Consider the following 54,837-nt stretch of genomic DNA (forward strand, 5'->3'; position numbering starts at 1 on the left):
GTCGCGGAGGAGGGAATGACCGAACCGATCATGCCGGGATGCTTGACGAACTGGCGGAAGAACATGCCCCATTGGCTGAAAAATGATCCGGCCTTGCCCGCACCGGCCTTATTCTTGTTCTTCTTCAATGGAATGGAGGCCATCAACACCCGCCTATATGGATCATGCTTCCCGCCTTGCAAATCCCGCCCTTGCTGGCAAGCGGCTTTGCAACACTATCGTCATGAACGCGGCGGACGGCGGATGGGTTCAATCCGCCGTCCCGCATCGGCCCGACCCGTTCAGTCCGTCCGGTCGCGCGACCGGACCATGCCCGGCGCGACGAAGCCGATCGGATCGACCTGCATCGCCCGCTGCTTCAACTGCGACTGGATCTGCTCATATTCCCGCTCCATTTCGGGGGTGACGGACGCGCGCGTATCGTCCAGCGCATCCTCGAAATGGGCCTGCGTCACCTTGTCTACCGACAGCGACTGGCGCAGCGCGAACAGGCCCGCGCGCCGCACCAGATCCTCCAGGTCGGCGCCGGTGAAGCGCTCCGTCCGACCCGCCAGCCGGTCGAGATCGACATCGTCCGCCAGCGGCATCTTGGCGGTATGAATGCCCAATATGCGGCGACGCCCCGCCTCGTCGGGCACCGGCACATAGATCAGCTCGTCGAACCGCCCAGGCCGCAGCAGCGCCGGATCGATCAGGGTCGGCCGGTTGGTCGCGCCGATGACCACTACCGACTGCAACTCCTCCAGCCCATCCATCTCGGCCAATATGGTGTTCACCACCCGCTCCGTCACCGCTGGTTCACCCAGCCCCCCGCCACGCGCGGGCACCAGACTGTCCAGTTCATCGATGAAGATGACCGTGGGCGCCACCTGCCGCGCACGGGCGAACAGACGGGCGATCTGCTGTTCGCTCTCGCCATACCATTTGGACAGCAGGTCGCTGGACTTGGTCGCGATGAAATTGGCCTGCGCCTCCCGCGCGACCGCCTTGGCCAGCAAGGTCTTGCCGGTGCCGGGCGGGCCGTAGAGCAGGAAGCCCTTGGCCGGGCGGATGCCGATGCGTCGAAAGGCGTCGGGGTCTTTAAGCGGCAGCTCCACGCCTTCCTTCAGCCGCATCTGCGCGTCGTCCAGCCCGCCAATGTCGGACCAGCCGATATTGGGCGCCTGCACCATCACCTCGCGCATAGCCGACGGCTGCACCCGCTTGATCGCCGACAGGAAATCCTCCCGCGTGACGGACAATTCCTCCAGCACGTCGGGCGGGATCGTCCCGTCCTCCAGATTGAGGCGCGGCATGAAGCGGCGCACCGTCTCGATCGCCGCCTCGCGGGTCAGCGCGGCGAGGTCGGCGCCGACGAAGCCATAGGTCATGCGCGCCAGTTCGGCCAGGTCGACCTTGTCGCCCAGCGGCATACCGCGCGTATGGATGCCCAATATCTCGCGCCGCCCGCGCTCGTCAGGCACGCCGACGATGATCTCGCGGTCGAACCGGCCGGGGCGGCGCAGCGCCTCGTCGATCGCTTCGGGCCGGTTGGTCGCGGCGATCACCACCAGATTGGTGCGCGGCTCCAGCCCGTCCATCAGGGTGAGCAACTGGGCGACCAGTCGCTTTTCCGTCTCGCCAGTCACCTGGCCCCGTTTCGGCGCGATCGAATCGATCTCGTCGATGAACAGGATCGAGGGCGAGGATTTGGCCGCCGCCTCGAAAATCTCGCGTAGCTGCTTTTCGGACTCGCCATAGGCCGATCCCATGATCTCCGGCCCGTTGATCAGAAAGAATTCCGCGTCCGATTCATTGGCGACCGCGCGCGCCAAGCGGGTCTTGCCGGTGCCCGGCGGGCCATGCAGCAACACCCCCTTGGGCGGATCGACGCCGAGGCGCGTGAACAGTTCGGGATAGCGCAGCGGCAGTTCCACCATCTCGCGCAACTGGTCGATCGCGTCGGCCATGCCGCCGACATCGTCATAGGTGACGTCGGCACGGCGCGATTCGCGCGGCTCCTCATATTCGGCGCGCAGCTCGACCTCGGTATCGGCGTCGATATGGACGATGCCCTTGGGCACCGTGGACACGACGACGAGACGGATTTCCTGGAGCGCATAGGCCGGCGCGGCCAGCATCTGGCGGAGCTGCGGCGGCATGTCGCCCGGCGGCACCTGCTGCTGCCCTGCGGTCGCCACTACGTCGCCCGCGGTCAGAGGCCGCTGGTAGAAGACACGCTTGAGGGCATCGGGATTGCCCTGCAAGCGCAGGTTATTTTGTGCAGGCGCGAACACGACCCTTTGCGCGGGCCGCGGCTCCGCCTTGTCGATCTGGACGAAGTCGCCGGAGCCGACCCCGGCATTGGCGCGCTGCAAACCGTCGAGGCGCAGCACGTCCAGCCCCTCATCCTCCTTATAGGGCCGCACGACGCGCGCCGACGTCGATCGCTTGCCCACAATCTCGATGACGTCGCCTTCGGCCAGTTGCAGCTCCGCCATCACCGCCAGCGGCAACCGCGCCAAACCGCGCCCGGCATCCTCCGGCCGCGCATTGGCGACCTGAATCCGGCGTCCCGTATCGTCCTCATCCGCCACAAGCCATCCCCGTCTTTCTCGTTCCGTAACGAGATAGGAAACGCAATGACCCGCGAAAAGGGGCAAGCCGCCGGATCGACCGACGAAAAAAAGGGCCGGCCCGAAGGCCAGCCCTGAAAGTTTTAGGAGAGGATGCCTGAAAGGCACCTCCTATGTGCAATGCGGGACGAAATATTGCAAGTGCGAAAAGAATATGGGAGTTGCAAAAAATGCATCTTGCCATTTTCCGCATTTTCCTGCTCAGTGCGGAGAGGATGCTTGAACCCCGGCTCGCGATGCGCCCGACAATAAGACATGACGCGGCGCAGCGCACCGGCTTAGATATTTGACGAGACATGCGCAGATTGCCGCCCCTAACGGCCCTGGAGGCCTTTGTTCAGGTTGCTCGCCTGGGCTCCGTCAAGGCGGCGGCGGAGGAGCTTGCGCTGTCGACTCCCGCGCTCAGCCGTCGCGTTCAGGCGCTGGAGCGCTTCATCGGCCGCCCCCTGTTCGACCGCAAGCACCAGGCGCTGGAGATCAACGCCGAAGGACAAAGGCTGCTGGACGATATCGCGCCCGCGCTTGATTCGCTGTCGCAGGCGCTGGAAAATATCCAGAGCGGCGGCAACCAGTTGCGCCTGCGCCTGGCGGTGATGCCGCTGTTCGCGACGCAGCGTCTGTTCCCGCATCTGGGCAAACTGCGTCAGCAGCATCCCCAGCTCCATATCGATATCGAAACGACGCCCCATGCGGTCGCGCGGCTGGGCGAAGGGCTGGACGCGGCGATCGTGCTGTCGAAGGATATCGACCCCGCACTCTACGCGCATGAACTGGATCATGAAGAAGTCTATCTGATCGGCCGGCGCGAATTGCTGGAAGGATCGCAGGCGCTCGCCTCGCCGACGGAACTGGCGCAACAGACTATCCTGCTCCACCGCGACATGGCGATGTCGTTCGACGCCTGGAAGGAAGCGGCGGGCCTGCCCGACCTGCAACCGCTGGCGATCGACAATTATGACTCGGGCCAGTTGATGCTGGAGGCCGCGGCCCAGGGGCTGGGCGTCGCGGTGATGCATGCCAGCCATTATGAACAGTCGGGCGATCCGCGACTGGTGCGGCTGTTCCCGATCCATGTCGAAAGCCCCTATCGCTACTTTTTCGTCTGCCGCCCGCGCGCTTTGCAGACCCGCGCCGTGCGCATTTTTCGCGACTGGCTGGTCAGCGCCGACATCTGATCCGATTCTTTTGCTGCCGACGCCTTAACCTTGTTCCGCGCCGTCCGTTATGAAGCGCATGAACGGGGCACAACCATCTTCCGCGAGCCCGCAGCATGGGCTGACCGACCGTCTGGCACGCTGGGCCAGGGGATTTTCTGGCAAATCCGAGGAGGATGTCGTCGAAGAGGAACATCGGCCGCGCAGTGGCACGGCGTCCAACCGGGAAATCAATCGCCGCCGGCAACTTTATGGCGATATCGGCGACTTTCTCTTCGCCCATGATCTCGATCTGACCCCGATCAATTTCAGCGTCGCGCTGGATTATCTGACCGGCGCCAATATCGGCGTCGAAAAGGCGATCAAGGCCGTGATGATGGAACGCGGCAAGATCACCAATGGCTGGATCGAATCGATCGCCGCCGAACAGCGCGCCGATGAAGTGACGCCCGAATCGCTGGCGACGATGCTGGACAAGGTGGAGGAAAATCTCATCCAGTTCACCGGCCTGATGCATGAATCGCGCAATTCGGCGAAGGATTATGGCGCCGCGCTGCAGGAACAGGCCAAGGATCTGGGCGAAGGCCGCGACAATGAGCCGGTGCTGGCCCGCCTGGTCGGCCTGACCCGGTCGATGGTCGAAAAGACACGCCAGGTCGAAAGTCAGCTCCGTGACAATCAGCGCCAGACCCAGGCGCTCAAGTCCAGTCTGGAAAATGCCCGCCGCGCCGCCGAGCATGACCACCTGACCGGCCTGCCCAACCGCCGCGCCTTCGAAGGCGTGCTGGGCGAAGAGATGCAGCAGGCGCTCGACAATGGCGAAGCGCTGTCGGTCGCCTTTTGCGACATAGACCATTTCAAGCTTATCAACGACACTCATGGCCATGACACGGGCGACCGGGTGTTGAAGTTCGTCGCCGGCCTGCTGGCCAAGGCGTCCAACGACCGTTGCCATGTCGCGCGGCACGGGGGCGAGGAGTTCGTGATGCTGTTCCGCGGCAAGACCGCCGCCGAAGCCTGCGAGGCGGTGGACAGCGTGCGCGAAGACCTGGCCAACCGCAGCCTCGTCAACCGCACCAATGGCGAGCGGATGGACCGGGTGAGCTTTTCCGCCGGCGTCGCCAATGTCCTGATCTACGACGATCCCCGCGCTGCGCTCAAGGCCGCAGACCGCGCCCTCTATCTGGCCAAGGAACATGGCCGCAACCGGGTCTATCTCGCGGCCGAAACGGACTAGAGGCGCTTAGAAATCCGGCTTCTCATAATGGGCCGGCGGGGTGATGACCTCCATCCGCTCGGACAGGAGCGGGCGGAAGGACGGGCGCGACTTGAAGCCCGCATACCAGCGCCTGACCGGCTCGTGCCCCGCCCAGTCGATTCCGCCCAGATAGTCCGCCACCGACAGATGCGCCGCCGCCGCAATATCGGCCAGGCTGAGCGTCCCGCCCGCCATCCAGCTACGATGGTCGAGCAGATAGTCCATATAGTCCATATGGACATTGGCGCGCTTCATCGCCTCGCGCAGGATGCGCGCGTCGGGCGGCGCGCGTTCGATCAGCCGCTTCTTCATCCGTTCGTGCAGCAAAGGCCCGACCACGTCGCCATAGAAATTCTGGTCGAAAAAGGCGGTCAGCCGTCGCACCTCCGCCCGTCCCGCGGCGGTGCCGGAGATAAGGGGGAATTTCTCCACCGTCTCCTCGAAATATTCGCAGATCGCCTGGCTGTCGATCAGCGTCACGCCCTTGTCCGCATCCGCCATCACCGGCGTCGTGCCGGCCGGGTTCAGGTCGAGAAACTCGTCGCGCATCGCCCAGGGCGATTCCCGCACCAGGTCATAGCCAATCCCCTTCTCGCCCAGGAGAAGCCGGACCTTGCGGGAAAAGGGGCAGAGCGGGAATTGATAAAGCAACCACATAAGCGACCCCTGTTAGGCGCGGGCGCGCCGCGGGGAAAGCGACAAAATGCTGCGACCATAGCTTCGTGCAACAGCGCTATTGTCCGAAGGGATGGCGCGATACGGCATGGTCCGGCCTTTCGATCCCGGCGGCGGCGCGATAGAAGGAACGCCAATAATGGTTTCGTGATGGAAAGGATGCCCGATGTCTGACGATTTCTTCCCGGTGCCGGAGGCATGGGCCAAGGACGCGCTGATGGACCGGGCGGCGCGCGACGCCGACTATGCGCGTTCGATCGAGGACAGCCACGCCTATTGGCTGGAACGGGCGCAGCGGCTGGACTGGATCGCGGCGCCGACCCTGACCAACGAAAGCAGTTTCGCCGAAGCCGATTTCGGCGTCACATGGTTCGCCGACGGCGTGCTGAACGTCAGCGCCAATTGCATCGACCGCCATCTGGCGCAGCGGGCGGACCAGACCGCCATCCTGTGGGAACCCGATTCGCCCGACGCGCAGCCGCGCCGCTACAGCTATGCCCAGCTGCACGAAGAGGTGTGCCGCCTCGCCAATGTGCTCAAGGCCGCCGGCGCGAAGAAGGGCGACCGCATCACCATCTATATGCCGATGATCCCGGAGGCCGCCTTCGCCCTGCTCGCCTGCGCCCGCATCGGCGCGGTCCACAGCGTCGTGTTCGGCGGTTTCTCGCCCGACGCGCTGGCCGGTCGCATCCAGGATTGCGATTCGAATATCGTCATCACCGCCGACGAAGGCCGCCGCGGCGGCAAGGCGGTGCCGCTCAAGGTCAATGTCGACGCCGCGCTCGTCCATTGCCCCAGCGTGAAGAAGGTCATCGTCGTCAAGGCGACCGGCGGGGCGGTGACGATGCAGGACGGCCGCGACCTGTGGCTGCATGAGGAAGCCGCCAAGACATCGCCCGACTGCCCGCCCGAACCGATGAACGCCGAAGACCCGCTGTTCATCCTCTACACCTCCGGCTCCACCGGCAAGCCCAAGGGCGTGCTGCACACGACCGGGGGCTATCTGCTCTGGGCGGCCCTCACGCACGAACTCTGCTTCGATTATCGCCCCGGCGACATCTACTGGTGCGCCGCCGATATCGGCTGGGTCACGGGCCACAGCTATATCGTCTATGGCCCGCTGGCGAACGGCGCGACCACGCTGATGTACGAAGGCGTCCCCAACTGGCCGACCCCCAGCCGCATCTGGGAAGTGGTGGACCGGCATCAGGTGCAGACCATCTTCACCGCCCCCACGGCGCTGCGCGCGCTGATGAAGGAAGGCGACGGCTTCGTCCATTCCACCAGCCGTGCCTCGCTGCGCCTGCTCGGCACGGTGGGCGAACCGATCAACCCGGAAGCCTGGCGCTGGTATCATGAAGTCGTGGGCGAAGGCCGCTGCCCGATCATCGACACCTGGTGGCAGACCGAGACGGGCGGCGCCATGATCGCCCCGACGCCGGGCGCCACCGATCTCAAGCCCGGCTCCGCCACCTTCCCCATGCCCGGCGTGGTGCCGCAGATCGTGGATGCGGAGGGCCATGTGCTGGACGGCGCGGCCGAGGGCAATCTCGTCATCGCGCAAAGCTGGCCGGGCCAGATGCGCACCGTCTGGGGCGATCATGACCGCTTCTTCCAGACCTATTTCACCACCTTCCCCGGCAAATATACCACCGGCGATGGCGCCCGGCGCGACGGCGACGGCTATTACTGGATCACCGGGCGCGTGGACGACGTCATCAACGTGTCGGGCCACCGCATGGGCACGGCGGAGGTCGAAAGCGCGCTGGTGCTGCATGAAAGCGTCGCGGAAGCCGCGGTCGTCGGCTTTCCCCACGACATCAAGGGCCAGGGCATCTACGCCTATGTGACGCTCAACAGCGGCGAGGATGCGACCGACGAGCTGCGCAGGACGCTGGTGAAATGGGTGCGCACCGAAATCGGCCCGATCGCCACGCCCGACGTCATCCAGTTCGCACCGGGCCTGCCCAAGACGCGGTCGGGCAAGATCATGCGCCGCATCCTGCGCAAGATCGCCGAGGGCAAGGTGTCCGCGCAGGCATTGGGCGATACCAGCACGCTGGCCGACCCGTCGGTGGTGGAAAATCTGGTCGCCAATCGTCAGGGATAGGGCGTCGGGTCGCCCGCGATTCGTTCCGCAATGATGCCAGGGCCGTCGGGTAGGATGGTCCTGGCGTCCGGCAGACATCCGTAAGAAGGAGCCGCCTATGGCCCGCTACACATCCGTCGCCCGCACCCTGCACTGGGCGATCGCCATCCTGATCCTCCTCAACCTCTTTTTCGGCTTCGCTCATGACGCCCTGCCCAAGGAGTGGGCGGTGATGCCGGTCCACAAGTCGATCGGCCTGACCGTGCTGGCGCTGACGCTGCTGCGGATCGTCTGGCGGCTGATCCACCCCGCCCCGCCACTGCCCGCTGCGATGCCGGCGTGGCAAAAGGGCGCGGCCCATGCGACGCATGTCCTTTTCTACGCGCTGATGCTGATCCTGCCGCTGTCGGGCTGGATCATGTCATCGGCGGGTACGCGGCCGCTCAACTGGTTCTTCCTGTTCGACGTGCCGAAATTCGGCGTGGGCAAGGAAGACGCCATCGTCGGTCTGTCACGCGGGGCGCATGAACTGCTGCCCTGGCTGTGGGTCGCGCTGATCCTGCTGCATGTCGGCGCCGCCTTGCGCCATCATTTCATGCTCAAGGACGATGTGCTGCGACGGATGCTGTGAGCGGCGGGGCGACCATGGTCGCCCCGGCCGGCCCTCATCCTCTCTCGCGTTCGGGCTTGTGGGTGCACTCCCGCACGTCGAGCGCCTGCAATGTCGCCGCCATATGCTTGGCCAGCGGCTCCGCGCGCGGCTCTTCCGCGACCGGCTCGGCCTTGGACAGGCTGTTCATCCGGCTGCCGAGCAATTTGCACTCCGCCCGCCACCCCTTCATCGTTACGATGCGCTTGCGACTCTCGGTCTTGTAAACACTACAGAATTGCGGAAGCATTTGCGCCCAATAGGGAAACTGGAACCCCTGCGAGATGATCGTCGAGGTCGTGCCCTGACAGGCCTGCGCCACTGCGCCCAGATCGCCGGTATCGGCTGCGGCGGATACCCGTTCGGCATGGTCGGCCCAATTCTTCCAGCCGGTCGCCTTGTCCGCCGCCCACGCCGTACCGGTCAACGTCGCCACAGCCAGCAATCCCGAAACCAATAGAAAATGTTTCTTCATAACACCCCCTCTCGACCCAAGAGGAAAGCTAACAGAAGCGACAAGAAATACTAATGAATTGCGCGTCGGATGCGGGGCATATACTTCAGATCAATTCACCGGTCAGCAACCGCGGCAGCGCACCCGACTGCCCGCGCGCTTCCGCCATGAAGCGTCCCTTGAGCGCGCCGCTGCGCTGCACCGCCGCCAGACCGGCACGCCGCACCAGCGACGGCAATTTGCCCGGCACGTCGAACAGCCGCACCAGCCCGTCCATCGCCACGCTGGTCATCATCGAATCGAGGCCACGCCAGCGCTGGTAGCGCGCCAGCAATTGCGCATCGCCCGGATCGAGGCCCAGGCGCATGCCCTCCACCAGCACCTCGACCAGCGCGGCGACGTCGCGGAAGCCAAGGTTCACGCCCTGCCCCGCGATCGGATGGATCGCATGGGCGCTGTCGCCCACCAGCGCCAGCCGGGTGTCGGTGATCCGGGCCGCATGATGGAAGCCGAGCGGATAGGAGGAGCGCGGCCCCGCCAGTGCAATCTCACCCAGAAAACCGCCGATCCGCTTCTGCGCTTCGGCCAGCCAGGCGCGTTCGGACAATTTCATCATCGCCGGCGCCTGCTCGGTCGGCACCGTCCATACCACGGCGGAGCGGGTGCCCGGCAGCATCGGCAACAGTGCGAAGGGGCCGCCGACATAGAAAATCTCATAGGCCGTATTGGCGTGCGGCACCTCATGGTCGATCGCCGTGACCATGGCGGTGTGCTTATATTGCCAGCGGGTGGTGTTGATCCCCGCCGCCTCGCGCGTGGGGCTGTTGCGCCCCTCCGCCGCGACCAGCAGCGCCCCCTGGATGGTGGCGCCGCTCGCCAGCGTCAACGTCACGCCATCGGCGTTGCGATCGACATGGATCGCGCGGTCGGGCTGGAAACGGGTGAGGTTGACGGCTTCGTCCGCCGTCTGCGCCAGCGCCACGCGCAGGTCGCGATTGGGGACCATCGTGCCCATCACGCCGTCGTCGGCGTCCGGCGCGAAATCCAGCGCGCCCGGCGCCAGCCCGTCGCTGACCCAGATACGGTCGATCGGGCAGCCCTTGCCTTCCAGATGCCTGCCCACGCCGATGGCGGTCATCATCGCATAGCTGGTCGAACTGATCGCCGACACGCGGCCGTCGAACCCGGCGGCGGTCACGCCGACCGGATCGGCGGGGTCGATCACGGCGGTCTTCACGCCATGGCCGGAAAGAGCGATGCCCAGAGTGAGGCCGACAAGCCCACCCCCCAAAATCACGACGTCGAAGCGTTCCATGGGGCTGTGTCTAGGCGTTTGGGAGGGGATTGGGAAGTAGAGCAATCCTTAATTCCGTTCGGGCCGAGCCTGTCGAAGGGGCTTTCCTTCCGTCAAAAAGGAAAGCCCCTTCGACAAGCTCAGGGCGAACGGAACTGGGTTTGCCGCTTAAGTTAAACCGTCCGGACCCAACCGGCCGGGTCGGCGACCACGCCGCGCTGAATGCCGGTCAGTTCGGCGCGCAGCGTCTCCGTCACCAGCCCGCCATCGCCATTGCCGATGGTGAAGTCCCCGTCCGTGCTCTTGACCGTGCCGATCGCGGTGACGACCGCCGCCGTGCCGCAGGCGAAGGCTTCGCGCAGCGTGCCGCTGGCGGCGTCGGCGCGCCACTGGGCGAAGCTATAGGGCTCCTCGCGCACGGCATGACCCTTGGCGCGGGCCAGGTCGATGATCGAATTGCGGGTGATGCCGGGCAGGATCGTGCCCCCCAGCGGCGGGGTGACGATCGACCCGTCGTCCATCACGAAGAAGACGTTCATGCCGCCCAGCTCCTCGACCCACTTATTCTCCGCAGCATCGAGGAAGACGACCTGGTCGCAGCCATGGCCGATCGCTTCCTTCTGCGCGACGAGGCTCGCGGCATAATTGCCGCCGCATTTGGCCGCGCCGGTGCCGCCGCGCGCCGCGCGGGTATAATGTTCCGACACCCACAGGGTCACGGCCTTCTTGCCGCCCTTGAAATAGGCGCCGGCGGGCGAAGCGATGACGCAGAAAATATATTCGTTGGAAGGGCGGACGCCCAGGAACGTCTCACTCGCGAACAGGAAGGGGCGCAGATAGAGGCTGCCTTCGCCGGTCGGAATCCAGTCGGCGTCGATCTTCACCAATTGCTCGACCGCTTCCAGGAACAAGTCTTCCGGGATCGCCGGCATCGCCAGCCGTTCGGCCGATGCGGCGAAGCGGCGGGCATTCTCTTCCGGGCGGAACATGGCGATGCTGCCATCTTCCAGCCGATAGGCCTTCATCCCCTCGAAGATTTCCTGCGCATAATGCAGCACGGCGCAGGCGGGATCGAGCTGGAAGGGTTCGCGCGGGCCAACGGCATGGCTGTGCCAGCCCTGCCCCTCCGTATAGCGAATCGTCACCATATGGTCGGTGAAGAGCCGGCCGAAGCCCGGATCTTCCAGCAGCACCGCGCGCGCGTCAGCCGCCACAGCCTTGGTGCTGGGGGTAACGGTGAAACGCGACTTCTGCTCGACGGCCATGGTGAGTCTCCTTTTCTGGCTCGGATCGGCCGCCTATGTCACAGAGCAGCCTGCGAAACAATGGGTCATGCTTACTGACTAATTCTACAATTGGAAAAAGGCCGATTGTCCCCCGCTGGCCCCTTCCCGCCCGCGCGACGTCCTTGTATCGCTTGCGCCATGCATTTTTTCTCGGACAACGCCACCCCCATCAGCCCCGCCGTGATGGCGGCCATCGCCGCGGCCGACCAGGCCGACCATGGCTATGATGGCGACGCCTGGAGCGCACGGCTGGACGGGGCGTTCAGCGCCCTGTTCGACACCCCGGTCAGCACCCCGGTCCATGCGCTGTGGATCGCGACCGGCACGGCGGCGAACAGCATCGCGCTGGCGTGCCTCTGTCCGCCCTATGGCGGCGTGATCTGCCATGAGGAAGCGCATATCGTCGTCGATGAATGCGGCGCGCCGGGCTTCTTCACCCATGGCGCGACGCTGATGCCGCTCCCCGGCGAAGGCGCGAAGCTGACGCCGGACATCGTCGCCGACCGGCTGAAGGCGATCCGTCCCGACGTGCATCAGGTGCCGGCCCGCGCGATCAGCATCACCAACGCCACCGAATATGGTCTGGTCTACAGCCCGGACGAAGTCGCGGCGCTGGGCGAACTGGCCAGGGCGCATGGCCTGGGCTTTCACATGGATGGCGCGCGCTTCGCCAATGCGGTCGCGCATCTGGGCTGCGCGCCCGCCGACGTCACCTGGCGCGCGGGGGTGGATGCGCTCAGCTTCGGCTGCGTCAAAAATGGCGGCATGATCGGCGAGGCGTTGCTCTTCTTCGGCGAACAGGCCGCAGCGCGCGCGGCCGAAGCGAAGCGCTGGCGCAAGCGGTCGGGGCATCTCTTCTCCAAGGGCCGCTATCTCGCCGCCCAGATTTTGGCGATGGTCGAGGGCGACCTGTGGCTGGCCAATGCCCGCGCGGCCAATGCGGCGGCGCGGGCGCTTGCCGGTGGCGCCGCCGGCCGCCTGCTCCACCCGGTGCAGGCGAACGAACTGTTCATCCGCCTGTCCGCCGACGAGGCCGCCCTGTTGCGCGCGCAGGGCTTCGATTTCTACGACTGGGGCGAGGGCGCGGCGCGGCTGGTCACCAACTGGGCGCAGGACGCGGCCAGCGTCGCGCCGCTGGCGCAGGCGCTCAAGGCGCTCACCGATGGCTGAGAGCAGATCGAACGGCGTCATCCTGCCTTTCATCCTCGTCACGCTGATCTGGAGTTCGACCTGGATCGTGATCCGCGACCAGATCGGCTCGGTCCCGGCCAGTTGGTCGGTCTGCTACCGTTTCCTGCTCGCCGGCATCGCCATGGCCGCCTTCGCCCGACTGCGCGGCGTGTCGCTCAATATCGGCGGGGCGGGCCTGCTCTACGCTGCGCTGCTGGGCGTGGCGCAGTTCGTCCTGAACTTCAACTTCGTCTATCGGGCGGAACATTATCTGACCTCCGGCGTGGTCGCGGTCGTCTATGCGATGCTGCTGATCCCCAATTCGATCCTCGCCTGGCTGATCTTCCGGGTGTCGGTAAGCCGCGCCTTCATCGGCGGGTCGCTGGTCGCGGTGACGGGCATCATACTCATGCTGCTGCACGAATATCATGCCGCCCCAATGCAAAACGATATAGCTCGGCCCGACATGGTGCTGCTGGGCGCGGCCTTCTCGCTCGCCGGCCTGATGAGCGCCTCGGCCGCCAATGTCATGCAGGGCATGGACATCGCCCGGCGGCTGCCGATGGTGGCGGTGCTGGCCTGGGCGATGCTGATCGGCGCCGGGGTGGACGCGCTCTTCGCCTGGGCCACCGTCGGCCCGCCGCAGTTCGACATGCGGTGGGGCTATGTGCTGGGCATAGGCTGGCTGGGGATCGCCGGGTCGGTCGTGACCTTCCCGCTCTACTTCACCCTGATCCAGCGCATGGGCGCGGGCCGCGCCGCCTATACCAGCGTGCTGATCCCGGTGATCGCGATGCTGATCTCCACCGTGGCGGAGGGCTATCGCTGGAGCGCGCTGGCGATCGTCGGCGCGCTGCTGGCGATCGCGGGGATGGGCATCGCGCTGCGCTCGAAGGCGGCTTAGCGCATCGTGCGGAAAAGCAGGAACCGGTTTTCCGCTAAAAACGATGCGAAAACAAAAAACCAGAGCGTCCGGCCCGCGTTCGATTAAACGCAGCGCGCGCTAGCGCATCGCCCCCGGCTGGTAGCGCCGCTTGGCGGCATCGACCTTGGCGAGCAGGCTGGCGACCGATTCGGGCGAAGTCGCGGGGCGGCCGGGCGCGGACAGATGCTGCATCCGGTCGCTGAGCGCGGAAAAGGCCTTGTCGATACGGGTCATGGGATCGTCCTCGCTGAATGACGATCCCGTCTTCGCGTGATCCGGTTAACAAGGCGTAAACCATGCGCCGATCGCCTTACAGGCAGGCGCGCAACCCCTGGCAGTAGGTCGGATAGAGCGGCGCCCAGCCCAGCAGCCGCTTCGCCCGGCCATTGGCGACGCGGCGATTTTCGGCATAGAAGCCGCGCGCCATCGGCGACAGGGCCGCTTCCCCCATGGTCTGGAGCGGCGGCCAGGGCCGGCCCAGCAGGTCGCAGGCCGCCTCGATCACGTCATTCTGCGCGCACGGCAGGTCGTCAGCCAGATTATAGACGCCGGGCGGTCCATCGAAGCTGGCGATCGCCCCGGCGACGATGTCATCCACATGGACGCGGCTGAAGACCTGATCGGGCAGGGCGATGCGATGCGCCTTCCCCTCGCGCACCCGGTCCAGCGCCGATCGCCCCGGCCCATAGATGCCCGGCAGGCGAAAGCGGCGCATGTCGGGACGCAGCGCGCCCCAGTCGGCGTCGGCGGCGGCCCGCGCGGTGCGCCGCCCCTGCCCCACCGGGCTGGCCTCATCCACCCAGGCGCCGGCCGCATCGCCATAGACGCCGGTGGACGACAGATAGCCGGTCCACAACGCCGGCGCGGCGGCGATGGCCTGGCCATAGCGGATCAGCACGGGGTCCACGCCTCCTTCGGGCGGGACGGAGGAGAGAATGTGGGTCGCGCCGGCGATGGCGGCGCGGACGGCGGGCTCGTCATCGAAGGCGAGGATATCCGAGGCGGCGTGACGCCTGACGCCGGTAACCCGCCACCCTTCCCCACGCAGGCGACCGGCCAGCCGAGCGGCGGTATAGCCCATGCCGAGGACGAGCAGATGCGGCATTACAACCCACCTCCGTTCGGCTGTTACGCCCTAGACCGTGAAGCTCTCGCCACAGCCGCAACTGCCCTTGGCGTTGGGGTTGTTGAAGACGAAACCGGCGGTGAAATCATCCTCCACCCAGTCCATCGTCGATCCGATCAGGTACAGCACCGACGCGCCGTCGATATAGAGCACCCCGCCCGGCGTCTCGATCTTCTCGTCGAACGTCGTCTCTTCCGACACATAGTCGACCGAATAGGCCAGGCCCGAACAGCCGCGCTTGGGGGTGGAGAGCTTGACCCCGATCGCGCCCTCGGGCGCTTGGCGCATCAGTTCAGCGATGCGCGCCTGCGACGTCGGCGTCAGGATGACGGCGGCGGGGCGCGCGCGGGTCTTGGTCTGCACGTCGGTCATCAGAGCATCCCCAGTTCCAGCTTCGCCTCGTCGCTCATCTTCTGCGGGTCCCATGGCGGATCCCAGACCAGATTGACCTGCGCATCGCCCACGCCCGGCACCGCGCCGACACGCAGTTCGACTTCGCCCGGCATGGATTCGGCGACCGGGCAATGCGGCGTCGTCAGCGTCATGGTGACGACGGCATGGCCATCGTCCGTCACGTCGACCCCGTAGATCAGGCCCAGATCATAGATGTTGACCGGGATTTCCGGATCGAAAATCTCCTTCAGCGCCTCGATGATCGCGTCATATAGATCGCCCCCCGGTTCGCCGGCCGGCACGTCGCTGGGCTTGGCGGACAGGAAGCCGTCCAGATAGTCGCGCTGGCGCGGCGCCGCATCCGCGGCCTCTTCGACGCGCGCCTTGGGCGGGGTTTCGACCGCCTCGACTTCCTCGATCATGATCTTATGCTCTTCGCTCATCCGAAGATTTTCCTTACCCGTTCAAGTCCGCGCACCAGCGCATCCACGTCGCTCTCGTCGCTATAGATGCCGAAGCTGGCCCGTGCGGTCGCCTCGACGCCCAGATGCCGCATCAGCGGCTGTGCGCAATGATGGCCGGCCCGGATCGCGACGCCCGTTTCGTCCAATATGGTGCCGACATCATGCGGATGCACCCCCTCCACCTCGAAAGAGAGGATTCCCGCGCTGTCGTCCGGCCCGAACAGGCGGACGCTGTTGATATTCTCCAGCGCCGCCCGCGCCTTGGCCACCAGTGCGCACTCATGGGCGTGGACCCTGTCCAACCCGATGCCCTGTACATAGTCGATCGCCGCCGAAAGCCCGACGACGCCGGTGATGTGCGGCGTCCCCGCCTCGAACCGGGTCGGCGCGGGCGCGTAGGTGGTCTTTTCGAACGTCACCTTGTCGATCATCGATCCGCCGCCCTGATAGGGGGGCATGGCGTCCAGCAGTTCGGCCCGCCCCCACAGCACGCCGATGCCGGTCGGGCCATAGAGTTTGTGCGCGGAAAAGACGTAGAAATCGCAGTCCATCGCAGCCACGTCGATCGCCAGCCGCGGCACCGCCTGGCAGCCGTCGATCAATATCTTCGCGCCCACCATATGGGCGATGTCGGCGGCGCGGCGCACGTCCAGCACGCTGCCTAGCACGTTGGACACATGGGCCAGCGCAACCATCCGGTGCTGCGGCGTAATCATCGCGCGCATCGCGTCGAGGTCGATCTTGCCGTCCTGCGTCAGCGGCACGACATCGATCGCCGCGCCGACTTTCTCCGCGACGATCTGCCACGGCACGATATTGCTGTGATGCTCCAGCGTGGACAGCAGGATGCGGTCGCCCGCCTTGAGCTGCGTCCCGGCCCAGCATTGCGCGACCAGGTTGATCCCCTCGGTCGCGCCGCGGACATAGACGATTTCCCCGTCGCTCGCCGCGCCGATGAAGCCCGCCACCTTCCGCCGCGCCGCTTCATAGGCGAGCGTCATATTGGCCGACCGCTCGTACACGCCGCGATGCACCGTCGCATAGTCCGGGCCATAGGCGCGCGCGATCGCGTCGATCACGGGGTTGGGCTTTTGCGCGGTGGCGGCGCTATCGAGATAGTGCCAGTCCCCGACACCGGGAAAATCGTCCCGCAGCCGCAAAGTCTGGGCCAGATCGGTCATACCAGGGCCTCCAGCTTGGCGATCGCGGCCGCTTCCAGCACATCCTTGACCGCCTCGTCCGCAACATCGTCGAACACGCCCGCGACGAAGGAGCGCAGCAGCAGCGTCTTGGCCGTCGCCGGGTCCATGCCCCGGCTGGCCATGTAGAAAAGCGCCGTCTTGTCCAGTTCGCCCACGGTCGCGCCATGGGCGCATTTCACGTCGTCGGCGAAGATTTCCAGCTCCGGCTTGGCGTTCGCCGTCGCCGTGCGGTCCAGCAGCATCGCCTTGATCGACTGGAAGGCGTCGGTGCGCTGCGCATCGCGCGCGACATTGATGCTGCCCAGATAGCTGCCGGTCGCACGCTGCCCCAGGATCGACCGGATCGTCTGGCCGCTGGTCGAATCGGGCTTGGCATGGGTGACGCTGGTGATGATCTCCAGCGTCTGGTCGCCGCCGCCCAATATCGCGCCATTGAGCTCGAAATGCGCCTGGCTGCCGAGCGTCACGGTGAAGGTCACACGCCCCAGCTTGCCGCCGATATTCAACACATGGAAATCGCACCGCGCCCCGTCGGCGATGGTGATGACATAGTCATGCACCGCCGCCGTCCCATCCGCCGCGTCCTGCACCAGATGATGACGCGCCGTATCGCCTTCGGCCACGTCGATCCGCGTCGGCGCGGGCGTCGGCCAAATCGCGGCGACAGCCTCGACATCGCTATAGCGCCAGTCTTCGTCCTTGCGCGTGGGGAGAGCGAGCACAGTCATTCCCCGCCTCCGTTCGCTTCGAGCGAAGTCGAGAAGCGGCTAGCGCTGCGCCTGCGCTTCTCGACCTTGGCCTGTCCTGAGCGCCTGCCTTGGCAGGCCGTCGAATGGCTCGAAACGAACGGCTGTTGTATTGCATTGCTCACGCCGCCACCACCTCGGCATAGCCTTCCCGTTCCAGCTCCAGCGCCAGTTCCGGCCCGCCCGACTTCACGATCCGGCCGGCCGCCAGCACATGGACGAAGTCCGGCTTCACATAGTCGAGCAGCCGCTGATAATGGGTGATGAGCAGCACGGCCTTGTCGCTCTTGCGCATGATCGCGTTGATCCCCGCGCCCACGATCTTCAATGCGTCGATGTCGAGGCCGGAGTCCGTCTCGTCGAGGATGGCGAGCCTGGGATCGAGGATGCCCATCTGCACCATTTCGGCGCGCTTCTTCTCGCCACCCGAAAAGCCGACATTCACCGGCCGCTTGAGCATTTCCATGTCGAGGCCCAGCAGCGCGGCTTTTTCCTTGGCGAGGCGGATGAACTCGCCGCCGTTCAGTTCCTTCTCGCCCCGCGCGCGGCGCTGGCTATTGAGGCTTTCGCGCAGGAATTGGAGGTTGGAGACGCCGGGAATCTCGACCGGATATTGGAAGCCCAGGAACAGCCCGGCGGCGGCGCGCTCATGCGGCTCCAGTTCGAACAGGTCCGCACCCTCGAACGTCGCCGTGCCGCCGGTCACATCATAGCCCGGCCGCCCGCCCAGCGTATAGGCCAGCGTCGACTTGCCCGCGCCGTTCGGCCCCATGATCGCATGGATTTCGCCCGCGTTGATGGTCAGCGACAATCCCTTCAGGATCGCCTTGCCGTCGATTTCGTTGGTCAGATTGTCGATCGTCAGCATCTCTTACCCCTTATGCGCCCGCTCGAGCGTCCGCGCGGTCCAGAACGCCATGTCGCGCACGTCGCCCGGCGCGGGGAACAGCGTGTCGATATGCCGCTTGATCGGCATATAGGGCCACCAGTCGGCATCCGGCTCCGGCGCGCCCTTTTCCAGCAGCGCGACGACGAATTCGCTGACCGGCCCCATGCGGGCCAGGTTGGGCGCCTTCGCCTTGTGGAACGTCTTGTCCTTGCGCAGCTTCTCGGTGAAGGCGACGTCGCCGGCCTCCAGCGCCGCGCGACTCTGCGCCTCATAGGCGTCGAGGTCGCCGAAATCGGCGCGCGCACGCGGCTCCAGCTCGCCCTCTTCCAGCTCATAATCCTCGGTCAGGATCCGGATCGCGGCGGTCCATGACTGGCCATTGCCGACATCCTCCGCAAAATCCGCGAGGGCATCCTGAATATCGTCTTCGTCGCTCATCTAGTCACTCGTCTTTTCATTGATCTCGAAAAGCCCCTCCCCTTCAGGGGAGGGGTTGGGGTGGGGGTTGTGCCAACGGTCAGGTGCAGTCTCCAAAACAGCCAGCAACCTTTCGCACACACCTTCCAAATTCGTCATCACATCAGCATTCCCGAAACGAATGACGTGATAGCCCTGTTCGCTCAGCCGATGATCACGCTCAGAATCCGAACCATCAGCGTGCGTATCGCCGTCGATCTCAACGATGACGGCTTTCTGCGGACACAGAAAATCAGCAACAGCGTAACCGGCAACCGCCTGCCGTCGGAATTTATAGCCGCCCAGCTTTGAACCCGACAGGACACGCCAAAGCCGCTTTTCCGGCTCGGTCGGATCGTGCCGCATCTTGCGCGCACGATCTTGCATCGTAGAAAGCTGCCGCACGGACAGCCCCCACCCCCGGCCCCTCCCCTGAAGGGGAGGGGAGTCCATGGGTTGCCCCTTGTCCCTCACCCCACGCTGCCTTCCAGCGAAATCCCCAGCAGCTTCTGCGCCTCGACCGCAAACTCCATCGGCAACTGCTGCAGCACTTCGCGCGCGAAGCCGTTCACGATCAGCGACACCGCGCTCTCCGCATCCAGCCCGCGCTGCATCGCATAGAAAAGCTGGTCGTCGGAAATCTTTGACGTCGTCGCCTCATGCTCGATCTGCGCGCTCGGATTGCGCACCTCGATATAGGGCACGGTATGCGCGCCGCACTGGTCCCCCAGCAGCAGGCTGTCGCACTGCGTGAAGTTGCGTACGCCCTCCGCCCCCGGCGCCACGCGCACCAGCCCGCGATAGGTGTTGTTCGACCGCCCGGCGCTGATCCCCTTCGACACGATGGTCGACCGCGACCCCTTGCCGTTATGGATCATCTTGGTGCCGGTGTCGGCCTGCTGCCTGTTGTTGGTCAGCGCCACCGAGTAGAACTCGCCCACGCTATTCTCACCATTCAGCACACAGGACGGATATTTCCAGGTGATCGCGGACCCCGTCTCGACCTGCGTCCACGACACCTTGCTGTTCCTGCCCTGACACAGCGCCCGCTTGGTCACGAAATTATAGATGCCGCCCTTGCCGTCGGCGTCGCCGGGATACCAGTTCTGGACGGTCGAATATTTGATCTCCGCATCGTCCAGCGCGACCAGTTCGACGACGGCCGCGTGCAACTGATTCTCGTCGCGCATCGGCGCCGTGCAGCCTTCCAGATAAGAGACATAGCTGCCCTCGTCCGCGACGATCAGAGTCCGCTCGAACTGCCCCGTATTCTCCGCATTGATGCGAAAATAGGTGGACAATTCCATCGGGCAACGCACCCCCTTGGGGATATAAACGAACGTCCCGTCGGAAAAGACCGCGCAGTTCAATGTCGCGAAATAATTGTCGTGCATCGGCACGACCTTGCCCAGCCATTTGCGGATCAGGTCGGGATATTCCCGCACCGCTTCGCTGATCGAGCGGAAGATGACCCCCGCCTCCTCCAGTTCCTTGCGGAAGGTGGTCGCGACCGACACGCTGTCGAACACCGCGTCCACCGCGACCCGGCGCGAACCCTTCACCCCTGCCAGCACTTCCTGTTCGGCAATGGGAATACCCAGCTTCTTGTAGGTCGCCAAAATCTCAGGATCGACCTCGTCCAGGCTATCCAGCTCCACCTTCTTCTTCGGCTCGGCGTAATAATAGGCGTCCTGATAATCGATCGGCGGGACGTTCAGCTTCGCCCAGTCGGGCGGCGTCATCGTCTTCCACATGGCAAACGCCTTCAGCCGCCAGTCGAGCAGCCATTGCGGCTCCTTCTTCTTGGCGGAAATGAAGCGGACCGTATCCTCGTTCAGCCCCTTGGGCGCGAAATCCTGTTCGATCGCCGACGACCAGCCATGTTCGTAGGTGGAGGCGCGATCGGCCGCCTCCTGCGCTTCGGCGTTACGGCCAGAATAGCCTTGAACGGTGGTTGCTTGTTCGGTCATGCCATTTCTCTGCTAAGGCTGGCGATGGTGACGCCGGCAAGGGCGGATCGGATCGCTTCATTGGCCACGTTCATATGCGGGCGGATGCGGCAGTCGGTTTCCAGATTGCAGTCATGCGCGCCCTGCTCGTTGCAGGCGGTCATGGCGATCGGCCCTTCGACCGCCTCCACCACATCGGCCAGCGTGATCGTGGCGGGCGGGCGCGACAGCCGCACGCCGCCGCCCGTGCCGCGGCTCGATTCGAGCAACCCGGCCGCCGACAGCCGGCTCACCAGCTTCTGGGCGGTAGGCAGCGGAATGCCGGTTTCGGCGCTCAATGTGGTCGCGTTCATCTTCGCTACGCGCTGCGATTCCGCCGGGGCAAGCCCAGCGTGGCCGCAATGGCGCGCGGCGGCGGACATCAACACGACCGCATAGTCGGCAAAGCTCGATAATTTCATATCAATTGCGAACCATTCTCAAATCGGACTGATTCCATCCGATTGGCCGCATGTGGTCCGCCGAGCGCGGATAATCAAGGCAATTTTGCTTGGCCGCCCTTAACTCAGGCGATTCAGCACCGCCACGTCGCCGCCCAGCGAGCGGCGCAACAACGTCAGTTGCGCCACCGCGGACGGCTCGGTCTGCAACTGGTGCGGCGTAAGGCCGATGAAATGCTTGATCTCCCGGATGAAGTGCGACTGGTCGTAAAAGCCGCCCTCCTCGCAAAGCTGCTGCCAGCTCACTCCGTCCAGCGCGATGCGCGCGGAACAGCGCAGGGCCCGATATTTGCGCGCCAGCAGCTTGGGCGCCGCGCCATAATATTTATTGGCAAGGCGGGCGAGCTGGCGCGGCGACAGGCCGGTGGTTTCGGCCAGCACCTCGATCCGCGGCGATCCTTCGTCCATCAGCCAGGCGTCGATCGCCGCCAGCAATTCCCACGTCGCGGGGCGCAGCGGTCGCGTCAGCCGCCCCAGTTCGCTCCAGCACAGCCCGGCCATCGCGTCGGCATCGTCGCCCAGCGCGCGCAACCTGTCCAGCAGCCGGGCATAGACGTCGCCCCGTTCGGCCGCGAGATCGCACAGCCCGTCCGCCAGCGCGCTGGCGTCGCCGCCGTGCAGCGCCAGCCAGCCGGCGGGCAGCAGGGAAATGCCCATCACCCGCAACGGCCGGTCGACTTCGAATCGAGTCGCGCCCATGGTCGGCCCCAGCAGGCAGACGTCGGGCGTCGCCATCACGGTTCCGTCCTGGAAATGATAGTCGCCGCCACCCTCCAGCATCAGCCGCAACTGCGGCACGTCGGCGCGGGTGAAGTCGGCATAGCGATCGGCCGCGACGGTGAAATAATAGAGCGATCCGAAATAGGCGCGCAGATGCGCAGGCGGTGCGAAATAGCGCAGCCGGACAGGCCCCTGCGCGGCATCGACCGTATAGGACAGCGGCCCGCGGTCATCCGGCAACGCGACTGCGTGCGCCACATTATCGCTGTGATGCGACCCCATTTTTTCACCCCTGCCGGTCACTATGCGCCAACACGGGCGCGGCGCAAGCGGCCGGACGGAAAAATTGTAAAGTTTTTCGACAGCTAGCAGCCGAAGCCCAAAAAAATGACCCGGCGGTTTGCACCGCCGGGTCAGTAAAAGGTCTCATTGGCCATAGGCCAGAGAGCCTTCGGGTCGCAAGGCGGCTTTACGCCCGAATCACAGCAACTTTATTGGATGAAACGGACATTTTCGGCGCGCAAACGGTCTCATTCATGACGTTTCTTGTCATGAAATAACCCGAACCCTCCGCTGTTGCCCCATGGCCACAGTGACTCGACGGACGAAGGGTCCGCTGGCATAGGCAGGGCCATGTCCTATCGCCTGATCCGCCCGCTGCTGTTCGCCCTGGATGCCGAGCGCGCCCACCATCTCTCGATCGCCGCGCTGCGGCTGATGCCGACGCCTGCGCCGCTGGCGCCCGACCCGATGCTGGAGTCGGTGGTGGCGGGAATCCGCTTTCCCAACCCGGTCGGCCTGGCCGCGGGCTATGACAAGGACGGGCGCATCGCCCACAAGATGCACGGGCTGGGCTTCGGATTCGCCGAACTGGGCACGCTGACCCCGCTGGCCCAGCCGGGCAATCCCCAGCCGCGCCTGTTCCGCCTGGTCGAGGACCGCGCCGTCATCAACCGCTTCGGCTTCAACAATGGCGGCCAGGGCGCCGCGGCGGACCGGATCGCGCGCTATCGCCGGCCGGTGGAGAGCGGCGGCCCGGTGATCGGCATCAATATCGGCGCGAACAAGGACGCGACCGCGGCCGGGCGCGGCATCGCCGACTATGCGACCGGCGTCACCTGCATGGCGCCGCTGGCCGACTATCTGACCGTCAACATCTCCTCCCCCAACACGCCGGGCCTGCGGGCGTTGCAGGGCCGGGCGGCGCTCGACGATCTGCTCTCGGCGGTGATGGCCGCGCGGGGCGCGGGAACGACGCCCATCTTCCTGAAAGTCGCCCCCGACCTGGAACCGGCCGATGTCGAGGATATCGCCGCCGCCTGCCTCGACCATCGCGTCGATGCGCTGATCGTCTCCAACACCACCATCACTCGCCCCGCGCTGCGATCGGCCCAGGCTAGCGAAGCGGGCGGCCTGTCCGGCGCGCCGCTGACCGGCCTGTCGCTGGCGCGGCTCAAGGACTTTCGCCGCCTCACCGGCACCCGCCTGCCCCTGATCGGCGTGGGCGGCATCGCCAATGCGGAACAGGCCTATGCCCGCCTCCGCGCCGGCGCCTTGCTGGTCCAGCTCTACAGCGCGCTGGTCTATGAAGGGCCGTATCTCGCGAAACGGATCAATGCCGGGCTGAAGGCGCTGATGGCGCGGGATGGCGTGAAAACGATCGGCGAGGCGATCGGGGTCGACGTGCGATAGGATCGCGTCAGGGGCGATGCAGCGTCACTTTGAGCGTCTCGAAATCCGCCGGGCCGGACGAATGTTCATGCACGATCCGCCACCGACCGTCCCGACGCCGAAGGGACCAGCTCGTCCTGTTTTCCAGCGCGCGCAATTCTTCGCCCGATGGCGCGACGGCGGCGTAGCGCGTCGTGGCGCACCAGACGGCCCAGTCGTCCCCGACCAGACTCTTCTCCGGCGTGAATGTGACTTTGACGCGCTCTTCGCCCAGGGATGCAAACCAGTCCCGCACCATGGCCGCCCATGCATCCCGGCCTTCATAAGACCATGGCCCCCATGCATCGAAGACAAGCACGTCCATGTCGTATAAGGACAGGAAAGCGGCCTCGTCTTTCTCGTAGACGGCCAGGGCATATGCGTCCGCGAGTGTATCTATGCTGTCCATATGCCGATGCTAACGCCTGTATCGCCTGTCTGCTATCGCGAAAGTCGGTCTGGACGAGCCGGCTGTTGTTGATCGCGACCGCCCAGAACCGCCACAAAGGGTTGCCGCGCGCAACCTTATGGCTAGGGTGACGGCCATGATCTCCCGCCTTCCCGGCCTGCTGGCCCCGCTCGCCCTCCTCGCCCTCATCCCCGCGTCCGCCCTCGCCCGCGAGCCGGTGTCGACCAACGCCACCGTGTCCGCCGCCGATCCGCGCGCGGCGCAGGCGGGGCAGGAGATATTGCGCAGGGGCGGCAGCGCGACCGATGCCGCGATCGCGATGATGCTGACGTTGAACGTCGTGGAACCGCATAATAGCGGCATCGGCGGCGGTGGATTCCTGATGCATCATGACGGCGCGACCGGCCTGCTGGAATCGATCGATGGGCGCGAAACCGCGCCGGCCGCTGCCCGGCCGGATCGCTTCATGGGACCGGACGGCAAGCCCCTGCCCTTCATTCAGGCCTGGCCGGGCGGCTATTCGGCCGGCGTGCCGGGCAATCTGCGCATGGCGTGGGACGCGCACAAGAAATGGGGCAAGCTGCCCTGGGCCGATCTGTTCGCGCCCGCGATCCGCTACGCGCAGGATGGCTTCGACCTGGGCGAACGCACCGCCACAGCGCTGCGCGCGACCCAGAGCATCTGGGCCGACTTCCCCGAAATCCAGAAAGCCTTCTGGATCGACGGCGCCCCGCCGCCGGTCGGCACCCACCTCAAAAACCTGCCGCTCGCCGCCCTGTTCAAGCGGATCGCGGCGGAAGGCCCGGACGCCTTCTACACCGGCGAAAACGCCCGCCTCATCAGCCAGGCCGTCACCCATGCGCCCAAGAATCCGGTGCCGATGGCGGAAGCGGATCTGGCCGGCTATCAGGCCAAGCCGCGCAGGCCGGTCTGCGGTCATTATCGCGCCTATACCGTCTGCGGCATGGGGCCGGCGTCGGCCGGTGGCGTCACCGTGCTGGAGATTCTCGGCATGGTCGAACGCTTCCCGCTCGCCCAATGGGGCAAGGACGATCCACGTAGCTGGCATGTCATCGGCGAAGCGATGCAACTGGCCTATGCCGATCGCGACACATGGCTGGGCGATCCCGATTTCGTGTCGGTGCCGGTCAGCGGCATGATCGATCCCGCCTATCTGAAACAGCGCTCGTCGCTCATCCGCCTGAACAAAGCATTGAATGTCTACAAGCCCGGCACGCCCCCCGGCGCACGGCCGCGCACCGCGTCGCTGCCCCAGCCCGAAAGCGGCACCAGCCATTTCGTCGCGGTGGATCGCAATGGCGACATCGCCGCCTGGACCTCCACGATCGAAAGCTTCTTCGGCAGCCAGCTGATCGCCAATGGCGTGATCCTCAACAATGAACTGACCGATTTCAGCTTCACGCCCGAAAAGGACGGCAAGCCGGTCGCCAACCGGGTGGAGGCGGGCAAGCGCCCCCTCTCCTCCATGTCGCCGACCATCGTCTATGACGACAAGGGCACGCCGATCTTCACCGTCGGCGCGGCGGGCGGCAAGACCATCATCATGCAGGTCGCCAAGGCGCTGATCGCGCATTTCGACTGGGGCCTGTCCGCGCAGGAGTCGATCGCGCACGGCCTCCTCTTCTTCAACGGCGACGGGCTGGTGCTGGAACAGGGCACCTCGCTCGAAGCCATGAAAGCGCCGCTGGAGAAACTGGGCCACCGCGTCAGCGTCAACCGCATGGGCCTCAAGGCCAATGCCGCCGAACGCATGGCCGACGGCCACTGGGTCGGCGCCGCCGACCCGCGCAGTCCGGGGGTTTCGTTGCAGGAGTAAAGCCGGCCTTCGGCCTGCTCCGTTCGCAATGACGGATCACCCCTTCAAATCCAGCCCCGCGACGTTGAAGTCGAACGGCGCGGTCTGCGCCTTGCCGTCCACCACCAGGTCGACCTTCACGCTCTTGGCCTTCCTGATCACATCATAGGCCCCCTGCGATGGCGCGATCGCGATACCGTCGTCATTGGTCGCCATCCGCCCCTGCCATTCGTGGCGCTTGCCGTCGTCGGTGGTGGCCGTGATCCGGCAATCCGACAGGTCGCAGGTGAAGGGCGCGCCGACCAGCTTGACCGTCACGTCCGCGCCGCCTTCCTTGAGCGGCTGGACCAGCAGGACCGAGAAAGTGTCGGGCGCGGTCATCGTCTGCACGCTGTTGGCGCTGCCGATATAGGCGACCTTGGGCTTGCCGCCCTCACCGCCCTCATATTTCCAGACCTGGCCGATCTGCTCGCGCTGGGTCGGTGCCTTGGGTGTCTTGTCGCCGCAGGCCGCCAGCGTGGCGACGGCTGCGATCATCATGATGGCGCGCATTGCGTCCTGTCCTTCCGATATGGTTACGGAAGGACAATGTCTGAACCGGCCGGGAGTTTCCTTAAGCGGTGTAACGGGCGGCCGTATCGCGGATCAGCGCGATCATGTTGGGAATGCCCTGGGTGCGGTTGGAACTGAGTTGGTTGCGGAGGTCGAACGGCGCCAGCGCGCCCTCTATGTCCGCCGCCGCGATCTCGGCCGGCGCGCGGTCCTGCACGGTCAGCAGCACCAGCGCGATGATCCCCTTGGTGATCGCGGCATTGCTGTCCGCCAGGAAATGCAGCCGGCCATCATCGAGGACGGTGGGATAGACCCACACCGCCGCCGAACAGCCGCGCACCAGGGTCGCGTCGGTCTTGAGCGCGTCGGGCATATCCTCCAGCCCGCGCCCCAGGTCGATCAGCAGGCGATAGCGATCGTCCGCGTCCAGAAATGCATAGTCTTCCTGGAGATCGGCGAGATGGGGCTGGTCGGTCATGGCCGCCCATATAGGGGCAAATGCAGAAAGCGGAACCCGCTTTGCAGGCCCGCCTGGGCGGAATGTCGATCAGCTCGTGACCTTGCACCCCTTGGCCGCCGCCTGCCCGCGCAGATAGCCGCGCCGCGCGACGCCCGCCGTCACCGCCGCCTGCAAGCGCCGCTCGGCCGGGGCCGCGCCGCTGATCTCGCGCACCAGTCCGCGGAACGGGATGAGCGAATTGACGATCGTCTTGCCGACCGCCTCGGCGATCTTGCCGGTGCGATTCTCGTTCGCCTTCGCGCCGACGGTAAAATCCTCGCCCAGCACGGCGTTGAGTTCGGCGAGCGACGCCTTCAGCCCCTTGCACGTGCGCGACGGCGGGGCGGCATAGGGATTTTCCACCGCTTTCAGCAGCACGGGCGGAATCTCGTCCTTGTCCAGGCCGATGTCGCGCGCCGGCTGGGTGGCGATGTTGCCGGCCTTGTCCAGCGTGCCGTCGCGGCGCTTTTCCGGTTCCTGCCCAGCCGCCTCCTGCCTGGCCGCTTCCTGCTTGGCCTGCTCCGGTTTCGCCGGCGCCTGGGCCAGCGCAGCGCCCGGCACCAACATGGTCAGGGCAATAGTCATGGTCGTCAATTTCATGGTCGTCCTCCCGGTTTGTCAAACCAGCGACGCGCCATGTCGGTTCCGGACCGAAACGATTGTGGCGCAAGACAAGTCGCCGCCCCCGCGCTATGCGGCAGGCTCCATCCCGCAGGAGATGTTTCTTGTCCCGATCCGACGCGCGCTGCACCATCGCCTCGTCCGCTCTGTCCGCCGCCATCGATCCGCTCGGCGCGGAACTTTGGTCGCTACAGGACGCCGCCGGACGCGAATTGATGACCGACGCCGATCCGCGCTGGTGGACCGGCCATGCGCCGCTGCTCTTCCCCTTCGTCGGCCGGTCGCGCGGCGACGTCTATCGGCTGGACGGGCAGGACTATCCCATGCCCCAGCACGGCTTCGCCCGCCACAGCCCCTTCCTAGTCGTCGAGCAGGACGACGACCGGCTGTTCCTGCGGCTGGAAGCGGACAGCGCGACGCGCGCCGCCTATCCCTTCGACTTCCGCCTCGACATGGCCTTTGCCATCGAAGGCGCGACGCTATGCATGACCGCGACCGTCACGAACCGGGGGGAGGCGGCCATGCCGTTCAGCTTCGGCTATCATCCCGCCTTCGCCTGGCCGCTGCCCTATGGCGGCGCGGCGGAGGATCACCGCATCGTCTTCGAGCAGCCCGAACCCGCCCCGATCCGCAAGGTCGGCCATGAACCCGGCCTCATTGCCCGCGAAAGCTTCCCATCCCCAGTGGAGGGCGACACGCTCATCCCCACCCACGCCCTATTCGAAGGCGACGCCCTGATCTGGGACGATCTCAATAGCCGCTCGCTGACCTGGGGCGTGCCCGGCCAACCGCACCTCAAAATCGATTTCCCCGACACCCCCTGGCTCGGCCTGTGGCAGAAACCGGGCGCCCATTATCTGTGCGTCGAACCCTGGGCCGGGATGGCCGACCTTGTAGGCTTCACCGGCGATGTCTGGGACAAGCAGGGCATATTGTGCCTGCTGCCCGGCGACAGCCGATCCTTCCGCATGGACGTGACGTTGGTGGACGTGTAACGGGCGCTTTTCGGTTTCCATTCGCCCTGAGCGAAGTCGAAGGGCACGCCTGAACGAAGTGAAGGCACTTCGCTCCGCTCAGTGGCAGGCTTCGACTTCGCTCAGCCGAACGGGTTTATTTATTTCGGTTAGAAAATCATCATGACCATCCCATCCCGCCGCACCTTCGCGATCATTTCCCACCCGGACGCCGGCAAGACCACGCTGACCGAAAAGCTGCTGCTGGAAGGCGGTGCCATCCATCTCGCCGGTGAGGTCAAGGCGCGCGGGCAAAACCGCCGCGCCCGCTCCGACTGGATGAAGATCGAGCAGCAGCGCGGCATCTCCGTCACCTCCTCGGTCATGACGTTCGAACGCACCCGCGATGGCGAGACGATCACCTTCAACCTGCTCGACACGCCGGGCCATGAAGATTTTTCGGAAGACACCTATCGCACCCTGACCGCCGTCGATTCCGCCGTCATGGTGATCGACGCGGCCAAGGGGATCGAGCCGCAGACCCGCAAGCTGTTCGAAGTCTGCCGCCTGCGCAACGTCCCCATCATCACCTTCGTCAACAAGGTCGATCGCGAAGGCCGCGAAACCTTCGGCCTGCTCGATGAAGTCGCCGACCAGTTGCAGCTCGACGTCTGCCCGATGAGCTGGCCCGCCGGCATGGGCGGCGAGTTCGAAGGTATCTACGACTTCGCCACCAACCGCCTGATGCAGCCCGCCGGCCCGTCCAAGGAATTTGACGGCACCCGCCACCAGTTCAGCGGCCTGGACGATCCGAAACTGGCCGATCATCTCTCGCCCCACGCGCTGGAAAAACTGCGCGAGGAAGCCGAACTGGCGCAGGGCGGCTATGCCAGCTTCGACCTCGACCGCTATCGTGCGGGCGATCTGACCCCGGTCTATTTCGGCTCCGCGCTCAAATTGTTCGGCGTCACCGAACTGATCGACGCGCTCGGCCAGCACGCCCCGCCGCCGCGCGCCCAACCGGCCGAACCCGCCGCGATCGAGCCGGAGAATAACGAAGTCACCGGCTTCATCTTCAAGGTGCAGGCCAATATGGACCCGATGCACCGCGACCGCATCGCCTTCATGCGCCTCGTCTCGGGCAAGTTCAAACGCGGCATGAAGCTGACGCCGTCGGGATCGGGCAAGCCGCTTGCGGTCCACTCGCCGATCCTCTTCTTCGCGCAGGACCGCGAATTGGCGGACGAAGCTTTCCCCGGCGACATCATCGGCATCCCCAATCATGGCGCGCTGCGCGTGGGCGATACGCTCAGCGAAAAGCCCGGCCTGCGCTTCACCGGCCTGCCCAATTTCGCGCCGGAAATCCTGCGTCGCGTCCAACTCAAAGACCCGACCAAGACGAAGCAGTTGCGCAAGGCGCTGGACGACCTCTCGGAAGAGGGCGTGATCCAGGTCTTCTATCCGGAAATCGGCAGCAACTGGATCGTCGGCGTCGTCGGCCAGCTCCAGCTCGAAGTGCTGATCTCCCGTCTGGAGGCCGAATATAAGGTCGCCGCCGGCCTCGAACAGTCGCCCTTCGACACCGCCCGCTGGATCAGCGGGGACGATGCCGCGATCAAGGAACTGGTCGGCCATAATGTCAGCAACATGGCCAAGGACCGCGACGGCAACCTCGTCTTCATGGCCCGCAGCGCGTGGGACATCGGCTACCAGCAGGAACGCCACCCCAAGGTGAAGTTCAGCGCGACGAAAGAGCGTTAAAAGAACAACGTGCTCCCGCGAAGGCCGGAGCCCAGTTCCAAAGGCAGAGCTGGGTTCCCGCCTTCGCGGGAACACACCACATATCTACTAGTGCACAAAAATCATGAATGGCGCCATTGCTTCTGCCCATTCACGAAAGCCATCCTATCGCTGCAACCGTCGCACTCCCTGTCTCAAACGGTGGCGACCTCCGCTGCACCCACGTCTTTTCCGTTCGCCCTGCGCTTGTCGAAGGGCATGGCTGAGCGAAGTCGAAGCCCGAACAGGATGTGGCGTTACGCCGCCACCCAATCCTTGCGCAAAGCCTTGCCCGCGAGCGCCATGAACAGCCCGGCGAGCAGGTAGAAGCCCAGCGCCGCGACGATCGCATAGCGCAGCGCCTCCGCCCCATAGGTCGGCGTCAGCGCATCCGACAGCGCCCCCACGCTCCACGACCCCAGCCCCAGCCCGACCAGATTGTTGATCAACAGGAAGCTCGCCGCCGCACTCGCCCGCATATGGGCGGGGACGAGATGCTGGACCGCGGTCAGCACCGGCCCCAGCCAGACATAGACCAGAGCCTGCGGGATCAGGAACAGCGCGAAGGCGAAACCGACGCTGCCCGACAGCACGCCCACCACGAACAGCGGCATCCCCACAACATAGCTGACCGCCGGCACCCAGGCATAATAGGCCTTGTCCTTGCCACCCATGGCGTCGCCCAGCCAGCCGCCCAGCAGCACACCCGCCACCCCGCCGATCAGCAGCAATCCACCCAGAAACTGCCCCGCCCCCAATATGTCCAGGCCAAAGCTGCGCATCAGCAGGCTGGGCAGCCAGAAGGCCACGCCATAGCCGCACATCGAACTGCACGCCGCGCCCAGCGCCAGGAACCAGAAGCTGCGCTTGGCCGCCAATATGCCGAACACCGCCGACACCGGCACCGCATCGGCCGCCTGCACCGGCCGCGCCGGTTCGCGCACCACCAGCCGAAAGACCGGCGCGATCACTATGCCCATGATCCCCACCGCGATGAACGCCGTGCGCCACTCCACCGCCTGCGCGATATAGCCGCCCAGCAGCACGCCACCGGCCGACCCCAGCGGAATGCCGAGCGAATAGATGGACAGCGCCCGCGCCCGCTGATGCGCGGGAAAATAGTCGCTGATCACGGCGTAGGAGGGCGCGACGCCGCCCGCCTCCCCCACGCCCACCCCGATGCGGAACAGGAACATCTGGGTGAAGCTGCTCGCGATCCCGCACAGCGCGGTGAAGCCGCTCCAGATGGCGAGCGACACGGTGATGACCCAGGTCCGGCTGGTCCGGTCCGCCAGCAACGCCAGCGGGATCGCCAGCGTCGAATAGAGCAAGGCAAAGGCGATCCCGCCCAGCGCGCCGAGCTGCGTATCGCTCAGCCCCAGCTCCGCCTTGATCGGCCCGGCCAGGATGCCCAGTATCTGCCGGTCGAGAAAGTTGAACGTATAGACGAGCAGCAACATCGCCAGCACGATGCCACGATAGGCGGGGGAGGCAGGCGCGGCGGCAGAGGTGGATCGGTCGGTCATAAGGCTTTCACCCATCCCCGTTCAGTTCGCGCTTGTCGAGAAGCGTTGTGCGTGGGTTCTCGACAAGCGCGAACCGAACCGGAGGGATTGGACGAGGATCAGAATTTCACCGTCCCCGTCACGAAGACCTGTCGCGGATTGCCGTAGAAGGCGGTCAGCACGCCTTCCCGGCCCAGCGTCGAGACGCCGGTGGCCGACTGATAGTTATAGCCCGACGTGATATACTGCTTGTCGGTCAGGTTCTTGCCGTGCAGCCCCAGCGAATAATGATCGTCGGCCGACGTCCACACGATGCTGGCGTCCCACAGCGCATAGCCCGGCTGGTCGAGCGCCGGGATCGGCACTTCGAACTGGTGGGTCAGGCTGCGATAGGACAGGGTGGTCGACAGGTCGAGCGACCCGCCCGCCATCGCCACGCCGCCGCTCAGCGTGCCCGACACCGTCCATTTGGGCGTATTCTGGAAGGTGCGGATGTCCGAAACATCGTTCCCCGCCGGACCGATGAAGCGCTTATATTGCGCATCGACATAGCCCAGCGCGCCCACGAAGCGCAGGCTGGACCCGGCCCCGGCGAAGTCGCGCGCCAGCAGGGCGTTGGCTTCCGCCTCGATCCCCTTGATATGTGCCTTGGCCGCATTGGTGGTGATGCCGCAGAAGCTCTGCACCCCGCCCACGGTGCAGCCAACCGATCCGGGAATCTGCACGTCGCTATAGTTGGCGTAGAAACCCGCGACGCTCAGGCTCAGGCGGCGGTCGAACAACGACCCCTTGTAGCCGACTTCATAGCTGTCGACCTTTTCCGGGTCGAAGGAGAGGAAGTCGTATATTTCCTGATAGCTGCGCACCCCGTCGCCATTGCTGTCCGGCGCCGACGTGCCCGATCCGCGCGGGTCGAAGCCGCCACCCTTGAACCCCTTGGAGTAGGAGGCATAGACCATCTGGTCGGGCGCGGGCTTGTAGCTCAGCGACGCGCGCGGCGTGAATTCCTTGAAGGTGCGGTCGCCGCGGAAATTGGTCGCGGTGGCGATCACGATCGGGGCGGCGCCGCCAAATTCCGGCGAGGTGCCGCTGATGCGGTTTTGCTTGAGGATATAGGCCGAACGCTTGTCGTTGGTGTAGCGCCCCCCGACCGACAGGCTGATCTGGTCGGTGAAGTCGAAGGTGAAGTCGCCGAACACCGACCAGGTGTCGGTCCGCACATCGCCCGCCGTATAGCCATTCAACCCCGGCAGGCCGATGGTTGCGCCCGTCAGGCCCAGCAGCACGTCGAAGGACGTCGCCGCCTTCGCGTCGAGATAATAGAAGCCCAGCAGCCCCTTCACCCGGTCGCTTTCATAGAGAAGCTGCCATTCCTGGCTCAGTTGCTCGTTGCGATAAACGGCCGGCACGTCGACATCGACCGCGGGCAGCGCGTCGAAATCGATTGGCGTGAAGCTGGTATCCTTGCGCCAGGCGCTGATCGACCGCAGCGTGACATGATCCGACAGTTCGGCGGTAATGTTCATCGCCAGCCCATAGGCCTTCACATCCTGCTTGGGATTGTTGAGGCCGGCGCGGGTATCATAGACGTCGTCCAGCACCGGCGCGCCGGAAATAAGGCCGGGGATCAGCCGATGGCCGTTGCGGGCATTGGACTTGTCGCGGGTATAGTCGCCCGAGATGCGGATCAGCACCGGCTGGCCGTTGCCGCCAATCTCCAGCGTGCCGCGCCCGGCCCAGACATCCTTGTTGTAATTCTCGATGCCCAGCGTGAGATTGTCGCCGAAGCCGCCGCGCGACAGCCGCGCCACCGACCCGCCGACGCGGATCAGGTCGCTGATCGGCGTGCTGACGGTCAGGACGCCGTCGGCCTGGTCATAGCTGCCATAGGTGCCGCGCAGCTTGAGCGAGAACTGGTCGGGCAGCGACCTGGTGACATATTTGATCGCCCCGCCGATCGTGTTGCGGCCATAGAGCGTACCCTGCGGCCCGCGCAGCACTTCGATCCGCTCGACATCGTAGATATCCAGCACCGACGCCTGCGGGCGGTTGAGATAGACGTCGTCCAGATAGAGGCCGATCCCCGCCTCGAACCCCGGCACCGGGTCCTGCTGGCCCACGCCGCGGATGAAGGCGGTCAGCGTCGAATTGGTGCCGCGCGAATTTTCCAGCGTGGTGTTGGGGGTGACGTTGGAAATGTCGGTAATGTCGATCGCGCCGCTGCGCTCCAGCGCCTCGCCGGAAAAGGCGCTGACGGCGATCGGCACGCTCAGCAGGCTTTCCTCGCGGCGGCGGGCGGTGACGACGATGTCGGTGCCAGTATCGGCAGCCGGCGCGCTGTCCTGCGCCAGCGCCGGCAGCGCGACGCAGCCGCTCCAGGCGACGGACGCCAGGGCAAGAGCGCGGATGGTCTGATGGGCCTTCATGGGCTGTCCTCTCCTGAAAAAAACGCGCCCGGTTCACCGGGTCGCTCCTGTCTTGCCCGATTCGATAATGAAAGTTGAACCATCTTTCAACTTCAAATAAGAGGTCCGTGACGAGAGCATCGCGATGCGGCAAAAAGAACACCGGATTACGGGAGAGGGCATGACCGAAAACGGCAAGGCGGCAGACGGCGTCAAGGACGACAAGACGCCGCGCACCGCCCGCGGCGAACGCACCCGCCGCGCCCTGCTGTCGGCGGCGGCGGCGGAATTTGGCGAAAAGGGTTTCCATGACGGGTCGATCAGCGGCATCACCCGCCGCGCGGGGTGCGCGCTGGGCAGTTTCTATACCTATTTCGACACCAAGGACGACATCTTCCGCGCGCTGGTGGCCGACATGTCGGGGCAGGTGCGCGACTATGTGTCCCCCCGCATCGCCACCGCGCGCGACGGCATCGACGCCGAACGCATCGGCCTGTTGAGCTTCCTGGAGTTCGCGCGCGCGCACAAGGAAATCTACCGCATCATCGACGAGGCCGAGTTCGTCGACCAGGCCGCCTATCGCGCCCATTATGAAAATACCGCCAGCCGCATGGCCGGACGGCTGCGCGCGGCCGCGGACAAGGGCGACGTCCGCGCCGACGTGGAGGAGGTCCATGCCTGGGCGATCATGGGGATGAACGTGTTTCTGGGACTCCGCTACGGCGTGTGGGACGACAGCCGTCCGGCCGATGAGATCGCCGCGATCGCCAATGCGCTGGTGGAAAAGGGGATCGGCCCACAACGCTGACGAATCCACCGTCCGTCGCGCCGGCGGCCCGGATCGGCGCGACCGTTGCAACCACCCGCCACGTTCAGGACTCCTCCCCTTGGTGCAACATCAAGCGAGAAGGATCATGGACTTCCCCCCGCGCGCCAGGCGCGCCAACGTCTTCATCGATGCCCATCTCAATCTGGGCGAACCGCTCTCCGCCACGCAGATCGTGCGCATCCGCGACATTTCCGAAGGCGGCGCGCGCATTCAGGGCAAATCGCCCGGCGTCGGCGCCCGCATCGTCGTCACGCGCGGCGAGACGGCGATGCCGGGCCGTGTGGTGTGGACCGCAGATCGCCATTTCGGCATGGCCTTCGACGAACCGGTCGATGTCGAATCGGTGTTGAAGGCGACCGGGCACAAATCCCCTGACCGCCCCGTCTACGCCGCCGCCCTCACATCGGGACTGACGCATTTCCAGCGCCACACGCCACGCGGCCGAACTGCGTCTTTCGGCCTGCGCCTGGCGGAGTCGGGACGCTAGGCTATTTGCGCAGCAGGAACACCGCATGTTCGGCGAACAGGTTGGCGTTGGCGTGGGTGGTTTCCTTGTCGCCCTTCAGGAACCATTGGCCATCGATGGTCCAGCCCCGCTCCTTCACCAGCGCACGGAAATCGTCGACCGTGACATGATGGATGTTGAGCGTGTCGTACCAGGTGTCGGGCAGCAGCCGCGTCACCGGCATCCGTCCGCCCCACAGCAACGATATGCGCCCGCGCCAATGCGCGAAATTGGGGAAGGAGACGAACGCCTGACGGCCGATGCGCAGCAATTCCTCCACCACCAGATCGGGGCGCCGCGTGGTCTGCAACGTCTGGCTCAGTATCGCATAGTCGAAACTGGCGTCGGGATAATAGCCAAGATCGGCGTCGGCGTCGCCCTGCACCACCGACAGGCCTCGCGCCACGGCGGCGGCGACATTCGACCCGTCAATCTCCAGCCCGCGCGCATCCACCTGGGCATTGTCGCGCAGGGCCGCCATCAGCGCGCCGTCGCCGCAACCCACGTCCAGCACGCGCGCGCCCTGCCGCACCGTCCGCGCGATCAGGGCGAGGTCCGGCCGCAAAGTCTCGCTCATGCCCGCCCGCCCTTCAGGAAGCCGTCCACGACCCGGTTGAGTTCGGGGCATTCCAGCAGGAATGCGTCATGGCCGAACGGGCTGGACAGTTCGACGAAACTGGCCTGCGCGCCCGACGCATTGAGCGCATGGACGATGATCCGCGATTCGGCGGTGGGATAAAGCCAGTCCGTATCGAAACTGACGAGGCAGAAGCGCGCCTTGGTGGCGGCGAACGCCTTGGCCAGCGATCCGCCATTATCGTCGGCGATGTCGTAATAATCCATCGCGCGGGTGATGTAGAGATAGGAGTTGGCGTCGAACCGCTCGACGAAACTCAGCCCCTGATGGCGCAGATAGCTTTCCACCTGGAAATCGGCGTCGAAGCCGAAGGTCTTGGCCCCATTGGGATTTTCCGGCCGCCCCTGCAATCGGCGCCCGAATTTCTCGGTCAGCCCGGCTTCCGACAGATAGGTGATGTGCGCGGCCATGCGCGCCACGGCCAGCCCCGCGCTCGGCACCTGCCCATCGGCATAATAGTCGCCGCCGCGCCAGTGCGGATCGGCCATGATCGCCTGCCGCCCGACCTCGTGAAAGGCGATATTCTGCGCACTGTGCCGCGCGGTCGAGGCGATCACGATGCAGCTTTCGACCCGGTCGGGAAACAGCGTGGGCCAGGTCAGCGCCTGCATCCCGCCCATGGAACCGCCGATGACGGCCGCCAATCGGTCCACCCCCAGATGGTCCAGCAACGCCGCCTGCGCCCGCACCATGTCGGCGATGGTCAGCACCGGAAAACGCATGGCGTGCGGGTCGCCGGTCGCCGGATCGATGCTGGCCGGGCCGGAAGAGCCCATGCAACTGCCGATGACGTTGGAGCAGATAATGAAATGGCGCGCCGGATCGACCGGCTTGCCTGCGCCCACCAGCCGCCACCACCAGCCCGGCTTGCCGGTGACGGGATGGTCGGACGCGACATATTGGTCGCCGGTCAGCGCATGGCAGATCAGGATGACGTTGGACTTGTCCGCATTCATCGCGCCATAGGTTTCATAGGCGATGTCGACCGGGCCAAGGCTGGCGCCGCTGGAAAGGTGGAGCGGACCGGCCAGGCGGACCTGCCGGCGCAGGCCGAAACGGCTGTCTTCGCTGATGGGAACGCTGGCCATGACCTGAGCGGCGCTAGGACCGCGACCCGGCCCTGTCAATCGGAGCGGTTGATCTTGCGCGGCGGGGCGTGGATAGGTGGGTGGCCGAATGTCGGTTTTTTTGGCTCTTTGCCGTCTTCAAAAAAAAGCTGAAGGGATGGCCGATTTTGGGTGGATAGCGGAATGTCAGGTCACAGGGCGGACGGTTCGATTGCTGCCATTCGTCAGAATGATGCTCCCTTGGCAAAATCCCAGAACCTATGCGCTTTGAACCTCTCCGCGCTCATCGGTTCGGTCCCGTGCTCATAACACCCATCGATAACACCATTCACATCAACCTTTTGGCTCGAGGACAGATTTGTCCGATATGCGATGGCACATGTTTGTTCTGGGATAGCTACTTCATAACCTGTTCCGAGAATTTCGTCGAACAGGTGCGGAAGTAGAAGTCGTGACGGGCCAAATGCATCGTCATGCAGCATGACTTTCAAAAAGGGCAAACCATCTTCGTCCAGCTTTTCTCCAGACGCCGGGCGCTCCTCTGACATTCTTGCGAGATTTGCGAGTGCGGTCGCTCGCCAATTAATTCCGGCCTCGTCCCAGAACTGCGCTTCGCGTTCAGTAACGTAGAAGAAGGTGTTCATTTCTCCGCAGGTCGCCCAAGCCGCACAGAAGGGAAGGTCGCCAATTTGAACGATTGGTCCGGGCCAAGCGCTTGTCAGCAATTCCAACGGAAGGATGATTGGCACAACACGCGAAAGGTCACGGTCTACGGCTTCGACTCCACGACCTGCCTCCAAAACCTCCAGCGCGGTTTGCCGCTTTGCCTTTCGGCGGAACCTATCGAGAAAACGTGACAGCATTCGGGTAATACGCTCGCAGTCCACTGCGCCCGCAAATGGTCGCCTCAAGACATCTCCCTCCTGAACGGAAGCAAAAAAGTCCGGCTTCGATCGCGCCAGACCAGCGGCTTCGCCATCGCCGAGGCGCCGTTTCAACAGGCTTCCAATGTAGGATAATCTCTGGTCTATCCTGATAAATGGAACCGCTTTTCCGCCCCTACGCACCCCCCGGCTACCGCGCCCTTGCCCACAGGACGCGCGACCGTCGCGTCACCGGCGCGCAACACGCGCGCGAGAGTGACCCGCCAGTTACTTTGGCGAGGCTTTGGGGGAGCTTCGCGGAAGCTTCGCAGTCGCTTTTTGCCCGAAATACCCCACGACGGTGTGAACTTCGCTTTTGGTGCGCCGAAAAGGCGACATGGTCTGCCACTTTGCCTTTGGCGCGGAAGCCGCTAAAGCCGCGCCCCATGACAGAGACTATTGCGAACCCCGCTACAAAACCTGCCCCCAAGGACTGGATTCTCGGCATTTCCGCCTATGTGCCGGGCAAGGCCGCGACCGACGATGGCCGGCCGTTGATCAAGCTCTCGGCCAATGAAAATCCGCTGGGCACCGGTGCGGCAGCGCGTGCTGCCCTCGTCGCCGCCACCGCCGACCTCGCCACCTATCCCGATCCGGGCGCGACGAAGCTGCGCGAGGCGATCGGCGCGGTCCATGGGCTCGATCCCGAACGGATCATCTATGGCACCGGCTCGGACGAACTGCTGCACATCGCCGCCTCCGCCTATGCCGGTCCGGGCGACGAGATACTCTATGTCCGCTACGGCTTTGCCGTCTACGATATCGCCGCGCGGCGCGTCGGCGCGACCCCGGTGATCGCGCCGGACAAGGATTACGCCACCGACGTCGATGCGTTGCTCGCCGCGGTGACGGACAAGACCAGGGTGGTCTTCCTCGCCAACCCCAATAATCCGACCGGCACCATGACCAGCCGCGAAGAGATCGCCCGCCTCCACGCCGGGCTGCGGCCCGATATCCTGTTCGTCCTCGACCAGGCCTATGCCGAATATCTGGACGCGGACGAGGATGATGGCGGCCTCGAACTGGCCAGGACCGCATCGAACATCTTCGTCACCCGCACCTTCTCCAAAATCCACGGCCTGGCGGCCGAACGGATCGGCTGGGGCTATGCCAGTGCGGATGTGATCGACATCCTCCACCGCATTCGTGCGCCGTTCAATGTGACGACGGCCGGACAGGCTGCCGCCGTCGCGGCGATCAACGACAGCGAATGGGTCGCGTTCAGCCGCACCCACACCGCCCGATGGCGCGAATGGCTGGCGGATGAGGTTGCGGCCCTGTCCAACCACGGCCTGCGCGTCGTGCCGAGCAAGACCAATTTCCTGCTGATCCTGTTCGACGGCAAGCTGACCGCAGAGGCCGCGATGAAGGGGCTGTGGGACGAAGGCTATGCCACCCGCTGGCTGCCGGGGCAGGGCCTGCCCAACGGCCTGCGCATCACCATCGGCACCAAGGCGCAGACCCGCGCCGTCGCGGCCAAGCTGCGCGCCATGGCGGAAGAAGCCTGACGCGATGCTGCCCTTCGCCCGCGTCACCATCATCGGCCTGGGGCTGATCGGCTCCTCGCTCGCCCGCGCGATCCGGGCGGACATGCCGACCGTGCGCGTCACCGGCCATGACGCCGACCCGGCGGTGCGCGACATCGCCCGGCGGATCGACCTGTGCGACGACATCACCGACACGGCCGGGGCATCGGTGACGGATGCCGATCTGGTGGTGCTGTGCGTGCCGGTCCGCGCCATGGGCGCAGCGGCGGCAGAGCTTGCCGACGACCTGCCCGCCGATGCGATCGTCAGCGATGTGGGGTCGTGCAAGGCCGACGTACTGGCGCAGTTGAACGCCGCGCTGCCGGGGCGGACGATCATCCCGGCGCATCCGGTCGCGGGGACCGAGAATAGCGGACCGGAAGCGGGCTTCGCCACCCTGTTCAAGGGCCGCTGGTGCATCGTCACCCCGCCCGCCGAGGCCGATCCGGCTGCGGTGGAGCGCGTCGCCGAACTGTGGCGGCGGGTCGGCGCGGACGTGGAGACGATGGACCCGGCGCATCATGATCTGGTGCTGGCGGTGACCAGCCACCTGCCGCATCTGATCGCCTATACCATCGTCGGCACGGCCAGCGACCTGGAGAATGTCACCCAGTCCGAGGTTATCAAATATTCGGCGGGCGGTTTCCGCGACTTCACCCGCATCGCCGCATCGGACCCGACCATGTGGCGCGACGTCTTCCTGGCGAACAAGGATGCCGTGCTGGAAATGCTCCAGCGCTTTTCGGAGGATCTGTCAGCCTTGCAGCGGGCGATCCGCTGGAATGACGGCGACGCGCTGTTCAACCTTTTCACCCGCACCCGCGCGATTCGCCGGTCGATCATCGAACAGGGCCAGGACGACGCCAAGCCCGACTTCGGCCGCTCTCACTGATCGAGCGCTGAAGGCGGGTTCAGGGCATTGATCGCGGCATGGACCTGCCGCTCGGCTTCTTTGCGGTCGAGGCCGACGGGCACGATCTCCCCCACCTTATAGGTGATGACGCCCGGCCGCTTCAGGAACTTGCCGCGCGGCGACACCCGGCCGCTGTCGATGGCGATCGGCACGACCGGCAGGCCGAGCAGGCTGTAGAGGCCCGCAAAGCCGGAGCGGAGCGGCGGCGCTTCGCCATGGGGGACACGGGTGCCTTCGGGGAAGAGGCAGAGCGGCCGGCCCTGTGCGATCCGGTCTTTCGCCGCGGCGCGCAGCACGCGCAGCGCACTCGCCCCGGCCGCCCGTTCGATCGGGATCAGTCCGTACAGGCGGGCGATCCGGCCCCAGAGCGGAATGTCGAACAACTCCCGCTTTGCGCCAATTGCGGGGCGGTCGAGGAGGCACAGCACATCGATCGTCTCGAACATCGATTCATGCTTGATGATATAGAGATAGGCGCCGAGCGGCAGATCACCCTCCACCCGCACCGTCTGGCCCAGCAGCCAGCGCGCGCAACTGCGATGATAGCGACTCCAGCCTGTCGCAATCCGCTGCACCATCATCGGGGTGACCGAACCCAGAGCCATCGCGGTCAGCACGAAGACCAGGCTGCCGACATAGAAAGCCAGCATGAAGAAGAGAGAACGCAGCGCGGTCAGCATGGATATCCTTCAGATGCCGATCAGCGCAGCGATGCGGCGGAGCAGATATTTATTATATTCCCGCGCCAATATGGTGAGGCTGGGGCGGCTGGGCACTGCGTCATAGACGATCGTGATCTTCCCGCCCGGCAGCGCCTGCCGCAGTTCCAGCGCGGCGCGGCGCATATGCCAGTCGGTGGTGATGAGGCGCACGGTCTTGTAATCGCGCCGCTCCAGCCAGCGCGCGGTTTCCAGCCCGTTGGAGCGGGTGTCGATCGCCTCGCGGCCCAGCGTGATGCAGCAGCTGAACAGCGCTTCGGGCGTCTTATACTCCGCCGCCAGCTCGACAGGGCGAACCGATCGATCGACCCCGGAGATCAGCATCCGTTTGGCCGCGCCGCCCTGCAACAGCGCGATTCCGCGATCGATCCGGCCGGCGCCGCCCGTCAGCACCACGATCGCATCGGTTCGGCGACCATCGAGCGGCTGGGGCAAAAGAACCGCGAACCAGACGAAGCCCAGCATCCAGGCCAGCAGCGTGACCGCCAGGAAGCGGACGATCACAGCGCCCGGCCCAGCGCGCGCAGCACGGTCCAGCGCGCCGTGAGAGTCGCCAAGATGACGCCGAAGATCGGCAGCGCCGCCAGCAACAGCCAGCCGCGCGGGTCGAGACTGATCGCGCCGACGACATCCGATCCGGTCGCCGAAAGCCGCAGGCCGATCAGCAGGATGACGAGGATCGCGAAGGAAAAGCCGAGCGCGCCGCCCATCAGCGCGTCGAGGCCGATGCGGCGCTGGAACAGGCGGGCGATCTGTACGTCGGTCGACCCCATCAGGTGCAGCACATCGATCGTGCCGCGATGGCTGTCATGCGCGCCGCGCGCCGCCAGCACCACCACCGCCCCGGTCGCCAGGATCATCAGCAGCACGACCCCGGCGGCCAGCCAGCCGAGCGCCGTCAGCAGCCCGGCGAGCGGCAGGAGAAAGGTGGCATGGGGTTCGATCCGCAGCTTGGGCGACAGGCCGCCGAGCAGGCGGCGCAGGCGATCGAGCTTGGCATCGCTGTCGCCGGGCGTGAGCATGACGTCGATCAGCGCCGGGACCGGCAGGTCGCCGCTGGTCGCCGCCTCCCCCAGCCAGGGACGCAACTGATCGGCGAGCTTGGCCGGATCGACCGGATCGGCGGCGCGCACGCCATCGGCACCGCGCAACGCCTGCAGGGTCCGCGCGGCGAGCTGGCCGCGCGCCTGTGCGTCGGCCTCCACCACCTGCACGCTGGCACGGCCGGCCAAGTCGGCGCTCATCGACCGGACGGCTGCGCCAAGGCCCAGGCCGGCGGCGGCGGCCAGCACGGTCAGGAACATCATGATCGCGATGATCCAGGGCATCGGCCCCGCCAGCCGTCCCCCCGGCAGCAGGCGATGGCGCGCGGCGGCAGCGGCCTTGCGATCGGCGCGGGCCGCCATCATGGCGTGTCCTGCGGCGGGCGGGGCGGATAGCGCAGCGATCCGGTCGGGTCGGCAAGCCGCCCCTTGTCCAGCCGCATCATCTGCGCGCCCGACACCTGCGCGATCAGAGGCAGGTCATGGGTGGCGACGACGATGGTGGTGCCGAGGCGATTGAGCGCTTCGAACAGGGTCATGAGGCGACGGGCCATGTCGGCGTCGACGTTGCCGGTCGGCTCGTCCGCAACCAGTATTTCCGGGCGACCGATCACCGCGCGGGCGATGGCGACGCGCTGCTGCTCCCCGCCCGACAGGGTGGCGGGGCGCGCCTGGCCACGATCGCCCAGCCCGACCCAGTTCAGCATCTCCACCACGGGGGCGTCGATCTCACCTTCTTCCATCCCCGAAACCCGCAGCGGCAACGCGATATTGTCATAGGCGGACAGATGGGGGACGAGGCGGAAATCCTGGAACACCACGCCGATGCGGCGGCGAAAGCCGGGCAGGCGCTTGCGGGGCAGCGTCACCACATCCTCCCCGAACAGGCGGATGACGCCGCGGCTGGGCCGTTGGGCGAGGTAGAGGAGTTTGAGCAGCGAGGTCTTGCCCGCGCCCGATGCGCCGGTCAGAAAATAGAAGCCGCCGCCCGCAAGCGAGAAGCTGACGTCGGAAAGCGTCTCGCTGTCCAGACCATAGCGCAGGCCGACATTTTCGAACTGGACGATGGCCGGCATGTCTTGAAATTTCGCGCCTTCGCGCTCCCTGCGTATCGAAGCGTCAGCCATGGCACAGCGGGCGGCCCGCCGTAAAGCCCGCGCCGCATATCGCCGCGAGTCGCGGTCGAATCACACCGGCTGTCGTTGACCGCTTGCGCGCGAGTCCCTGCCATGCCTATGAAGCATCATGATCCTGGTGTGCCCCAATTGCGCGACGCGCTATGTCGTGCCGGACAGTGCTGTTGGTACGAGCGGCCGCCAGGTCCGCTGCGCCGCGTGCAAGCATAGCTGGTTCCAGGAACCGCCTGCCCTGCCGGAACGCGACACGCCGCCGGCGCCGGTCGCCGCGCCTATTGCGCCTGCGCCGGTTCCTCCAGCGCCGCCGCCTGTCGTTGCGCCCCCACCGCCAGTGGTCGATCCGGGCATGGCTGCGGTTGCGCCTCCGGCAATCGAGGACGCGCCCCCTGCGGAGGAAGCGCCCCCGGTCGCGGCCCCGGCGGACAATCGGTTCGACGACATCTATGCCCGTGCGCCGACCGATCCGGTCGAGGAAAGCCGCTTCGTCCCTGAGCCGCCGTTCAAGGCGCGGCGCAATCCGCTCAAGCTATGGACCTATGCCGCCATCGGCTTCTGCCTGCTCGTCGCGGCGGCGGGTGGCGCCTTCTTCTATTTCGGGCCACCGGCCTGGATGGTGTCGATGGGGCTGGTCGGCGAAGAGGGCGATCCGGACCTGCTCTTCTACCTGTCCAAGCCTGCCGAGCGGCGCAAGCTGCCGACCGGGGAGGAATATTTCGCCTTCGGGGCGCGGATCGTGAACAGCGGGACGCAGGCATTGCCGGTGCCGCCGGTGCTGGTACAGCTGCGCGACCGGCAGAACCGGCTGGTGTTCAGCTGGACCACCAAGGCGGACAAGAGCCGGCTGAAGCCCGGCGAAGAGGCGTCGATCAACGAGAGCCGGATCGACATTCCCAAAAATGCCGAGAATCTGTCACTGACCTTTGTTCAGTAAGGCAAGTTGGCAGCAAGGCAGGTGGCCGACTTCCGCCCGCCCCTGCCTTTGCAGCGTCGATCAGGGGTAGCTGACCGTCTTTGGGCGGCCCTGCGGGATGGGGATATACTCCTGGTCGTCGCCGGGGATGAGGGGGAAGCGCATCGCTTCCCAATCCTCGCGCGCCTGCATCAGCCGGTCCTGGGTCGAGGAGACGAAGTTCCACCAGACATGGCGTGGGCTTGTGAAGGCCTCCCCGCCGCATAACACCACCCGGCCGCCATCGACGCTCATCAATGTGGCGGATGTGCCGGGGCGCAGGACGTAGAGCGTCTGGGGCACGAGCATCAGGCCGTCGAGCATGGCGTCGCCGCCAGAGACGTAAATGGCGCGCTCGTCGGCGGACGGATCGATGGCGATGCGGCCGCCCGGCGAGAGCTGGATATCGGCATAGATGGTCTGGGCATAGGTCGTGACCGGCGAGGTTTCGCCCCAGAGCGACCCCATGATGACGCGCGCGCGCACATGGCCGTCGTCGATCACCGGCATGCCGCCTTCGCCGACATGCTCGAACGCCGGGTCCATCTCCTCATAACGGTCGGGCAAGGCGAGCCAGGTCTGGATCGCCGACAGCTTCGATTCCTTGGCCCGGTCTGCGTCGGGCGAACGCTCCGAATGGACGATGCCCTTGCCCGCGGTCATCAGGTTGACCGCGCCCGCCTCGATCAGTTGCTCGGTGCCCAGCGAATCGCGGTGCAGGAAGGCGCCTTCGTACATATAGGTGACGGTGGCGAGGTTGATGTGCGGGTGCGGGCGCACGTCGATGCCCTGCCCCGCGCCGATCTTCGCTGGCCCCGCCTGGTCGAAGAAGATGAAGGGGCCGACCATGGTGCGGCCCTGGACCGGGAGCGAGCGATGCACCCGGAAATCGCCCAGATTATGGCTGGTGGGGGTGATCGTCTGAAGGATGAGGTCGTCTGCGGTCATGGGGCGTCCAGTTCGGGATAATGGCGGAAGACATCCTTCTGGCTGAAGGGCAACCGCCGGTCGCTGGATAGATAGTCCTGCAATTCGGGCAAGGCCACAACCCTGTCGTGCAGCGCGGCCAGTTCGGGATAATCCGGCATCAGCGTCGCCATGCGCCGGGGAAAGGCATAGCGAAGGCCTGCGACCAGGTGGAACAGCGACAGATCGGCATAGCTCCAGCGCGCGCCCGCCAGCCAGTCGCCGACTTCGGATTTCAGAGCATATTCGAAATAGGCGAGAAATTTGGGAATGCGCTGGTCGCGAAAGCCATGCGCGCGACGCAGCGATTCGGCCTTCTGATCTTCATAATAGAGATCGACGCCGATCGGATGATGGACGTCATGCGCCTCCGCCACCAGATCCATGATGGTGAGCTGGATTTGGGCGAGCCAGTAGCGGCTCTTCATCCCCGACGGGCCGCATTCATGCCGTTCGGACAGGTAGAAGAGGATGTTGGCGGTCTGGGCGACGGTGGTGCCGTCGATGCCGAGATAGGGCGGCGCGAAGGCGGGGCCGCGCGCATGATCCGCCATGTCGGCCATCAATGCGTCGGCCCCTTCTTCCCGCGCGCGGTCGCGATAGGCGATGCCGCAGGCTTCCAGCGTCAGGCGGACGAACTCGCCCCGGCCGGCTATGGTGGGCCAGTACCAGAAATCATAGGCCATGGACGGGCGCTCCTTGCTTGGCGAAGCAGGATGAACGCCCGGCCAATGCTAAAGTCTCATGCCTCGTCGGGTGCGCGCGCCCTGATGGCGAGGGCGTGGACCTTTTCCGCCAGCAGGTCGGCGAGCGCGGCGTTGACCAGCCGCTGGCGCACGACGCGGTTCTGGCCGGTGAAGCGATCCGACACGATCTCCACGGTGAAATGGCTTTCACCCGATCCGTCATGGCCGGCATGGCCGCGATGCTTTTCGCTGTCGTCGATGACGGCGAGATGGTCCGGCGACAGGGCGGCGCGCAGCCGCGCCTCGATTTCGGTGGCAACGGGGCCTTTGAGGTCTGTGGTCATATTTCCTATATAGGTCGCTTTGCCAGCCAGATCATCAGGACAATCTTGAGCAGCGATCCTTTCTCCACCCGTCGTTTCAACCGCTTCCATGGCCGGGTGGAGGGCGACCGGCCCTGCGCCGCGCCCGGATGCCCGGAGCCCGGCGAGTTCCGCGCGCCCCCGGCAGACGGCAGCGCCCGGCTGGGCGACGCAGGGCCGCGCTGGCGCTGGTTCTGCCTGGAGCATGTGAAGGCGTTCAACCAGGGCTATAATTTCTTCACCGGCATGACCCCGGACGAGATCGCCGCGGCGCAGCGCCCCTATGCCGGCTGGGAACGGGAGACGCGCGCCTTTTCCGCCCATGCGCATAGCCCGTCACCCAAATGGGCGGATTTCGTCGATCCGCTCGATGCGATCGGGGCGAAGTTCAGGGAGCGCATGGCCAAGGCGCGGGCCGACGCACAGGTGCGGCAGGACGGCAAGTTCCTGTCGGGCGAGGATCGCAAGGCGCTATCGGTCATGGGGCTGGAGATCGACGCCGACCGCAAGGCGCTGCGCACCCGCTATACCGCGTTGCTGCGCCGCTATCATCCCGACCATAATGGGGGCGATCGCACCCATGAAAGCGCCTTGCAGGCGGTGATCGAAGCCTATGCCCATCTGCGCAAAGCCGCCGCTTTTGCATGATTGCCGGCCGGAACCTCACGAATTGCGCGCATATCGCATATGGCAAATGCAGCAGGATGCCGACGATGGGAAAGAGCCGGTGCGAGCATAGCAGCGGGCGAGCGTGTAGGACAGCGCGCCCCTTGCCCAAGCCCGGTCGGCCTGCCATAGCGCCCGGCCTTTAATCCCCCGGAGACTGACCATGCAGGACGTGCCGCGCGCGCTGGGCCTCGATTTCGGCACGACCAACAGCGTCGCCGCGCTGGCGGGCGGCGGGGAGTCGCGGCTGGTGGAATTTGCCGGACGGCACGCAACCGGCGCGGTGTTCCGGTCGGCGCTGTGCTTCTGGCATGACGAGGCGGTCAAGGGCGGCATGGCGCATGAAGCGGGGCCGTGGGCGATCGCGGAATATATGGCCTATCCCGAGGACAGCCGGTTCCTGCAAAGCTTCAAGTCGGTGGCGGCCAGCCCGATCTTCGAAACCGCCAATTTATTCGAGAAGCGGTTCCGCTTCGAGGAACTGGGCCAGATGTTCCTCAAGCGCATGATCGCTCATGCGGGCGGGTCGCTCGACAACAGGCCCGAACGGATCGTGGTCGGGCGGCCGGTCGAATATGCCGGATCGCGGCCGGACGAAGCGCTGGCGCGCAAGCGGTATGACGCGATGTTCGCCGGGTTCGGCACCGAGGTTCATTATGTATACGAGCCGCTGGGCGCGGCGTTCAGCTATGCCAGCCGGCTGACCGAGGCGGCGACGATCCTGGTCGCGGACTTTGGCGGTGGCACCAGCGACTTTTCGCTGGTCCGGGTCGAGGCGCCGGGTGCGGCGCGGCGCTGCGTGCCTCTCGGATCGACCGGTATCGGGCTGGCGGGCGACCGGTTCGACTATCGCATCCTTGACCATCTGGTGCTGCCGATGCTGGGCAAGGGCGGCAGTTACCAGAGTTTCGGCAAGGAACTTGAGATACCGCGCAGCTATTTCGCCGATTTCGCCGACTGGTCGCGCCTCGCCCTGATGCGCAACCGGCGGACGATGGACGAACTGGCGCGGTTGCAGAAGACGGCGAAGGAGCCGGCCGCGATCGGGCGGATGATGACCGTGATCGAAAAGGAGCTGGCCTATCCGCTCTATGATGCGGTCGGTGCGCTGAAACGCGCATTGTCGGAACAGGAGGAGGCCATGTTCCGCTTTTCGGGCGGCGGGCTGGAGATCGAGCAGGCGGTGACGCGCGCCGATTTCGAAGGCTGGATCGCGCCCGACATCGCCCGGATCGAGGAAACGGTGGACAAAGCGCTGGCCAAGGCCGATGTCGCGCCCGACAGCATCGACCGGGTGTTCCTGACCGGCGGGTCGTCGCTCATTCCGGCGATCCGCGCCATTTTCCGCCGGCGGTTCGGGCAGGATCGGCTGGCGACGGGGGGCGAGCTGACCTCCATTGCGCACGGGCTGGCGCTGATCGGCGAGGAAGCCAATTTGGCGGAATGGGCAGCTTGATCCCGGCGCGCCTTGCCCCCACTCTCTCGACATCGCCTTCATGGATCGTTTAGGGCGGACATGACTCGCAGGAAGATGATGACCCGATGACCGATATTTCCAACGTCCAGCCCGACACCCGCGCCGAAACGCTGCTGGAAGCGCCTGACCGCGAAGTAGATGCGCGCGACGTCTTCGGCATCGACGTCGACATGAAGATTCCGGCCTTCAGCCAGGCCGACGAGCGCGTGCCCGACCTGGACCCCGCCTATGTGTTCGACCCGGACACCACACTGGCGATCCTGGCGGGCTTTGCGTTCAACCGGCGCGTGATGGTGCAGGGCTATCATGGCACCGGCAAGTCGAGCCATATCGAGCAGATCGCCGCGCGCCTGAAATGGCCGTGCATCCGCATCAACCTGGACGCGCATATCAGCCGTATCGACCTGGTCGGACGCGACGCCATCGTGTTGCAGGACGGGCAGCAGGTCACGCAGTTCAAGGAAGGCCTGCTTCCCTGGGCATTGCAGCGCCCGGTCGCTCTGGTGTTCGACGAATATGATGCGGGTCGCCCAGACGTGATGTTCGTGATCCAGCGCGTGCTGGAGACGGACGGGAAGATGACGCTGCTGGACCAGAATCGCGTGATTCGGCCGAACCCGCATTTCCGCCTGTTCGCGACTGCCAATACCGTGGGTCTTGGCGATACGACGGGCCTCTACCACGGCACGCAGCAGATCAACCAGGGCCAGATGGACCGGTGGAATCTGGTGGTGGCGCTGAACTATCTGCCCGCCGCGACCGAAGCGCAGGTGGTGCTGGCCAAGTCGGGCGAATATGATCATGAGGGCGGCCGCAAGGAAGTCGAGAATATGATCAAGGTCGCCGAACTGACGCGGCAGGGCTTCATCAACGGCGATATCTCGACCGTCATGTCGCCCCGCACCGTCATCAGCTGGGCGCAGAATGCGCTGATCTTCAAGAATGTCGGCTTCGCTTTCCGCCTGAGCTTCCTCAACAAATGCGATGAGGCCGAACGGGCGCTGGTCGCAGAATATTATCAGCGCGTGTTCGGCAAGGACTTGCCGGAAAGCGTGGCGAGCCGGGCGAACTGACCGTTCGCCCTGCTAGTGGCGCTTTTGGCACGGCAGGGAGACAAGAGATGATCGTCGTCGAACGGATCGACCCCAATGGCGGGACGGCGCACCGGATCAGCATCCGGGGGCATGAGATCGTGGCCGACATGTCGGCGCCGGACGGGCATGATGCCGGGCCGGACCCGCATGACCTCTATGATACGGCGCTGGGCGCGTGCAAGGCGATGACGATGCTCTGGTATGCGCAGCGCAACGATATTCCGTTGGAGGCTATCCATGTCGGCGTGGTTCGCGATGCGAGTCAGGAGCGCAAGGGCGTCTACAAGCTGACCACGCGCATCGCCCTGACCGGCGACATGAGCGACGAGCAGCATGACAAGCTGATCGCGGTGGCGGCAAAATGCCCGGTCCACAAGCTGATGAGCGAAGTCGAGACGCAGATCGAGACGGTTGCCGTGCCGCGCGTTGGCGAACCGGAGCGGCCATGAGCGAGGAGGCGGTGATGGAACGCAGCGGACTGCCGCTGGCCAGCGCGTTCAACCTGCGCGATTTTGGCGGTTATCCAACCATGGGCGGCCGGCGGGTGCGCCGCGGCATGTTGTACCGGTCGGGCACGATGGCGCTGCTGACGCCGGAGGACAGCGCGCAATTACGGTCGCTGGGCATCCGGGCCATCTGCGATTTTCGCCGTCCGGGCGAGCGCAAGTCGGAACCGACCAGTTGGCATGACGCGAGCGTCGATTATTATTGCCGCGATTATAGCGGGGCGACCGGCGTGCTGATGGACCTGGTGCGCGAAGACCGGACGACCGCCGCGGACATGAAGGCGGCGATGCTGGCCGTCTATCATGAGATCGCGACCGACCACGCCGAGGCCTATGCCGCGATGTTCCGGCAGATGCTGGCCGGCCACCTGCCGATCCTGATCAACTGTTCGGCGGGCAAGGACCGCACCGGCGCGGGCGCGGCAATGGTGCTGGCGGCGTTGGGCGTATCGCGCGATGTCATCATCGAAGATTATCTGCTGACCAACAGCCATGCCGACTGGACATGGCGGCTGGCGCAGGGCGAGAACCATCTGAGCCGGCTGCAACAGGCCAGGGCCGATGTGGTGGAGCCGCTGCTGATCGCCGACGCGGCCTATCTGGAGGCGTTGTTCGCGCAGTTCGACGCGATGCATGGCGGCATCGATGGCTATTTGCGCGATGTGCTGGGCGTGGGTGCGGCCGAGCGGGTAGCGCTGCGCGAGGCCTTGCTGATTCCATGACCGAACGCTCCCCCATCGACGCCTTCAAGGATGTGCTGTCCGGCGCGGCGCGGGCGATGGCGCGCGACGCCGAGGTCGAGGTCGCCTTCACCGCCGATACGCCCCATGCCGTGGGCAAGGCGATCAAGGTGCCGACGCCCAGCCGCGCCCTCCCCGCCGATCAGGTGGCGCTGGCGCGCGGTTTCGCCGATGCGTCCGCGCTCAAGCTGCGCCATCATAACGCCCGGGTCCATGCCGCCTCCGCGCCGGGCGAGGCGGTCGCGCGCGCGGTGTTCGACGCGGTCGAGCAGGCACGGGTCGAAGCGATCGGCGCGCGGGCGATGGAGGGCGTGCGCGCCAACCTCAACCATGCGCTGGACCTGCGGCTGAAGTCCGATGCGATCCGCCGGGCGCGGTCGGCCGACGAGGTGCCGCTGTCCACTGCATTGGCGTTGAAGGTGCGCGAGCGGCTGACGGGCCAGGCCATCCCCAAGGATGTGGCGGCGGGCGTGGCGATGGTCGACCAGTGGATCGAGGACAAGGCGGGGTCCGACCTGGATGCCCTGACCATGGCGATCGACGACCAGCGCGCCTTCCAGAAGCTGACCACCGCGATGCTGGAGCATCTGCAACTGATCGACGCCGACGTGCCGCCCGACACGGACGAGCCCGAATCGCAAGACGAAAGCGAGGACGAGGAGGACCAGCAGGAGGAAGGCGACAGCGGTCAGGACGAGTCCGGCGACAGCGACATGAATGCCGAAGCGCGCGCCGAGGATCAGGGCGGCGACAGCGAAGAGGGCGAAACCGACTATAGCGACGAGTTCGACGCCGACAGCGACGAAGGCGCGGACGATATGGGCGAGGAAGGCATGATGCCGGTCCGCCCCAACCGGCCGATGTCCGACCTGCCGCCCGGTTTCGACTATAAGGCCTATACGCTGAAGTTCGACGAGGTCGTCAGCCCCGAAGAGCTGTGCGACGAGGATGAGCTGGTGCGGCTGCGCGGCTTCCTCGACCAACAACTGGTGAGTTTGCAGGGCGCGGTGACGAAGCTCGCCAACCGCTTGCAGCGGCGGTTGATGGCGCAACAGTCGCGGTCATGGGACTTCGACCAGGAAGAAGGGATGCTGGACGCGGCGCGGCTGGCGCGGATCGTGATCGATCCCACCCATTCGCTGTCCTACAAGATCGAGCGTGACACCGAATTTCGCGACACCGTGGTCACGCTGCTGATCGACAATAGCGGGTCGATGCGCGGGCGGCCGATCAGCATCGCGGCGATCAGCGCCGACATCATGGCGCGCACGCTGGAGCGGTGCGGGGTCAAGACAGAGATATTGGGCTTTACCACGCGGGCGTGGAAGGGCGGGCAGAGCCGCGAGGAATGGCTGGCGGCCGGGCGTCCGCCGATGCCGGGGCGGCTCAACGACCTGCGCCATATCGTCTACAAGAAGGCCGACGATCCGTGGCGGCGGGCGCGCAAGAATCTGGGCCTGATGATGCGCGAAGGGCTGCTGAAGGAGAATATCGACGGCGAGGCGCTGCTATGGGCGCATAGCCGGCTGATCGCGCGGCCCGAAGAGCGACGCATATTGATGGTGATCTCCGATGGCGCGCCGGTGGACGATTCCACCCTGTCGGTGAACAGCGGCACCTATCTGGAGCGGCATTTGCGCCAGGTGATCGACTGGATCGAGAATCGATCGCCGGTGCAACTGGTGGCGATCGGCATCGGCCATGACGTGACGCGTTACTACAGGCGGGCGGTGACGATCATGGACGCCGAACAACTGGGCGGGACCATGGTGGAGCAGCTCGCGGGTCTGTTCGACGAGGATTGAGCGATTGCTCGCCCTGAGCCCGTCGAGGGCGCGGGCTTCGAGGCTCATCCCGAACGGATGATATATTCAGGAAAGAGACTGACATGAGCGTCGCCTTCCGTCGCGAGAGCGATGACGAGCATATGGAGCCCAAGTTCGAATTGCCGATCCCGCCCGGCCCCAATTGGGTCACCGCGCGCGGACTGCGGCTGACGCGGGAGAAGGTCGAGGCGCTGGAAGCCGTCGATACCGCCGCAATGGAGGAAGAGGCCGCCAAGAAGCACAAGCGAGTGCTGCGCTACTGGCGCACGCGGCGGGCGACGGCGGAGTTGCAGGCTGCGCCCGGTGGCGACGCGGTCGCCTTCGGGACGCGGGTGACCTATCGCCTGAACCGGCAGGAAAGGACGGTGGCACTGGTCGGCGACGACGAGGCCGACCCCAATGAAGGGCGGATCAGCTTTTCCGCCCCGCTCGCCCGCGCGATGATGGATGCGGCGGTCGGCGAGAAGGTCGATTTCGCCGGTAAGAGCGAAGCGGTCGAGATCGTACAGATTGCGGTGGCCAGCGAGGCCTGATCCTTCGCTCCGGATATGAAAGAGCCCGCCGGTCTGCACCGGCGGGCTCTTTCATGGGCTTAAGGCGAATCAGACCCCGCGGGCAGCTTCGAACAGGAACCAGGCGCGCTGTTCGGCCTGGTCGGTCCAGTCGTCGACAATGCCCTCGGTCGCGTTGTCGCCCGCCTCGGTCGCGGCGGCCTTTACCGCGCGGAAGGTTTCGACCAGCGCCAGATTGTCGTCGCGCAATTCCTTGAGCATGTCTGCCGGGCCGACGAACTCGGCATCGTTATCCTTGACGGTCTGGCGCCGCGAAATATCGCCGATTGAGCGTAGCGTGACGTTGCCGGTCTTGCGCACGCGCTCGGCGATCAGGTCGGTCACGCCCAATATCTCGGTCGCCTGCTCGTCGAACATCAGATGATAGTCACGGAAATGCGGACCGGAGACGTGCCAGTGGAAATTCTTGGTCTTGAGATACAGCGCATAGCTGTCCGCCAGCGCGCCGTTGAGGGCGTCGGCCACCGACTTGGTCGCATTGCTCTTGAGGTCGGTCGGGGTCTTCAGATCGGGCGCGGTCATGCACTATCCTCCTGTTCGCGAAAATGATTTCGGATATATAATGATCCCGCGCCAAGTTGGTGCCATTTTTTCAGGCAGGAAATCCCGATCAGCCTGATGGAGTGGGTCGATCAGAGCAGCCCGGTTGCGACGAGCGCCATCATGGCCCCCGCCAGCAAGAGCAGAACGCCACCGGCCCAGCGGATCGCCCGCAGCGGCAGCATCGCCAGGATGCGATCGCGCAGCAGCACGACGGGAACCAGCGCGGCGATGACGCCGATGGTGCCGCCGATGCCGGCCAGCATCGGATCGGCGGTCCGGGTGGCGATCCCCAGGATCAGGAATTGCGGCCCGTCGCCAAAGCCCAGGATGAAGAGGCCGAGCGCGGTGGTCAGGAAAGCGCCGGTCGGCCAGCCGGCCAGCGGATCGGGCGCGGAGGGCCGCCAGAACAGGCCAGCGCCCAGGAACAGGACGGACAGCGCCATGAAGAGCAGCCGGGCGTCCGCGCCCAGCATCGGCCCGATCCACGCGCCGGCAAAGGCGGAGAGGGCGGCGTTGGCAGCGGCCGCGACGACGATGCCGGCGATGATCGCGCCGTTGCGATCGTAGCGGGCGGCGAGCGCGAGGACGAGCAACTGGCTCTTGTCGCCGATTTCGCCGAGCAGGCAGCCGAGCAATGCGATCAGCAGGGCGTCCATCGGCGGCGCGAATCAGGCGCGCAGGGTGTGGACGGTGGCGGACGGCATCGGCTGCGGGATCATCGCCACGATGTCGGCGACCGGCATGTCCTGCGCGATCGCATCGCGCATCAAGTCGAGATAGGACAGCACGATCGGACCGAGCCCGTGCAGCGACAAGGCCGATTCGAGCGTGCCCGCAAGCCCTTCCACGGCATCGAGCCGGAAGGCGCGGGCGATGTGGCGAATCTGGT

59 protein-coding genes (2 of these 59 running past the window's edge) are annotated in these 54,837 nt (G+C 65.5%); 22 read left to right on the forward strand and 37 right to left on the reverse strand.

The genetic code is table 11. From position 1 onward, the window contains the following. Both K9B33_RS08925 and K9B33_RS08930 read right to left on the reverse strand, forming a co-directional pair. Positions 1-143: the start of a class I SAM-dependent methyltransferase gene (locus K9B33_RS08925; protein WP_224548185.1), read on the reverse strand. 502 nt of this gene lie to the left of the window's left edge; 143 of the gene's 645 nt are visible here — the first part of the coding sequence; it begins with the start codon at positions 141-143; its stop codon lies beyond the left edge, outside the window. Positions 144-281: 138 nt separating this feature from the next. Next, entirely contained in the window at positions 282-2,576 is a 2,295-nt protein-coding gene (locus K9B33_RS08930; RefSeq protein WP_224548186.1) for a CDC48 family AAA ATPase, read from the reverse strand. Positions 2,577-2,911: 335 nt separating this feature from the next. Between K9B33_RS08930 and K9B33_RS08935 the strand changes: the two genes are divergently transcribed. Further along, positions 2,912-3,790: a LysR substrate-binding domain-containing protein gene (locus tag K9B33_RS08935; protein ID WP_224548187.1), complete on the forward strand. Its 879-nt coding sequence runs from the start codon at positions 2,912-2,914 to the stop codon at positions 3,788-3,790. Between the two features lie 58 nt (positions 3,791-3,848). Further along, on the forward strand, positions 3,849-5,006 hold the full coding sequence (locus tag K9B33_RS08940; protein ID WP_224548188.1) for a GGDEF domain-containing protein: 1,158 nt from the start codon (positions 3,849-3,851) through the stop codon (positions 5,004-5,006). A gap of 6 nt (positions 5,007-5,012) precedes the next feature. On the opposite strand, the gene K9B33_RS08945 is transcribed toward K9B33_RS08940, so the two are convergent. Then, positions 5,013-5,684 carry a glutathione S-transferase family protein gene (locus tag K9B33_RS08945; protein WP_224548189.1) on the reverse strand — a complete coding sequence of 224 codons (672 nt, stop codon included), beginning with the start codon at positions 5,682-5,684 and terminating at the stop codon, positions 5,013-5,015. Between the two features lie 184 nt (positions 5,685-5,868). Between K9B33_RS08945 and acs the strand changes: the two genes are divergently transcribed. Together acs and K9B33_RS08955 are read left to right on the forward strand one after the other, a co-directional pair. Continuing rightward, positions 5,869-7,812 carry an acetate--CoA ligase gene (gene acs, locus K9B33_RS08950; RefSeq protein WP_224548190.1) on the forward strand — a complete coding sequence of 648 codons (1,944 nt, stop codon included), beginning with the start codon at positions 5,869-5,871 and terminating at the stop codon, positions 7,810-7,812. Positions 7,813-7,909: 97 nt separating this feature from the next. After that, entirely contained in the window at positions 7,910-8,422 is a 513-nt protein-coding gene (locus K9B33_RS08955; protein WP_224548192.1) for a cytochrome b, read from the forward strand. Positions 8,423-8,456: 34 nt separating this feature from the next. On the opposite strand, the gene K9B33_RS08960 is transcribed toward K9B33_RS08955, so the two are convergent. The 3 genes from K9B33_RS08960 to K9B33_RS08970 all read right to left on the reverse strand — a co-directional run bounded on the left by K9B33_RS08960 (position 8,457) and on the right by K9B33_RS08970 (position 11,453). After that, positions 8,457-8,915: a hypothetical protein gene (locus K9B33_RS08960; RefSeq protein ID WP_224548193.1), complete on the reverse strand. Its 459-nt coding sequence runs from the start codon at positions 8,913-8,915 to the stop codon at positions 8,457-8,459. An 85-nt stretch (positions 8,916-9,000) separates the two neighbouring features. After that, on the reverse strand, positions 9,001-10,209 hold the full coding sequence (locus tag K9B33_RS08965) for a UbiH/UbiF/VisC/COQ6 family ubiquinone biosynthesis hydroxylase (protein ID WP_224548194.1): 1,209 nt from the start codon (positions 10,207-10,209) through the stop codon (positions 9,001-9,003). A 152-nt stretch (positions 10,210-10,361) separates the two neighbouring features. Further along, the gene (locus K9B33_RS08970; RefSeq protein ID WP_224548196.1) at positions 10,362-11,453 is read right to left on the reverse strand and encodes a branched-chain amino acid aminotransferase; all 1,092 of its coding nucleotides are present in this window, start codon (positions 11,451-11,453) and stop codon (positions 10,362-10,364) included. Positions 11,454-11,612: 159 nt separating this feature from the next. On the opposite strand from K9B33_RS08970, the gene K9B33_RS08975 reads away from it, so the two are divergent. Further along, positions 11,613-12,644: a threonine aldolase family protein gene (locus K9B33_RS08975; RefSeq protein ID WP_224548199.1), complete on the forward strand. Its 1,032-nt coding sequence runs from the start codon at positions 11,613-11,615 to the stop codon at positions 12,642-12,644. Next, positions 12,637-13,548, forward strand: coding sequence for a DMT family transporter (locus tag K9B33_RS08980; protein ID WP_224548201.1), 912 nt, complete (start codon positions 12,637-12,639; stop codon positions 13,546-13,548). Before K9B33_RS08975 ends, K9B33_RS08980 begins: the two co-directional genes overlap by 8 nt. A gap of 99 nt (positions 13,549-13,647) precedes the next feature. Here K9B33_RS08980 and K9B33_RS08985 read toward each other — a convergent pair whose 3' ends face one another. The 12 genes from K9B33_RS08985 to K9B33_RS09040 form a co-directional block, all read right to left on the reverse strand. Then, complete coding sequence (locus K9B33_RS08985; RefSeq protein ID WP_224548202.1) at positions 13,648-13,803, reverse strand: hypothetical protein; 156 nt, start codon at positions 13,801-13,803, stop codon at positions 13,648-13,650. Positions 13,804-13,879: 76 nt separating this feature from the next. Beyond that, positions 13,880-14,674: an SDR family NAD(P)-dependent oxidoreductase gene (locus tag K9B33_RS08990; RefSeq protein WP_224548203.1), complete on the reverse strand. Its 795-nt coding sequence runs from the start codon at positions 14,672-14,674 to the stop codon at positions 13,880-13,882. A gap of 30 nt (positions 14,675-14,704) precedes the next feature. Continuing rightward, entirely contained in the window at positions 14,705-15,067 is a 363-nt protein-coding gene (locus K9B33_RS08995; RefSeq protein ID WP_224548204.1) for a HesB/IscA family protein, read from the reverse strand. Further along, the gene (locus K9B33_RS09000) at positions 15,067-15,531 is read right to left on the reverse strand and encodes an SUF system Fe-S cluster assembly protein (protein ID WP_224548205.1); all 465 of its coding nucleotides are present in this window, start codon (positions 15,529-15,531) and stop codon (positions 15,067-15,069) included. Before K9B33_RS09000 ends, K9B33_RS08995 begins: the two co-directional genes overlap by 1 nt. Beyond that, positions 15,528-16,733 (reverse strand): aminotransferase class V-fold PLP-dependent enzyme, encoded by a 1,206-nt coding sequence (locus tag K9B33_RS09005; RefSeq protein WP_224548206.1) that lies wholly within the window; start codon positions 16,731-16,733, stop codon positions 15,528-15,530. The genes K9B33_RS09000 and K9B33_RS09005 overlap by 4 nt, the downstream gene beginning before the upstream one ends. Continuing rightward, complete coding sequence (locus K9B33_RS09010) at positions 16,730-17,482, reverse strand: SufD family Fe-S cluster assembly protein (RefSeq protein WP_224548207.1); 753 nt, start codon at positions 17,480-17,482, stop codon at positions 16,730-16,732. Before K9B33_RS09010 ends, K9B33_RS09005 begins: the two co-directional genes overlap by 4 nt. Before the next feature lie 139 nt (positions 17,483-17,621). Continuing rightward, the gene (gene sufC, locus K9B33_RS09015; RefSeq protein ID WP_224548208.1) at positions 17,622-18,368 is read right to left on the reverse strand and encodes a Fe-S cluster assembly ATPase SufC; all 747 of its coding nucleotides are present in this window, start codon (positions 18,366-18,368) and stop codon (positions 17,622-17,624) included. Between the two features lie 3 nt (positions 18,369-18,371). Next, positions 18,372-18,827 carry a hypothetical protein gene (locus K9B33_RS09020; RefSeq protein WP_224548209.1) on the reverse strand — a complete coding sequence of 152 codons (456 nt, stop codon included), beginning with the start codon at positions 18,825-18,827 and terminating at the stop codon, positions 18,372-18,374. Continuing rightward, entirely contained in the window at positions 18,828-19,298 is a 471-nt protein-coding gene (locus K9B33_RS09025) for an endonuclease domain-containing protein (protein ID WP_224548210.1), read from the reverse strand. Between the two features lie 17 nt (positions 19,299-19,315). Beyond that, the gene (sufB, locus tag K9B33_RS09030; RefSeq protein ID WP_224548211.1) at positions 19,316-20,815 is read right to left on the reverse strand and encodes a Fe-S cluster assembly protein SufB; all 1,500 of its coding nucleotides are present in this window, start codon (positions 20,813-20,815) and stop codon (positions 19,316-19,318) included. Beyond that, a complete protein-coding gene (locus tag K9B33_RS09035) occupies positions 20,812-21,255 on the reverse strand; it encodes an RrF2 family transcriptional regulator (RefSeq protein WP_224548213.1) in 444 nt (147 codons plus the stop codon). Before K9B33_RS09035 ends, sufB begins: the two co-directional genes overlap by 4 nt. Before the next feature lie 99 nt (positions 21,256-21,354). Beyond that, complete coding sequence (locus K9B33_RS09040) at positions 21,355-22,296, reverse strand: helix-turn-helix domain-containing protein (RefSeq protein ID WP_224548214.1); 942 nt, start codon at positions 22,294-22,296, stop codon at positions 21,355-21,357. Between the two features lie 351 nt (positions 22,297-22,647). Here K9B33_RS09040 and K9B33_RS09045 point away from each other — a divergent pair, with 351 nt between their 5' ends. Next, on the forward strand, positions 22,648-23,706 hold the full coding sequence (locus tag K9B33_RS09045) for a quinone-dependent dihydroorotate dehydrogenase (RefSeq protein WP_224548216.1): 1,059 nt from the start codon (positions 22,648-22,650) through the stop codon (positions 23,704-23,706). Between the two features lie 7 nt (positions 23,707-23,713). Here the strand turns inward: K9B33_RS09045 and K9B33_RS09050 are convergent, their stop codons facing one another. Continuing rightward, on the reverse strand, positions 23,714-24,133 hold the full coding sequence (locus K9B33_RS09050; protein WP_224548217.1) for a YybH family protein: 420 nt from the start codon (positions 24,131-24,133) through the stop codon (positions 23,714-23,716). Positions 24,134-24,269: 136 nt separating this feature from the next. Here K9B33_RS09050 and ggt point away from each other — a divergent pair, with 136 nt between their 5' ends. Next, a complete protein-coding gene (gene ggt / locus K9B33_RS09055; protein ID WP_224548218.1) occupies positions 24,270-25,970 on the forward strand; it encodes a gamma-glutamyltransferase in 1,701 nt (566 codons plus the stop codon). A gap of 36 nt (positions 25,971-26,006) precedes the next feature. On the opposite strand, the gene K9B33_RS09060 is transcribed toward ggt, so the two are convergent. From K9B33_RS09060 to K9B33_RS09070, 3 genes are all read right to left on the reverse strand, one after another. Continuing rightward, positions 26,007-26,501, reverse strand: coding sequence for a hypothetical protein (locus K9B33_RS09060; protein ID WP_224548219.1), 495 nt, complete (start codon positions 26,499-26,501; stop codon positions 26,007-26,009). 61 nt (positions 26,502-26,562) lie between these two features. Further along, a complete protein-coding gene (locus K9B33_RS09065; protein WP_224548220.1) occupies positions 26,563-26,979 on the reverse strand; it encodes a SufE family protein in 417 nt (138 codons plus the stop codon). 69 nt (positions 26,980-27,048) lie between these two features. Beyond that, positions 27,049-27,600 (reverse strand): hypothetical protein, encoded by a 552-nt coding sequence (locus tag K9B33_RS09070; protein WP_224548221.1) that lies wholly within the window; start codon positions 27,598-27,600, stop codon positions 27,049-27,051. A 125-nt stretch (positions 27,601-27,725) separates the two neighbouring features. Here K9B33_RS09070 and K9B33_RS09075 point away from each other — a divergent pair, with 125 nt between their 5' ends. Both K9B33_RS09075 and K9B33_RS09080 read left to right on the forward strand, forming a co-directional pair. Then, complete coding sequence (locus K9B33_RS09075) at positions 27,726-28,616, forward strand: aldose 1-epimerase family protein (RefSeq protein ID WP_224548222.1); 891 nt, start codon at positions 27,726-27,728, stop codon at positions 28,614-28,616. A 141-nt stretch (positions 28,617-28,757) separates the two neighbouring features. Further along, the gene (locus K9B33_RS09080) at positions 28,758-30,335 is read left to right on the forward strand and encodes a peptide chain release factor 3 (protein WP_224548223.1); all 1,578 of its coding nucleotides are present in this window, start codon (positions 28,758-28,760) and stop codon (positions 30,333-30,335) included. A gap of 275 nt (positions 30,336-30,610) precedes the next feature. Here the strand turns inward: K9B33_RS09080 and K9B33_RS09085 are convergent, their stop codons facing one another. Then, positions 30,611-31,879 carry a spinster family MFS transporter gene (locus tag K9B33_RS09085; RefSeq protein ID WP_224548224.1) on the reverse strand — a complete coding sequence of 423 codons (1,269 nt, stop codon included), beginning with the start codon at positions 31,877-31,879 and terminating at the stop codon, positions 30,611-30,613. A 98-nt stretch (positions 31,880-31,977) separates the two neighbouring features. Next, the gene (locus K9B33_RS09090; protein ID WP_224548225.1) at positions 31,978-34,284 is read right to left on the reverse strand and encodes a TonB-dependent receptor; all 2,307 of its coding nucleotides are present in this window, start codon (positions 34,282-34,284) and stop codon (positions 31,978-31,980) included. 160 nt (positions 34,285-34,444) lie between these two features. Between K9B33_RS09090 and K9B33_RS09095 the strand changes: the two genes are divergently transcribed. Together K9B33_RS09095 and K9B33_RS09100 are read left to right on the forward strand one after the other, a co-directional pair. Further along, positions 34,445-35,071 (forward strand): TetR/AcrR family transcriptional regulator, encoded by a 627-nt coding sequence (locus K9B33_RS09095; RefSeq protein WP_224548227.1) that lies wholly within the window; start codon positions 34,445-34,447, stop codon positions 35,069-35,071. A 106-nt stretch (positions 35,072-35,177) separates the two neighbouring features. Next, positions 35,178-35,579 carry a PilZ domain-containing protein gene (locus tag K9B33_RS09100; RefSeq protein ID WP_224548230.1) on the forward strand — a complete coding sequence of 134 codons (402 nt, stop codon included), beginning with the start codon at positions 35,178-35,180 and terminating at the stop codon, positions 35,577-35,579. Position 35,580: 1 nt separating this feature from the next. Here the strand turns inward: K9B33_RS09100 and metW are convergent, their stop codons facing one another. From metW to K9B33_RS09115, 3 genes are all read right to left on the reverse strand, one after another. Next, the gene (gene metW / locus K9B33_RS09105) at positions 35,581-36,174 is read right to left on the reverse strand and encodes a methionine biosynthesis protein MetW (protein WP_224548231.1); all 594 of its coding nucleotides are present in this window, start codon (positions 36,172-36,174) and stop codon (positions 35,581-35,583) included. Next, complete coding sequence (gene metX, locus K9B33_RS09110) at positions 36,171-37,322, reverse strand: homoserine O-acetyltransferase MetX (protein WP_224548233.1); 1,152 nt, start codon at positions 37,320-37,322, stop codon at positions 36,171-36,173. Before metX ends, metW begins: the two co-directional genes overlap by 4 nt. Positions 37,323-37,525: 203 nt before the next feature. Beyond that, positions 37,526-38,299, reverse strand: a complete 774-nt coding sequence (locus K9B33_RS09115; RefSeq protein ID WP_224548235.1) for a hypothetical protein — start codon at positions 38,297-38,299, stop codon at positions 37,526-37,528. A 311-nt stretch (positions 38,300-38,610) separates the two neighbouring features. Between K9B33_RS09115 and hisC the strand changes: the two genes are divergently transcribed. Both hisC and K9B33_RS09125 read left to right on the forward strand, forming a co-directional pair. Then, a complete protein-coding gene (gene hisC, locus K9B33_RS09120; protein WP_224548237.1) occupies positions 38,611-39,732 on the forward strand; it encodes a histidinol-phosphate transaminase in 1,122 nt (373 codons plus the stop codon). Positions 39,733-39,736: 4 nt separating this feature from the next. Further along, entirely contained in the window at positions 39,737-40,642 is a 906-nt protein-coding gene (locus K9B33_RS09125) for a prephenate/arogenate dehydrogenase family protein (RefSeq protein WP_224548239.1), read from the forward strand. Here the strand turns inward: K9B33_RS09125 and K9B33_RS09130 are convergent. From K9B33_RS09130 to ftsE, 4 genes are read right to left on the reverse strand one after another with little or no spacing between them, the layout of a single operon-like run. Beyond that, the gene (locus tag K9B33_RS09130; RefSeq protein WP_224548240.1) at positions 40,636-41,343 is read right to left on the reverse strand and encodes a lysophospholipid acyltransferase family protein; all 708 of its coding nucleotides are present in this window, start codon (positions 41,341-41,343) and stop codon (positions 40,636-40,638) included. The two genes, K9B33_RS09125 and K9B33_RS09130, sit on opposite strands and share 7 nt — an antisense overlap. A 9-nt stretch (positions 41,344-41,352) precedes the next feature. Next, positions 41,353-41,886 carry a YdcF family protein gene (locus tag K9B33_RS09135; RefSeq protein WP_224548241.1) on the reverse strand — a complete coding sequence of 178 codons (534 nt, stop codon included), beginning with the start codon at positions 41,884-41,886 and terminating at the stop codon, positions 41,353-41,355. Continuing rightward, positions 41,883-42,788 carry a cell division protein FtsX gene (locus tag K9B33_RS09140; RefSeq protein ID WP_224548314.1) on the reverse strand — a complete coding sequence of 302 codons (906 nt, stop codon included), beginning with the start codon at positions 42,786-42,788 and terminating at the stop codon, positions 41,883-41,885. The genes K9B33_RS09135 and K9B33_RS09140 overlap by 4 nt, the downstream gene beginning before the upstream one ends. Beyond that, positions 42,788-43,501, reverse strand: coding sequence for a cell division ATP-binding protein FtsE (gene ftsE, locus K9B33_RS09145; protein ID WP_224548242.1), 714 nt, complete (start codon positions 43,499-43,501; stop codon positions 42,788-42,790). The genes K9B33_RS09140 and ftsE overlap by 1 nt, the downstream gene beginning before the upstream one ends. 169 nt (positions 43,502-43,670) lie before the next feature. Between ftsE and K9B33_RS09150 the strand changes: the two genes are divergently transcribed. Next, the gene (locus tag K9B33_RS09150; RefSeq protein WP_224548243.1) at positions 43,671-44,492 is read left to right on the forward strand and encodes a zinc-ribbon domain-containing protein; all 822 of its coding nucleotides are present in this window, start codon (positions 43,671-43,673) and stop codon (positions 44,490-44,492) included. Between the two features lie 60 nt (positions 44,493-44,552). On the opposite strand, the gene K9B33_RS09155 is transcribed toward K9B33_RS09150, so the two are convergent. The 3 genes from K9B33_RS09155 to K9B33_RS09165 are packed head-to-tail and all read right to left on the reverse strand — an operon-like array spanning position 44,553 to position 46,506. After that, a complete protein-coding gene (locus K9B33_RS09155; RefSeq protein ID WP_224548244.1) occupies positions 44,553-45,458 on the reverse strand; it encodes a pirin family protein in 906 nt (301 codons plus the stop codon). Then, a complete protein-coding gene (locus tag K9B33_RS09160) occupies positions 45,455-46,162 on the reverse strand; it encodes a glutathione S-transferase (protein ID WP_224548245.1) in 708 nt (235 codons plus the stop codon). The genes K9B33_RS09155 and K9B33_RS09160 overlap by 4 nt, the downstream gene beginning before the upstream one ends. A gap of 56 nt (positions 46,163-46,218) precedes the next feature. Next, positions 46,219-46,506, reverse strand: a complete 288-nt coding sequence (locus K9B33_RS09165) for a BolA family protein (RefSeq protein ID WP_224548246.1) — start codon at positions 46,504-46,506, stop codon at positions 46,219-46,221. A 45-nt stretch (positions 46,507-46,551) separates the two neighbouring features. On the opposite strand from K9B33_RS09165, the gene K9B33_RS09170 reads away from it, so the two are divergent. The 7 genes from K9B33_RS09170 to K9B33_RS09200 all read left to right on the forward strand — a co-directional run bounded on the left by K9B33_RS09170 (position 46,552) and on the right by K9B33_RS09200 (position 53,366). Then, on the forward strand, positions 46,552-47,172 hold the full coding sequence (locus tag K9B33_RS09170) for a J domain-containing protein (protein ID WP_224548247.1): 621 nt from the start codon (positions 46,552-46,554) through the stop codon (positions 47,170-47,172). Between the two features lie 181 nt (positions 47,173-47,353). Continuing rightward, on the forward strand, positions 47,354-48,646 hold the full coding sequence (locus tag K9B33_RS09175) for an Hsp70 family protein (protein ID WP_224548248.1): 1,293 nt from the start codon (positions 47,354-47,356) through the stop codon (positions 48,644-48,646). 86 nt (positions 48,647-48,732) lie between these two features. Beyond that, entirely contained in the window at positions 48,733-49,740 is a 1,008-nt protein-coding gene (cobS, locus tag K9B33_RS09180; RefSeq protein WP_224548250.1) for a cobaltochelatase subunit CobS, read from the forward strand. Positions 49,741-49,787: 47 nt separating this feature from the next. Then, the gene (locus tag K9B33_RS09185; protein WP_224548252.1) at positions 49,788-50,210 is read left to right on the forward strand and encodes an OsmC family protein; all 423 of its coding nucleotides are present in this window, start codon (positions 49,788-49,790) and stop codon (positions 50,208-50,210) included. Then, a complete protein-coding gene (locus K9B33_RS09190) occupies positions 50,207-50,989 on the forward strand; it encodes a tyrosine-protein phosphatase (RefSeq protein WP_224548254.1) in 783 nt (260 codons plus the stop codon). The genes K9B33_RS09185 and K9B33_RS09190 overlap by 4 nt, the downstream gene beginning before the upstream one ends. After that, a complete protein-coding gene (gene cobT, locus K9B33_RS09195) occupies positions 50,986-52,812 on the forward strand; it encodes a cobaltochelatase subunit CobT (RefSeq protein WP_224548255.1) in 1,827 nt (608 codons plus the stop codon). Before K9B33_RS09190 ends, cobT begins: the two co-directional genes overlap by 4 nt. Positions 52,813-52,895: 83 nt before the next feature. Further along, on the forward strand, positions 52,896-53,366 hold the full coding sequence (locus K9B33_RS09200) for a GreA/GreB family elongation factor (protein ID WP_224548256.1): 471 nt from the start codon (positions 52,896-52,898) through the stop codon (positions 53,364-53,366). A gap of 69 nt (positions 53,367-53,435) precedes the next feature. Here the strand turns inward: K9B33_RS09200 and K9B33_RS09205 are convergent, their stop codons facing one another. The 3 genes from K9B33_RS09205 to K9B33_RS09215 form a co-directional block, all read right to left on the reverse strand. Next, a complete protein-coding gene (locus K9B33_RS09205) occupies positions 53,436-53,927 on the reverse strand; it encodes a Dps family protein (protein WP_224548257.1) in 492 nt (163 codons plus the stop codon). 110 nt (positions 53,928-54,037) lie between these two features. Then, positions 54,038-54,604 (reverse strand): TMEM165/GDT1 family protein, encoded by a 567-nt coding sequence (locus K9B33_RS09210; RefSeq protein WP_224548258.1) that lies wholly within the window; start codon positions 54,602-54,604, stop codon positions 54,038-54,040. Between the two features lie 12 nt (positions 54,605-54,616). Next, positions 54,617-54,837, reverse strand: the 3' portion of a protein-coding gene (locus tag K9B33_RS09215) for a hypothetical protein (protein WP_224548259.1). 109 nt of this gene lie beyond the right edge of the window; only the last 221 of its 330 coding nucleotides appear in the window; its start codon lies beyond the right edge, outside the window; it ends in the stop codon at positions 54,617-54,619.

The sequence above is a fragment of the Sphingobium sp. 3R8 genome, from assembly GCF_020166615.1.
GTDB classification, from domain to species: domain Bacteria; phylum Pseudomonadota; class Alphaproteobacteria; order Sphingomonadales; family Sphingomonadaceae; genus Sphingobium; species Sphingobium bisphenolicum.

Coding starts and splice junctions, on each gene's coding strand:
- K9B33_RS08935 (WP_224548187.1), top strand. CDS start 2,912: ATGCGCAGATTGCCGCCCCTAACGGCCCTGGAGGCCTTTGTTCAGGTT.
- K9B33_RS08940 (WP_224548188.1), top strand. CDS start 3,849: ATGAACGGGGCACAACCATCTTCCGCGAGCCCGCAGCATGGGCTGACC.
- K9B33_RS08945 (WP_224548189.1), bottom strand. CDS start 5,684: ATGTGGTTGCTTTATCAATTCCCGCTCTGCCCCTTTTCCCGCAAGGTC.
- acs (WP_224548190.1), top strand. CDS start 5,869: ATGTCTGACGATTTCTTCCCGGTGCCGGAGGCATGGGCCAAGGACGCG.
- K9B33_RS08955 (WP_224548192.1), top strand. CDS start 7,910: ATGGCCCGCTACACATCCGTCGCCCGCACCCTGCACTGGGCGATCGCC.
- K9B33_RS08960 (WP_224548193.1), bottom strand. CDS start 8,915: ATGAAGAAACATTTTCTATTGGTTTCGGGATTGCTGGCTGTGGCGACG.
- K9B33_RS08965 (WP_224548194.1), bottom strand. CDS start 10,209: ATGGAACGCTTCGACGTCGTGATTTTGGGGGGTGGGCTTGTCGGCCTC.
- K9B33_RS08970 (WP_224548196.1), bottom strand. CDS start 11,453: ATGGCCGTCGAGCAGAAGTCGCGTTTCACCGTTACCCCCAGCACCAAG.
- K9B33_RS08975 (WP_224548199.1), top strand. CDS start 11,613: ATGCATTTTTTCTCGGACAACGCCACCCCCATCAGCCCCGCCGTGATG.
- K9B33_RS08980 (WP_224548201.1), top strand. CDS start 12,637: ATGGCTGAGAGCAGATCGAACGGCGTCATCCTGCCTTTCATCCTCGTC.
- K9B33_RS08985 (WP_224548202.1), bottom strand. CDS start 13,803: ATGACCCGTATCGACAAGGCCTTTTCCGCGCTCAGCGACCGGATGCAG.
- K9B33_RS08990 (WP_224548203.1), bottom strand. CDS start 14,674: ATGCCGCATCTGCTCGTCCTCGGCATGGGCTATACCGCCGCTCGGCTG.
- K9B33_RS08995 (WP_224548204.1), bottom strand. CDS start 15,067: ATGACCGACGTGCAGACCAAGACCCGCGCGCGCCCCGCCGCCGTCATC.
- K9B33_RS09000 (WP_224548205.1), bottom strand. CDS start 15,531: ATGAGCGAAGAGCATAAGATCATGATCGAGGAAGTCGAGGCGGTCGAA.
- K9B33_RS09005 (WP_224548206.1), bottom strand. CDS start 16,733: ATGACCGATCTGGCCCAGACTTTGCGGCTGCGGGACGATTTTCCCGGT.
- K9B33_RS09010 (WP_224548207.1), bottom strand. CDS start 17,482: ATGACTGTGCTCGCTCTCCCCACGCGCAAGGACGAAGACTGGCGCTAT.
- sufC (WP_224548208.1), bottom strand. CDS start 18,368: ATGCTGACGATCGACAATCTGACCAACGAAATCGACGGCAAGGCGATC.
- K9B33_RS09020 (WP_224548209.1), bottom strand. CDS start 18,827: ATGAGCGACGAAGACGATATTCAGGATGCCCTCGCGGATTTTGCGGAG.
- K9B33_RS09025 (WP_224548210.1), bottom strand. CDS start 19,298: ATGGACTCCCCTCCCCTTCAGGGGAGGGGCCGGGGGTGGGGGCTGTCC.
- sufB (WP_224548211.1), bottom strand. CDS start 20,815: ATGACCGAACAAGCAACCACCGTTCAAGGCTATTCTGGCCGTAACGCC.
- K9B33_RS09035 (WP_224548213.1), bottom strand. CDS start 21,255: ATGAAATTATCGAGCTTTGCCGACTATGCGGTCGTGTTGATGTCCGCC.
- K9B33_RS09040 (WP_224548214.1), bottom strand. CDS start 22,296: ATGGGGTCGCATCACAGCGATAATGTGGCGCACGCAGTCGCGTTGCCG.
- K9B33_RS09045 (WP_224548216.1), top strand. CDS start 22,648: ATGTCCTATCGCCTGATCCGCCCGCTGCTGTTCGCCCTGGATGCCGAG.
- K9B33_RS09050 (WP_224548217.1), bottom strand. CDS start 24,133: ATGGACAGCATAGATACACTCGCGGACGCATATGCCCTGGCCGTCTAC.
- ggt (WP_224548218.1), top strand. CDS start 24,270: ATGATCTCCCGCCTTCCCGGCCTGCTGGCCCCGCTCGCCCTCCTCGCC.
- K9B33_RS09060 (WP_224548219.1), bottom strand. CDS start 26,501: ATGCGCGCCATCATGATGATCGCAGCCGTCGCCACGCTGGCGGCCTGC.
- K9B33_RS09065 (WP_224548220.1), bottom strand. CDS start 26,979: ATGACCGACCAGCCCCATCTCGCCGATCTCCAGGAAGACTATGCATTT.
- K9B33_RS09070 (WP_224548221.1), bottom strand. CDS start 27,600: ATGAAATTGACGACCATGACTATTGCCCTGACCATGTTGGTGCCGGGC.
- K9B33_RS09080 (WP_224548223.1), top strand. CDS start 28,758: ATGACCATCCCATCCCGCCGCACCTTCGCGATCATTTCCCACCCGGAC.
- K9B33_RS09085 (WP_224548224.1), bottom strand. CDS start 31,879: ATGACCGACCGATCCACCTCTGCCGCCGCGCCTGCCTCCCCCGCCTAT.
- K9B33_RS09090 (WP_224548225.1), bottom strand. CDS start 34,284: ATGAAGGCCCATCAGACCATCCGCGCTCTTGCCCTGGCGTCCGTCGCC.
- K9B33_RS09095 (WP_224548227.1), top strand. CDS start 34,445: ATGACCGAAAACGGCAAGGCGGCAGACGGCGTCAAGGACGACAAGACG.
- K9B33_RS09100 (WP_224548230.1), top strand. CDS start 35,178: ATGGACTTCCCCCCGCGCGCCAGGCGCGCCAACGTCTTCATCGATGCC.
- metW (WP_224548231.1), bottom strand. CDS start 36,174: ATGAGCGAGACTTTGCGGCCGGACCTCGCCCTGATCGCGCGGACGGTG.
- metX (WP_224548233.1), bottom strand. CDS start 37,322: ATGGCCAGCGTTCCCATCAGCGAAGACAGCCGTTTCGGCCTGCGCCGG.
- hisC (WP_224548237.1), top strand. CDS start 38,611: ATGACAGAGACTATTGCGAACCCCGCTACAAAACCTGCCCCCAAGGAC.
- K9B33_RS09125 (WP_224548239.1), top strand. CDS start 39,737: ATGCTGCCCTTCGCCCGCGTCACCATCATCGGCCTGGGGCTGATCGGC.
- K9B33_RS09130 (WP_224548240.1), bottom strand. CDS start 41,343: ATGCTGACCGCGCTGCGTTCTCTCTTCTTCATGCTGGCTTTCTATGTC.
- K9B33_RS09140 (WP_224548314.1), bottom strand. CDS start 42,788: ATGGCGGCCCGCGCCGATCGCAAGGCCGCTGCCGCCGCGCGCCATCGC.
- ftsE (WP_224548242.1), bottom strand. CDS start 43,501: ATGCCGGCCATCGTCCAGTTCGAAAATGTCGGCCTGCGCTATGGTCTG.
- K9B33_RS09150 (WP_224548243.1), top strand. CDS start 43,671: ATGATCCTGGTGTGCCCCAATTGCGCGACGCGCTATGTCGTGCCGGAC.
- K9B33_RS09155 (WP_224548244.1), bottom strand. CDS start 45,458: ATGACCGCAGACGACCTCATCCTTCAGACGATCACCCCCACCAGCCAT.
- K9B33_RS09160 (WP_224548245.1), bottom strand. CDS start 46,162: ATGGCCTATGATTTCTGGTACTGGCCCACCATAGCCGGCCGGGGCGAG.
- K9B33_RS09165 (WP_224548246.1), bottom strand. CDS start 46,506: ATGACCACAGACCTCAAAGGCCCCGTTGCCACCGAAATCGAGGCGCGG.
- K9B33_RS09175 (WP_224548248.1), top strand. CDS start 47,354: ATGCAGGACGTGCCGCGCGCGCTGGGCCTCGATTTCGGCACGACCAAC.
- cobS (WP_224548250.1), top strand. CDS start 48,733: ATGACCGATATTTCCAACGTCCAGCCCGACACCCGCGCCGAAACGCTG.
- K9B33_RS09185 (WP_224548252.1), top strand. CDS start 49,788: ATGATCGTCGTCGAACGGATCGACCCCAATGGCGGGACGGCGCACCGG.
- K9B33_RS09190 (WP_224548254.1), top strand. CDS start 50,207: ATGAGCGAGGAGGCGGTGATGGAACGCAGCGGACTGCCGCTGGCCAGC.
- cobT (WP_224548255.1), top strand. CDS start 50,986: ATGACCGAACGCTCCCCCATCGACGCCTTCAAGGATGTGCTGTCCGGC.
- K9B33_RS09200 (WP_224548256.1), top strand. CDS start 52,896: ATGAGCGTCGCCTTCCGTCGCGAGAGCGATGACGAGCATATGGAGCCC.
- K9B33_RS09205 (WP_224548257.1), bottom strand. CDS start 53,927: ATGACCGCGCCCGATCTGAAGACCCCGACCGACCTCAAGAGCAATGCG.
- K9B33_RS09210 (WP_224548258.1), bottom strand. CDS start 54,604: ATGGACGCCCTGCTGATCGCATTGCTCGGCTGCCTGCTCGGCGAAATC.